64 protein-coding genes, 2 rRNA genes and 1 pseudogene (1 of these 67 cut by a window edge) are annotated in these 54,394 nt (G+C 69.7%); 13 read left to right on the top strand and 54 right to left on the bottom strand.

The window, feature by feature from the left end:
• From ACIBAE_RS03245 to ACIBAE_RS03235, 3 genes are all read left to right on the top strand, one after another.
• On the top strand, positions 1-1,402 hold the 3' portion of the coding sequence (locus ACIBAE_RS03245) for a multicopper oxidase family protein (protein ID WP_399282060.1). The gene continues 113 nt to the left of window position 1, outside the view; the window shows 1,402 of its 1,515 coding nt (coding positions 114-1,515); its start codon lies off the left edge, out of view; it ends in the stop codon at positions 1,400-1,402.
• A 22-nt stretch (positions 1,403-1,424) separates the two neighbouring features.
• Entirely contained in the window at positions 1,425-2,198 is a 774-nt protein-coding gene (locus tag ACIBAE_RS03240; protein ID WP_399282059.1) for an SDR family NAD(P)-dependent oxidoreductase, read from the top strand.
• Positions 2,199-2,315: 117 nt separating this feature from the next.
• Entirely contained in the window at positions 2,316-3,347 is a 1,032-nt protein-coding gene (locus tag ACIBAE_RS03235; protein WP_399282058.1) for a hydroxyacid dehydrogenase, read from the top strand.
• 199 nt (positions 3,348-3,546) lie between these two features.
• On the opposite strand, the gene groL is transcribed toward ACIBAE_RS03235, so the two are convergent.
• The 3 genes from groL to ACIBAE_RS03220 form a co-directional block, all read right to left on the bottom strand.
• Complete coding sequence (gene groL, locus ACIBAE_RS03230; RefSeq protein WP_399282057.1) at positions 3,547-5,172, bottom strand: chaperonin GroEL; 1,626 nt, start codon at positions 5,170-5,172, stop codon at positions 3,547-3,549.
• Positions 5,173-5,271: 99 nt separating this feature from the next.
• On the bottom strand, positions 5,272-5,580 hold the full coding sequence (groES, locus tag ACIBAE_RS03225) for a co-chaperone GroES (protein ID WP_023539274.1): 309 nt from the start codon (positions 5,578-5,580) through the stop codon (positions 5,272-5,274).
• A 367-nt stretch (positions 5,581-5,947) separates the two neighbouring features.
• Positions 5,948-7,027, bottom strand: coding sequence for a polysaccharide deacetylase family protein (locus ACIBAE_RS03220; protein WP_399282056.1), 1,080 nt, complete (start codon positions 7,025-7,027; stop codon positions 5,948-5,950).
• A gap of 112 nt (positions 7,028-7,139) precedes the next feature.
• On the opposite strand from ACIBAE_RS03220, the gene ACIBAE_RS03215 reads away from it, so the two are divergent.
• Entirely contained in the window at positions 7,140-8,540 is a 1,401-nt protein-coding gene (locus ACIBAE_RS03215; protein ID WP_399282554.1) for an SAM-dependent methyltransferase, read from the top strand.
• Positions 8,541-8,592: 52 nt separating this feature from the next.
• On the opposite strand, the gene ACIBAE_RS03210 is transcribed toward ACIBAE_RS03215, so the two are convergent.
• On the bottom strand, positions 8,593-8,955 hold the full coding sequence (locus ACIBAE_RS03210; RefSeq protein WP_399282054.1) for a hypothetical protein: 363 nt from the start codon (positions 8,953-8,955) through the stop codon (positions 8,593-8,595).
• 86 nt (positions 8,956-9,041) lie between these two features.
• Positions 9,042-9,692, bottom strand: a complete 651-nt coding sequence (locus ACIBAE_RS03205; protein WP_399282053.1) for a hypothetical protein — start codon at positions 9,690-9,692, stop codon at positions 9,042-9,044.
• Positions 9,693-9,918: 226 nt separating this feature from the next.
• Between ACIBAE_RS03205 and ACIBAE_RS03200 the strand changes: the two genes are divergently transcribed.
• The 4 genes and pseudogenes from ACIBAE_RS03200 (at position 9,919) to ACIBAE_RS03185 (ending at position 12,429) form a co-directional block, all read left to right on the top strand.
• Positions 9,919-10,425, top strand: a complete 507-nt coding sequence (locus ACIBAE_RS03200) for a DinB family protein (protein ID WP_399282052.1) — start codon at positions 9,919-9,921, stop codon at positions 10,423-10,425.
• A 161-nt stretch (positions 10,426-10,586) separates the two neighbouring features.
• Positions 10,587-11,090 (top strand): potassium channel family protein, encoded by a 504-nt coding sequence (locus ACIBAE_RS03195; protein ID WP_399282051.1) that lies wholly within the window; start codon positions 10,587-10,589, stop codon positions 11,088-11,090.
• Positions 11,091-11,191: 101 nt separating this feature from the next.
• Positions 11,192-11,456: pseudogene (locus tag ACIBAE_RS03190) on the top strand (transcriptional regulator); the annotation flags it as partial.
• Between the two features lie 19 nt (positions 11,457-11,475).
• Positions 11,476-12,429: an FAD-dependent oxidoreductase gene (locus tag ACIBAE_RS03185; RefSeq protein ID WP_399282050.1), complete on the top strand. Its 954-nt coding sequence runs from the start codon at positions 11,476-11,478 to the stop codon at positions 12,427-12,429.
• A 123-nt stretch (positions 12,430-12,552) separates the two neighbouring features.
• On the opposite strand, the gene ACIBAE_RS03180 is transcribed toward ACIBAE_RS03185, so the two are convergent.
• From ACIBAE_RS03180 to tsaB, 5 genes are all read right to left on the bottom strand, one after another.
• On the bottom strand, positions 12,553-13,440 hold the full coding sequence (locus ACIBAE_RS03180; protein WP_399282049.1) for a hypothetical protein: 888 nt from the start codon (positions 13,438-13,440) through the stop codon (positions 12,553-12,555).
• A 407-nt stretch (positions 13,441-13,847) separates the two neighbouring features.
• Positions 13,848-14,114 carry a hypothetical protein gene (locus tag ACIBAE_RS03175; protein WP_399282048.1) on the bottom strand — a complete coding sequence of 89 codons (267 nt, stop codon included), beginning with the start codon at positions 14,112-14,114 and terminating at the stop codon, positions 13,848-13,850.
• Positions 14,115-14,154: 40 nt separating this feature from the next.
• Entirely contained in the window at positions 14,155-15,270 is a 1,116-nt protein-coding gene (gene tsaD / locus ACIBAE_RS03170) for a tRNA (adenosine(37)-N6)-threonylcarbamoyltransferase complex transferase subunit TsaD (RefSeq protein WP_399282047.1), read from the bottom strand.
• Complete coding sequence (gene rimI / locus ACIBAE_RS03165; RefSeq protein WP_399282553.1) at positions 15,263-15,742, bottom strand: ribosomal protein S18-alanine N-acetyltransferase; 480 nt, start codon at positions 15,740-15,742, stop codon at positions 15,263-15,265. Before rimI ends, tsaD begins: the two co-directional genes overlap by 8 nt.
• A 53-nt stretch (positions 15,743-15,795) precedes the next feature.
• Positions 15,796-16,461, bottom strand: coding sequence for a tRNA (adenosine(37)-N6)-threonylcarbamoyltransferase complex dimerization subunit type 1 TsaB (gene tsaB, locus ACIBAE_RS03160; RefSeq protein WP_399282046.1), 666 nt, complete (start codon positions 16,459-16,461; stop codon positions 15,796-15,798).
• Between the two features lie 103 nt (positions 16,462-16,564).
• On the opposite strand from tsaB, the gene ACIBAE_RS03155 reads away from it, so the two are divergent.
• Entirely contained in the window at positions 16,565-17,125 is a 561-nt protein-coding gene (locus ACIBAE_RS03155; protein WP_399282045.1) for a L,D-transpeptidase, read from the top strand.
• A gap of 451 nt (positions 17,126-17,576) precedes the next feature.
• On the opposite strand, the gene tsaE is transcribed toward ACIBAE_RS03155, so the two are convergent.
• From tsaE to glmS, 7 genes are all read right to left on the bottom strand, one after another.
• The gene (gene tsaE, locus ACIBAE_RS03150) at positions 17,577-18,191 is read right to left on the bottom strand and encodes a tRNA (adenosine(37)-N6)-threonylcarbamoyltransferase complex ATPase subunit type 1 TsaE (RefSeq protein WP_399282044.1); all 615 of its coding nucleotides are present in this window, start codon (positions 18,189-18,191) and stop codon (positions 17,577-17,579) included.
• Positions 18,163-19,434, bottom strand: a complete 1,272-nt coding sequence (locus ACIBAE_RS03145) for an alpha/beta fold hydrolase (RefSeq protein ID WP_399282043.1) — start codon at positions 19,432-19,434, stop codon at positions 18,163-18,165. The genes tsaE and ACIBAE_RS03145 overlap by 29 nt, the downstream gene beginning before the upstream one ends.
• Before the next feature lie 63 nt (positions 19,435-19,497).
• Complete coding sequence (alr, locus tag ACIBAE_RS03140; protein WP_399282042.1) at positions 19,498-20,700, bottom strand: alanine racemase; 1,203 nt, start codon at positions 20,698-20,700, stop codon at positions 19,498-19,500.
• Between the two features lie 64 nt (positions 20,701-20,764).
• Positions 20,765-20,968 carry a cold-shock protein gene (locus tag ACIBAE_RS03135; RefSeq protein ID WP_399282041.1) on the bottom strand — a complete coding sequence of 68 codons (204 nt, stop codon included), beginning with the start codon at positions 20,966-20,968 and terminating at the stop codon, positions 20,765-20,767.
• A gap of 228 nt (positions 20,969-21,196) precedes the next feature.
• Entirely contained in the window at positions 21,197-22,645 is a 1,449-nt protein-coding gene (locus ACIBAE_RS03130) for an NAD(P)H-hydrate dehydratase (RefSeq protein ID WP_399282040.1), read from the bottom strand.
• 149 nt (positions 22,646-22,794) lie between these two features.
• Positions 22,795-23,163, bottom strand: a complete 369-nt coding sequence (locus tag ACIBAE_RS03125; protein ID WP_399282039.1) for a holo-ACP synthase — start codon at positions 23,161-23,163, stop codon at positions 22,795-22,797.
• A gap of 25 nt (positions 23,164-23,188) precedes the next feature.
• Positions 23,189-25,036: a glutamine--fructose-6-phosphate transaminase (isomerizing) gene (glmS, locus tag ACIBAE_RS03120; protein ID WP_399282038.1), complete on the bottom strand. Its 1,848-nt coding sequence runs from the start codon at positions 25,034-25,036 to the stop codon at positions 23,189-23,191.
• A gap of 151 nt (positions 25,037-25,187) precedes the next feature.
• Here glmS and coaA point away from each other — a divergent pair, with 151 nt between their 5' ends.
• Positions 25,188-26,183 carry a type I pantothenate kinase gene (coaA, locus tag ACIBAE_RS03115; protein WP_399282036.1) on the top strand — a complete coding sequence of 332 codons (996 nt, stop codon included), beginning with the start codon at positions 25,188-25,190 and terminating at the stop codon, positions 26,181-26,183.
• Positions 26,184-26,324: 141 nt separating this feature from the next.
• Here coaA and glmM read toward each other — a convergent pair whose 3' ends face one another.
• From glmM to ACIBAE_RS03095, 4 genes are all read right to left on the bottom strand, one after another.
• Positions 26,325-27,692 (bottom strand): phosphoglucosamine mutase, encoded by a 1,368-nt coding sequence (gene glmM / locus ACIBAE_RS03110; RefSeq protein WP_399282035.1) that lies wholly within the window; start codon positions 27,690-27,692, stop codon positions 26,325-26,327.
• A 204-nt stretch (positions 27,693-27,896) separates the two neighbouring features.
• Positions 27,897-28,415 (bottom strand): 30S ribosomal protein S9, encoded by a 519-nt coding sequence (gene rpsI / locus ACIBAE_RS03105; RefSeq protein WP_399282034.1) that lies wholly within the window; start codon positions 28,413-28,415, stop codon positions 27,897-27,899.
• A 42-nt stretch (positions 28,416-28,457) separates the two neighbouring features.
• Entirely contained in the window at positions 28,458-28,901 is a 444-nt protein-coding gene (gene rplM, locus ACIBAE_RS03100) for a 50S ribosomal protein L13 (protein WP_399282033.1), read from the bottom strand.
• A 269-nt stretch (positions 28,902-29,170) separates the two neighbouring features.
• Complete coding sequence (locus tag ACIBAE_RS03095; protein ID WP_399282032.1) at positions 29,171-30,790, bottom strand: ABC-F family ATP-binding cassette domain-containing protein; 1,620 nt, start codon at positions 30,788-30,790, stop codon at positions 29,171-29,173.
• Positions 30,791-30,890: 100 nt separating this feature from the next.
• Here ACIBAE_RS03095 and ACIBAE_RS03090 point away from each other — a divergent pair, with 100 nt between their 5' ends.
• Both ACIBAE_RS03090 and ACIBAE_RS03085 read left to right on the top strand, forming a co-directional pair.
• A complete protein-coding gene (locus ACIBAE_RS03090) occupies positions 30,891-31,913 on the top strand; it encodes a hypothetical protein (RefSeq protein WP_399282031.1) in 1,023 nt (340 codons plus the stop codon).
• A 121-nt stretch (positions 31,914-32,034) separates the two neighbouring features.
• Positions 32,035-35,208, top strand: coding sequence for a glycosyltransferase family 2 protein (locus tag ACIBAE_RS03085; protein ID WP_399282030.1), 3,174 nt, complete (start codon positions 32,035-32,037; stop codon positions 35,206-35,208).
• Between the two features lie 26 nt (positions 35,209-35,234).
• Here the strand turns inward: ACIBAE_RS03085 and truA are convergent, their stop codons facing one another.
• The 31 genes from truA to rpsJ form a co-directional block, all read right to left on the bottom strand.
• The gene (truA, locus tag ACIBAE_RS03080) at positions 35,235-36,098 is read right to left on the bottom strand and encodes a tRNA pseudouridine(38-40) synthase TruA (RefSeq protein ID WP_399282029.1); all 864 of its coding nucleotides are present in this window, start codon (positions 36,096-36,098) and stop codon (positions 35,235-35,237) included.
• Between the two features lie 79 nt (positions 36,099-36,177).
• Positions 36,178-36,696, bottom strand: a complete 519-nt coding sequence (rplQ, locus tag ACIBAE_RS03075) for a 50S ribosomal protein L17 (RefSeq protein WP_399282027.1) — start codon at positions 36,694-36,696, stop codon at positions 36,178-36,180.
• Between the two features lie 192 nt (positions 36,697-36,888).
• Entirely contained in the window at positions 36,889-37,911 is a 1,023-nt protein-coding gene (locus ACIBAE_RS03070) for a DNA-directed RNA polymerase subunit alpha (RefSeq protein ID WP_399282026.1), read from the bottom strand.
• Positions 37,912-38,038: 127 nt separating this feature from the next.
• Positions 38,039-38,443: a 30S ribosomal protein S11 gene (rpsK, locus tag ACIBAE_RS03065; RefSeq protein WP_003956432.1), complete on the bottom strand. Its 405-nt coding sequence runs from the start codon at positions 38,441-38,443 to the stop codon at positions 38,039-38,041.
• 66 nt (positions 38,444-38,509) lie between these two features.
• A complete protein-coding gene (rpsM, locus tag ACIBAE_RS03060) occupies positions 38,510-38,890 on the bottom strand; it encodes a 30S ribosomal protein S13 (RefSeq protein WP_399282025.1) in 381 nt (126 codons plus the stop codon).
• 198 nt (positions 38,891-39,088) lie between these two features.
• Entirely contained in the window at positions 39,089-39,202 is a 114-nt protein-coding gene (gene rpmJ / locus ACIBAE_RS03055) for a 50S ribosomal protein L36 (protein WP_003956441.1), read from the bottom strand.
• A gap of 56 nt (positions 39,203-39,258) precedes the next feature.
• The gene (infA, locus tag ACIBAE_RS03050) at positions 39,259-39,480 is read right to left on the bottom strand and encodes a translation initiation factor IF-1 (protein ID WP_003956442.1); all 222 of its coding nucleotides are present in this window, start codon (positions 39,478-39,480) and stop codon (positions 39,259-39,261) included.
• A gap of 246 nt (positions 39,481-39,726) precedes the next feature.
• On the bottom strand, positions 39,727-40,563 hold the full coding sequence (map, locus tag ACIBAE_RS03045) for a type I methionyl aminopeptidase (RefSeq protein WP_399282024.1): 837 nt from the start codon (positions 40,561-40,563) through the stop codon (positions 39,727-39,729).
• A gap of 118 nt (positions 40,564-40,681) precedes the next feature.
• A complete protein-coding gene (locus ACIBAE_RS03040) occupies positions 40,682-41,329 on the bottom strand; it encodes an adenylate kinase (RefSeq protein ID WP_399282023.1) in 648 nt (215 codons plus the stop codon).
• Entirely contained in the window at positions 41,329-42,648 is a 1,320-nt protein-coding gene (secY, locus tag ACIBAE_RS03035; RefSeq protein WP_399282021.1) for a preprotein translocase subunit SecY, read from the bottom strand. Before secY ends, ACIBAE_RS03040 begins: the two co-directional genes overlap by 1 nt.
• A 274-nt stretch (positions 42,649-42,922) precedes the next feature.
• The gene (rplO, locus tag ACIBAE_RS03030; RefSeq protein WP_399282020.1) at positions 42,923-43,378 is read right to left on the bottom strand and encodes a 50S ribosomal protein L15; all 456 of its coding nucleotides are present in this window, start codon (positions 43,376-43,378) and stop codon (positions 42,923-42,925) included.
• 1 nt (position 43,379) lies between these two features.
• Positions 43,380-43,562 (bottom strand): 50S ribosomal protein L30, encoded by a 183-nt coding sequence (gene rpmD / locus ACIBAE_RS03025; protein WP_093594204.1) that lies wholly within the window; start codon positions 43,560-43,562, stop codon positions 43,380-43,382.
• Positions 43,562-44,167, bottom strand: coding sequence for a 30S ribosomal protein S5 (gene rpsE, locus ACIBAE_RS03020; protein ID WP_399282019.1), 606 nt, complete (start codon positions 44,165-44,167; stop codon positions 43,562-43,564). The genes rpmD and rpsE overlap by 1 nt, the downstream gene beginning before the upstream one ends.
• 46 nt (positions 44,168-44,213) lie before the next feature.
• Complete coding sequence (gene rplR / locus ACIBAE_RS03015) at positions 44,214-44,597, bottom strand: 50S ribosomal protein L18 (protein WP_399282018.1); 384 nt, start codon at positions 44,595-44,597, stop codon at positions 44,214-44,216.
• A gap of 2 nt (positions 44,598-44,599) precedes the next feature.
• On the bottom strand, positions 44,600-45,139 hold the full coding sequence (gene rplF / locus ACIBAE_RS03010; RefSeq protein ID WP_399282017.1) for a 50S ribosomal protein L6: 540 nt from the start codon (positions 45,137-45,139) through the stop codon (positions 44,600-44,602).
• A 21-nt stretch (positions 45,140-45,160) separates the two neighbouring features.
• The gene (rpsH, locus tag ACIBAE_RS03005; protein WP_319680019.1) at positions 45,161-45,559 is read right to left on the bottom strand and encodes a 30S ribosomal protein S8; all 399 of its coding nucleotides are present in this window, start codon (positions 45,557-45,559) and stop codon (positions 45,161-45,163) included.
• Between the two features lie 239 nt (positions 45,560-45,798).
• Positions 45,799-45,984 (bottom strand): type Z 30S ribosomal protein S14, encoded by a 186-nt coding sequence (locus ACIBAE_RS03000; RefSeq protein WP_003948630.1) that lies wholly within the window; start codon positions 45,982-45,984, stop codon positions 45,799-45,801.
• Positions 45,985-45,986: 2 nt separating this feature from the next.
• A complete protein-coding gene (gene rplE / locus ACIBAE_RS02995; RefSeq protein WP_399282016.1) occupies positions 45,987-46,544 on the bottom strand; it encodes a 50S ribosomal protein L5 in 558 nt (185 codons plus the stop codon).
• Positions 46,544-46,867: a 50S ribosomal protein L24 gene (gene rplX, locus ACIBAE_RS02990; RefSeq protein ID WP_399282015.1), complete on the bottom strand. Its 324-nt coding sequence runs from the start codon at positions 46,865-46,867 to the stop codon at positions 46,544-46,546. Before rplX ends, rplE begins: the two co-directional genes overlap by 1 nt.
• 2 nt (positions 46,868-46,869) lie before the next feature.
• A complete protein-coding gene (gene rplN / locus ACIBAE_RS02985; protein ID WP_003974257.1) occupies positions 46,870-47,238 on the bottom strand; it encodes a 50S ribosomal protein L14 in 369 nt (122 codons plus the stop codon).
• 116 nt (positions 47,239-47,354) lie between these two features.
• Positions 47,355-47,639, bottom strand: a complete 285-nt coding sequence (gene rpsQ, locus ACIBAE_RS02980) for a 30S ribosomal protein S17 (RefSeq protein ID WP_399282014.1) — start codon at positions 47,637-47,639, stop codon at positions 47,355-47,357.
• Complete coding sequence (gene rpmC / locus ACIBAE_RS02975; protein WP_399282013.1) at positions 47,639-47,863, bottom strand: 50S ribosomal protein L29; 225 nt, start codon at positions 47,861-47,863, stop codon at positions 47,639-47,641. Before rpmC ends, rpsQ begins: the two co-directional genes overlap by 1 nt.
• The gene (gene rplP / locus ACIBAE_RS02970; RefSeq protein WP_014154587.1) at positions 47,863-48,282 is read right to left on the bottom strand and encodes a 50S ribosomal protein L16; all 420 of its coding nucleotides are present in this window, start codon (positions 48,280-48,282) and stop codon (positions 47,863-47,865) included. The genes rpmC and rplP overlap by 1 nt, the downstream gene beginning before the upstream one ends.
• A 5-nt stretch (positions 48,283-48,287) precedes the next feature.
• Positions 48,288-49,133 carry a 30S ribosomal protein S3 gene (rpsC, locus tag ACIBAE_RS02965; protein WP_399282012.1) on the bottom strand — a complete coding sequence of 282 codons (846 nt, stop codon included), beginning with the start codon at positions 49,131-49,133 and terminating at the stop codon, positions 48,288-48,290.
• Positions 49,133-49,480, bottom strand: a complete 348-nt coding sequence (gene rplV, locus ACIBAE_RS02960) for a 50S ribosomal protein L22 (RefSeq protein WP_200300733.1) — start codon at positions 49,478-49,480, stop codon at positions 49,133-49,135. The genes rpsC and rplV overlap by 1 nt, the downstream gene beginning before the upstream one ends.
• A 40-nt stretch (positions 49,481-49,520) precedes the next feature.
• Positions 49,521-49,802 (bottom strand): 30S ribosomal protein S19, encoded by a 282-nt coding sequence (gene rpsS / locus ACIBAE_RS02955; protein WP_030351437.1) that lies wholly within the window; start codon positions 49,800-49,802, stop codon positions 49,521-49,523.
• A 12-nt stretch (positions 49,803-49,814) separates the two neighbouring features.
• Positions 49,815-50,651, bottom strand: coding sequence for a 50S ribosomal protein L2 (gene rplB, locus ACIBAE_RS02950; RefSeq protein ID WP_114659660.1), 837 nt, complete (start codon positions 50,649-50,651; stop codon positions 49,815-49,817).
• 50 nt (positions 50,652-50,701) lie between these two features.
• Entirely contained in the window at positions 50,702-51,019 is a 318-nt protein-coding gene (rplW, locus tag ACIBAE_RS02945; RefSeq protein WP_399282011.1) for a 50S ribosomal protein L23, read from the bottom strand.
• Positions 51,019-51,678, bottom strand: a complete 660-nt coding sequence (gene rplD, locus ACIBAE_RS02940) for a 50S ribosomal protein L4 (protein WP_399282009.1) — start codon at positions 51,676-51,678, stop codon at positions 51,019-51,021. The genes rplW and rplD overlap by 1 nt, the downstream gene beginning before the upstream one ends.
• A gap of 8 nt (positions 51,679-51,686) precedes the next feature.
• Positions 51,687-52,331 carry a 50S ribosomal protein L3 gene (rplC, locus tag ACIBAE_RS02935; protein ID WP_399282008.1) on the bottom strand — a complete coding sequence of 215 codons (645 nt, stop codon included), beginning with the start codon at positions 52,329-52,331 and terminating at the stop codon, positions 51,687-51,689.
• Between the two features lie 14 nt (positions 52,332-52,345).
• Entirely contained in the window at positions 52,346-52,654 is a 309-nt protein-coding gene (gene rpsJ / locus ACIBAE_RS02930) for a 30S ribosomal protein S10 (RefSeq protein ID WP_003948644.1), read from the bottom strand.
• Between the two features lie 756 nt (positions 52,655-53,410).
• On the opposite strand from rpsJ, the gene ACIBAE_RS02925 reads away from it, so the two are divergent.
• Positions 53,411-53,998 carry a Uma2 family endonuclease gene (locus ACIBAE_RS02925; RefSeq protein WP_399282007.1) on the top strand — a complete coding sequence of 196 codons (588 nt, stop codon included), beginning with the start codon at positions 53,411-53,413 and terminating at the stop codon, positions 53,996-53,998.
• Positions 53,999-54,108: 110 nt separating this feature from the next.
• On the opposite strand, the gene rrf is transcribed toward ACIBAE_RS02925, so the two are convergent.
• Together rrf and ACIBAE_RS02915 are read right to left on the bottom strand one after the other, a co-directional pair.
• A 5S ribosomal RNA gene (gene rrf, locus ACIBAE_RS02920) occupies positions 54,109-54,225 on the bottom strand.
• Positions 54,226-54,305: 80 nt separating this feature from the next.
• A 23S ribosomal RNA gene (locus tag ACIBAE_RS02915) occupies positions 54,306-54,394 on the bottom strand; the annotation flags it as partial.

Genomic DNA, 54,394 nt, shown 5'->3' with positions numbered 1-54,394 from the left:
CGGCCGGGGGGATTTCCGCAATGAACTGGCCGTGCCGCCACTCGCCGAATCGACCGTCACGGCGGACGGCACCCGCGTCTTCGATCTGAGGATGCAGGCCGGCGAGACGGAATTCCAGGACGGCCAAAAGACCCCGACCTGGGGATTCAACGGCAGTTATCTGGGGCCCACGCTGCGCGCCGAGCGCGGTGAGAAGGTCCAGGTGCGGGTGAGGAACACACTGGCCGAGGCGTCCAACGTGCACTGGCACGGAATGCACCTGCCCGCGACGATGGACGGCGGCCCCCAGCGGATGATCGCGCCGGGCACGACCTGGTCGCCGTCCTGGAAGATCACCCAGCCGGCCGCGACGCTCTGGTACCACCCGCATCCGATGGGCGAGACCGAGGACCACGTACAGCGGGGCCTGGCCGGGATGTTCATCCTCGACGACACCGCGTCCCGTGCCCTCGCGCTGCCCGACACGTACGGGGTGAACGACCTGCCGGTCATCGTCCAGGACACGAAGTTCGACGGGGCGCGGTTCGTCCACGCCCACGGATTGACCCGGACCGTGGGATTCCTCGGGGACCGGACCATGGTGAACGGCACCCTTGACCCCTACAAGGAGGTCGGGGACGAGCGCGTACGGCTGCGCCTGCTGAACGCCTCGACCGCCCGCACCTACGACTTCGGCTTCGACGACAGCCGCGAGTTCTCCCTCATAGGCACCGACGGCGGACTGCTGGAGAAGGCCGCCGCGACGGACCGGATCCAGCTCTCGCCGGGTGAGCGCGCCGAGATCGTGGTGCGGGTCAGGCCCGGAGAGCGCACCGTGCTGCGCAGCTATCCCCTCGACATAGGCCAGGACTTCTACAACCAGCGCTTCAACGGGGGCGACGACACCTTCGACATCCTGGAGTTGCGGGCCAAGAAGCAGCTGCGCCGGTCGCCCGCGCTGCCCACGGCGCTCGGGAAGCCGGAGGTGCCGGACGGCTCGCACGCCGTGCGCGGCCGGTCCTTCGACCTGGCGCTGCCCGGGATCAACGGCCACAAGATGAACATGGGCCGGGTGGACGAGACGGTCACGCGCGGTACGACGGAGATCTGGACCATCCGGAACAACAACGGAATGCCGCACAACTTCCATATACACGGCCTGCAGTTCACGGTCCTGTCGGTGAACGGACGGGAGCCCCGGCCGGCGCTGCGCGGCGCGAAGGACACCGTCTTCCTGCCGAGCGGTACGACGGTGAAGCTCGCGATGCGTTTCGACGGGCCGGCCGATCCCGATACTCCGTACATGTACCACTGCCATCTGCTCTCCCACGAGGACCAGGGAATGATGGGGCAGTTCGTGGTCGTGGAGAAGGGGCGGAAGGCGGGCCGTCCGGCCGCCACCCACACGCATCAGGGCCACTGACACAGGCGCTAACGTGCCGCGTATGACGACTGCTTTGATTACGGGCGCGACCGCGGGGATCGGTGCCGCCTTCGCGCGGCGGCTGGCGGCGGACGGGCACAACCTCGTCCTCGTGGCCCGCGACACCGAGCGCTTGCAGGACCAGGCCACCGAACTGCACGACCGGCACGGCATCGAGGCCGAGGTACTGACGGCCGACCTCTCCACCGACAGCGGGATCGAGTCGGTGGAGAGGCGGCTCTCGGACCGCAGGCAGCCGGTCGATCTCCTGGTGAACAACGCCGGGTTCGGCAACAAGGGACGTTTTCTCGATGTCCCGATGTCCGACGAACTGACCATGCTGAAGGTGCACTGCGAGGCGGTGCTGCGGCTGACCTCGGCGGCGGTCACCGGGATGACGGCGCGCGGGCGGGGCGGGGTCGTCAATGTGGCGTCGGTGGCCGCGTTCCTGCCGCGCGGGACGTACGGCGCCTCGAAGGCCTGGGTCGTGCAGTTCACCCAGGGCGCGGCCCGGGACCTGACGGGGACGGGGGTACGGCTGATGGCGCTGTGTCCTGGCTTCGTACGGACCGAGTTCCACGAGCGGGCCGGAATGGGGACGGACAACATCCCGGGGTGGATGTGGCTGGACGCGGACAAGCTGGTGACCGCCGCGCTGGCGGACCTGGCGCGCGGCAAGAGCGTGTCCGTGCCGGACCCCCGCTACAAGGCGCTGATGGGCGCGGTGAAGCTGGCACCGCGCGGGCTGCTCGGCGGGATCACGTCGAAGACGGGGCGCAAGTACGGCCCCCAGTAGGCACCGGGACCGAGCCGGGCATAGGGGGGTGTCCGACGGCCCGACCCGCGGCGACACTGGAAGGCCGGTCTCACCGCCGACAGCGTCACGTGACGCGCAAGGAGCCTGAGTTCTCCCATGCACCACGCCACCACCGACCGCCGGCCGCCCGCACTGCTCGTCATGGGCCCCGGGATAGCGGACCGGCTGCTCGACCACGGCCACCGGGCCCGGCTGACCGGCCTCGTGCGCACCGATCCCGCCCTGGTCGCCCATCAGCTGTCCGACCCGGTGCCCGCCGTCGCCGCCGCCCTCGCCGACGCCGAACTGCTCCTCACCTGCTGGGGCGCACCGCCCCTGACCGCCGCCGTCCTCGCCGCCGCGCCGCGCCTGCGGGCCGTCGTCCATGCCGCGGGCAGCGTCAAGCACCACATCACCGACGCCTGTTGGGAGCGGGGTATCCAGGTCACCTCGGCCGCCGCCGCCAATGCCCTCCCGGTGGCCGAGTACACGCTCGCCGCCATCCTCTTCGCGGGCAAGAACGTCCTCGGCTCCGCCCAGCGCTACCGGAATCTGCGCACCCACCACGACTGGCACGGGGAGCTCGACCGCTCGGGCAACTACCGCCGTACGGTCGGTGTCGTCGGGGCCTCCCGCATCGGCCGCCGCGTCATCGAGCTGCTGCGCCCCTTCGACCTCGATGTCCTGCTGTACGACCCGTACGTGGACGGCGAGGCGGCCGCCGCGCTCGGCGTCGCGTCCGTGTCCCTCGACGAACTCTGCGCCCGCAGTCAGGTGGTCTCGGTCCACGCGCCCCAGCTCCCGGCCACCCGTCATATGATCGGCGCCGCGCAGCTGGCCGCGATGCCCGACGGCTCGACCCTGATCAACACCTCGCGCGGCTCGCTGATCGACGAGAACGCGCTGCTGCCCGAGCTGGTCTCCGGCCGGATCCGCGCCGTCCTGGATGTGACGGATCCCGAACTGCCGGCCGTCGACTCACCCCTGTACGACCTGCCGAACGTGCTGCTGACCCCGCATGTCGCGGGCTCCCTCGGCGGTGAGCTGCACCGGATGGCCGACCAGGCGCTCGACGAGGTGGAGCGCTTCGCGAAGGGGTTGCCCTTCGCCGACCCTGTACATCCCTCGGCCCAGCACCTCTCCGCGTGACCCGGCGGCGAGCCCGACCTGGGCGACAGGCCTGACCCGGCGGCGGGCGCGCCCCGGCGGCCTGCCTACCCGCCGCGGTGGCCTGCCCGCCCTGGCCCGGCGGCCTGCGGGAGCGAACGCACCGAGGCCCGGTGCCCCCGTCGCGGGGGCACCGGGCCTCGGTGCGTTCAGCTACCTGCCGTTGCGCGGGCTACGAGCCTCAGTGGCTGTGGCCGTGGCCGCCGTGGCCCTGCTCGGGCTCCTCCTCGGTCGGCTTCTCGACGACCAGGGTCTCGGTCGTGAGCAGCAGCGACGCGATGGACGCGGCGTTCTCCAGCGCGGAGCGCGTGACCTTGACCGGGTCGATGACGCCGGCCTTCACCAGGTCGACGTACTCGCCGGTCGCGGCGTTGAAGCCGTGACCCTTGTCCAGCTCCGACACCTTGGAGGTGATGACGTAGCCCTCAAGACCGGCGTTCTCGGCGATCCAGCGCAGCGGCTCGACGACGGCGCGGCGGACGACCGCGACACCGGTGGCCTCGTCGCCCTCCTTGCCGAGGTTGCCCTCCAGCACCTTGGCGGCGTGCACCAGAGCGGAGCCACCACCGGAGACGATGCCCTCCTCGACCGCGGCGCGGGTCGCGGAGATGGCGTCCTCCAGACGGTGCTTCTTCTCCTTGAGCTCCACCTCGGTGGCGGCACCGACGGAGATCACGCACACGCCGCCGGCCAGCTTCGCGAGGCGCTCCTGGAGCTTCTCACGGTCCCAGTCGGAGTCCGTGGACTCGATCTCGGCCTTGATCTGGTTGACGCGGCCGGCGACGTCGGCGGAGTTGCCGCCACCGTCGACGATGGTCGTGTCGTCCTTGGTGATGGTGACGCGGCGGGCCGAGCCCAGCACGTCCAGACCGGCCTGGTCGAGCTTGAGGCCGACCTCCTCGGCGATGACGGTGGCACCCGTGAGGGTGGCGATGTCGCCGAGCATGGCCTTGCGGCGGTCACCGAAGCCGGGGGCCTTCACCGCGACGGCGTTGAAGGTGCCACGGATCTTGTTGACGACGAGCGTGGAGAGCGCCTCGCCCTCGACGTCCTCGGCGATGATCAGCAGCGGCTTGGAGCCACCCGCCTGGATGACCTTCTCCAGCAGCGGGAGCAGGTCCTGGATGGAGGCGATCTTGCCCTGGTGGATCAGGATGTACGGGTCGTCGAGGACGGCCTCCATACGCTCCTGGTCGGTCACCATGTACGGGGACAGGTAGCCCTTGTCGAAGGCCATGCCCTCGGTGAAGTCGAGCTCCAGGCCGAAGGTGTTGGACTCCTCGACGGTGATGACACCGTCCTTGCCGACCTTGTCCATCGCCTCGGCGATGAGCTCGCCGACCTGCTGGTCCTGCGCGGAGAGCGCGGCCACGGCGGCGATGTCGGACTTGTCCTCGATCGGGCGGGCGGTCGCGAGGAGTTCCTCGGACACGGCCTTGACCGCGGCGTCGATGCCCTTCTTCAGGGAGGCGGGGGAGGCGCCGGCGGCGACGTTGCGCAGGCCCTCGCGGACCAGCGCCTGGGCCAGCACGGTGGCGGTGGTGGTGCCGTCACCCGCGATGTCGTTGGTCTTGGTCGCCACCTCCTTCACCAGCTGGGCGCCGAGGTTCTCGTACGGGTCGTCGAGCTCGACCTCGCGGGCGATCGTGACACCGTCGTTGGTGATGGTGGGGGCGCCGAACTTCTTGTCGATGACGACGTTGCGGCCCTTGGGGCCGATCGTCACCTTCACCGTGTCGGCAAGCTTGTTGACGCCGCGCTCAAGGGCGCGACGGGCGTCCTCGTCGAACTTCAGGATCTTCGCCATGGGAGCTTCTGTGTCCTCTCAAATGAACAGCGCCCCCGTCCGCCCGGCGTTCGCAGGGGGGCCGAGGGCGCTGTTCAGAAAAGCGATCTAAGTGGTGAACTACTTCTCGATGATCGCGAGCACGTCGCGAGCCGAGAGGACGAGGTACTCCTCGCCGCTGTACTTCACCTCGGTGCCGCCGTACTTGCTGTACAGAACGACATCGCCGACGGAAACGTCGAGCGGAAGACGCTCGCCGTTCTCGAAACGGCCCGGGCCCACGGCCAGGACGACGCCCTCCTGGGGCTTCTCCTTGGCAGTGTCCGGGATGACCAGGCCAGAGGCCGTGGTCTGCTCGGCGTCGAGCGGCTGGACCACAATGCGGTCCTCGAGCGGCTTGATGGCAACCTTGGTGCTGGCGGTCGTCACGATCCGACCTCCCCCTTCGGAGATCTCACGGGGTTAACTGTCTAGGTGGCGACCCAGGTGGTTCCGTCGTCGCGGGAGCCGGACCTGCCTGTTGTCGCGCATTGGCACTCTCCAGTGGGGAGTGCCAGGTCTGAGACTATGACCGCGATTAGCACTCGGTCAAGCGGAGTGCCAATTCACGTCGGCGTGGCGGTTCGGATCCGCTACGGGAACGCGTCCATGGCGACCCGGATTCCGGCACCGGAACGCGGCCACGGGGGCCCGGATTCCTTGCGGCGCCAGACCCCCGGCGCACCCGCCCGCGCGGCGCCAGGCCCCCCGGCGCACCCGCCACCGGCCGGAACACCGGCAGCGGGTGCGCCCTGTCTCACACGTAGTCCTCCAGCCTGGCCACGGCGTACCCCTTGTCCGTGATCAGCTTCATGACGTACCGGATCATGTCGGGCATGGAGCCCTTCCACTCCCCGCGCCCACGGAAGTGCGTGAGGATGATGTCGCCGGGGTGGAGGTCGCGGTCCCACTCCCGCCAGTCCATGTGGTCGGTGAACGCCTCGGCCGACCACAGCGGCACGGCCTTGATCCCGCACTCCTTGGCGATCCGCAGGGTGTCGCCGTTGTAGTTGCCGTACGGCGGACGGAAGAGCGTGGGCCGCTTCCCGTACCGCTTCTCGATCTTGTCCTGCTGGTCGCAGATCTCGTGCTTCTGCTCCTCGTACGACAGCCCCGGCAGGTAGGGGTGGTGGAGGGTGTGGTTGTTCAGGGAGACGCCGCGCTTCTGCATCTGCTGGAAGTAGCCGTAGTTGTCGCTGATGACGTAGTCGCTGAGGAAGGCGCTGTACGGGATCTTCAGCTCGGACATCATCCGCAGCAGTTCGGGGTCCTTCTCGGAGCCGTCGTCGATGGTCAGGAAGACGACCTTGTCCTTGACCGGGACGGTGGTGAAGACCGGCGGCAGGTCCTCGTCCTCGGCGCCGTCGATCTCGAAGCCCTTGCGGTTGGTGATCACCGGCTTGACGGCGGGCGGCGGGGGCGCGGCCAGCGGGGTGCCGGCGAGCTTCCATTTCCTGGCGGCGACGGCGCGGGCGGCCTGGACCTGGCGCAGCTTCTCGGCGTAGGCGGCGAGGGCGCCGCCCGGGCCCGCCTGTTGCTGCTCGGGCCGGCCCTTGACCTGCCCCTTCGCTTGCCCCTGCGCCTGCCCCTGCGCCTTGGCCTCTCCGCGCGCCCGGGCCGAGGGCGCCACGGCCGCCGCGCCGCCCTGCTCCTGCCCGGCGGCGGGCTTGGCGGCCGACGGATCGGCTGCCGTGGGAGGGGCGGCGGAGGGTCCGGCCGGAGCATGTGCGGCCGGACCTGACGACTCCGTGCCGCAGCCGGAGCCGATCGCCGCGACCAGGAGGGCGGCGAGAACCACGCGGGTGCGCCTGCCGTTCTTCCGCGTTCCCTTTGTCATCATTTTTTCGTTTTGTCGTACTAGTTGCATGGCGCCGCATCCTGTCAGTGCGGAGCACCCGCACCCGGCCGACACCTCCGTGCGACGCGTACCGTCCCCCGACTGGCTCACAATGGGCCGGGTGACCGACCGCGTTCCCTCCCCCGCCCCCGCCCCGCTGCTCGCACCGCTGCTCTCCCCCGAGGGCCAGGCGCTCCTCGCCGAACTGCGCGACCACGACCCCGCGCGGGAACTCGCCCTGGCCACCCGGCTGCGCCGCGACCACCCGGCCGAGCTGGTCTCGGCGGCGCTGGCGCAGGCACGGCTACGGCAGCGCGGCGTGGCGAAATTCGGTGCGGACGACGCGCACCGCATGTACTTCACCCCGAACGGCGTGGAGCAGGCCACCCGCTCCACGGTCGCCGCCTACCGGGCCGCCCGGTTCCATCAGCTCGCCCCTGAGCCCCCGGAGACGACGGCTGCCACGGACACGACGGCTGCCACGGCGAGTGCGGAGACCGGCCGGCGGGTCACCGACCTCTGCTGCGGCATCGGCGGCGACGCGATCGAGCTGGCACGCGCCGGCTTCGCCGTGCGGGCCGTCGACCTGGACCCGCTGACCTGCGAGATCGCCGCGACCAACGTGCGCACCCTGGCGCCCGGAGCGCCGCCCATGACCGTGACACGCGCGGACGTCCTGGAGTACGACCTCTCCGGGGCCGAAACCCTCTTCATCGACCCCGCGCGGCGTGGCGGCCGGGGCAGGATCTTCGATCCGGAGGCGTACTCACCCCCGCTCTCCTGGGCGATCGACGCGGTCCGCCGGGTCGGTGCCGGCGCCGTCAAGATCGCGCCCGGGATTCCGCACGAGCTGGTCCCGGACGATTTCGAGGCGGAGTGGATCTCGGACGGCGGCGACGTCAAGGAAGCGGTGCTCTGGCACGCGGGTGACCGTGTACGGAATCACGCACGGAATCACGCACGGAATCACGCACAGGATCACTCACGGGAGCACGCACCGGGTGACGAGCGGGGCCACGAACAAGACCCCGGCCGGGCGACCGTCGTCCCCGGCACGCGCCGCGCCACCCTCCTCCCCTCCGCCGCCACGCTCACCGGCCGTGGCCTCCCCGATCCGCAGGTCCGCGCGGTCGGCCGCTTCCTGTACGAGCCGGACGGCGCCGTCATCCGCGCCCATCTGGTCGCCGAGGTCGCCGAGGAGCTGACCGGCGGCCTGATCGACGAGACGATCGCGTACATCACCGCCGACGAACTGCGCCCGACCCCGTACGCCACCGCCTACGAGATCACCGATGTACTGCCGTTCAACCTCAAGAAACTCAAAGCCCTGCTGCGCGAGCGCGAAGTCGGCATCCTGACGGTCAAGAAGCGGGGCTCGGCGGTCGAACCCGAGGAACTGCGCCGCCGCGTGAAGCTCAAGGGCCCCCACGCGGCGACGGTTTTCCTCACCCGGGTAGCCGGCGCCCCGACGATGCTCCTCGGTCACCCGGCGCACCTCGGTCACCCGGCGTAACAGGAAGCCCACCCGGGGCGGGGGCCTGCCGGGGGTCCGTCAGCTCGTCCGTTCAGAGGTCTGTCAGCTCGTCCGCATAGATCTTCGACAGCGGCTGCGGGCCGATGTACTGCTGGCAATTGCACTGCCGGCGCTCGTACCGCAGCGGCTTCTTGTTCTCGTCCCACTGCACGGGCACCTCCACGTCCTCGTGGCACCTGCCCTGGCGGTCATGCTTCGCGAGGTGGTGCGAGCACCCGCAGACCGGATCCGGTGGCTTGTTGGCTTCCTCCAGGGCGAGCCGCTCCCGCTGCGCCAGCCTGAAGCGCTCGATCCGCCGCTCGTGCCGCGTACGCAGCGCACTGCGCCCCGTCTCGGCCATCCAGCTGAAGCCGCCCACGAGAAAGAAGATGAAAATCCACCAAATCCAGTTCATCCGCCGCCCCTTAGTCCTGAATGGCGCATGCGTTCCCTCTTCAGGATAGGACGGACCGGGCGATAACGGACGCCCCAGTAACCGTCTCAGCGATGCGCACCACCGCCTCTGCGCACCGGAACGGGGTCCAGCAACCGCCCTGACCAGTGCTGATGCCCGACCGCCTGGACAATCCCCAGCACTCCGGTCACCAGGACAGTGACCCCGAGCCCCATCGCGTACACCGTCTCACCCACCGTGACCGACCCCGGCCCGCCCCCGGCCCCGTCCACCGCCCGGGCCATGGCCCACACCCCCAGCAAGCACAGCACGATCGACGGCAGCAGCCAGATCACGCTCCTGCCGTGGGCCCGCACACGGATGTCGGTCAGCGGGTACGGGCCGAGGCCCGCCCACGCGTCCAGCCGCCGCCGTACGGTACGGCCGCCCCGCAGCCAGAAACCGGCGGCGGCCCCGGCCGGGCCCAGGAAGAGCAGCGCGAGGACGAGCGTCACCAGCCCCGTCACCGCGCCCAGACCGCCCGCCGCGAAACCCTGGATCGCCAGCCCCACGGCCGCCCAGCCCAGCACCGCGAGCGCCCCCGACAGCCAGAGCAGCAACAACCGCCGGATCGCGAGACCGCGCCTGGCCAGGGCCACCATGGCCGTATCCCGCTCGGCGCGCAGCGCGTCGTCGTCGGGCCGGACAGCCGCCTCCTCGGCGGGTGGGGGCGGCGGCAGCGGGGAGCGGCTGATCATGCGGCGAGAGTAGCGGCGCGGGGCAGCCGAGAAATCACGGGGTGCGCACACGTGTACGGCGATAACCTCGCTCTCTGCCAAGACCCCGCGCCGCCCACACCACGTCCCGCCCAGGCACCAGGCACCAGGCACCAGGCACCAGGCACCAGGCACCAGGCACCAGGCACCAGGCACCAGGCACCAGGCACAGCGCATCATGCACACCGACGAATCGTGAGGATCCGCCGTGACCACCGAACGTATCGGCCCGCCGGCCGTCGCAGGCGAGCGCGAGATGCTGCGCGGCTTCCTCGACTACCACCGCGCGACGCTCGCGATGAAGACCGAGGGCCTCCGCGACGAGGACCTCCGCCTCCTCTCGATGCCCCCGTCGACGCTCTCGCTGCTCGGCCTGGTCCGGCACATGGCCGAGGTGGAGCGGGCCTGGTTCCGCCGCGTGATCAACGGCGAGGACATCCCGCTCGTATGGTCGCCCGAAGGCGACTTCCAGGCGGCGTACGACGCCCGTACCGCGATCGCCGCCGAGGCCTTCGCCGCCTGGCACACCGAGGTCGATCACGCCCGCAGGATCGAGCGCGAGGCGGAGTCGCTCGACGTCACCGCCTACGCGCCGAGGTGGGAGGAGGACGTGTCCCTGCGCATGGTGATGCTGCACCTGATCCACGAGTACGCCCGGCACAACGGCCACGCCGACCTCCTGCGCGAGGGGATCGACGGAACGGTCGGCGCCTGAGGTCACCCTCGGCGCCCCGCGCCCCGGCCCCGGCGTGTGTCGGACGCGGCCGCCCGGCCGTCCGCGAGTAGCTTCATCGCAGAGGCCCGACAGGCCCCGACGTCCGTCACCTCACCGCCCCCGCCGTCCCGCCGCCCCCTCCTGCCGACCGAGGTCCGCCCATGCCGCCGCCGTCCTTCGCGTACCTGCTGAGAAGGCTGCTGGGAAGTGAGCACTGGCGGCGGCTGCACGTACGGGCCTCGCTCTGGGCCGCACTGATCACCGTGCTGCTTCTGCTCTGCGCGTCCTGGATCATCGTCCCGATCGAGACATCGGCCCCGAAGGCGACCATCACGTCCTTCCCCGACGCCGTCTGGTGGTCCATCGAGACGGCCACGACCGTCGGGTACGGCGACCTGTTCCCCGTCACCGCGTGGGGCCGGGTGATCGCGACGGTGGTGATGCTGGCCGGGATCTCCCTGTTCAGCATCGTGACGGCGTCGATCGCCACCTGGTTCGTCAGCGGCGCCGCCCGCCGCGTGCACCAGCTGGCCACGGTCATCGAAAAGGCCGGCCACGACAGCAGGGCGGACGCCTCGGACGAACTCCGCCAGCTCCACAGCCGCTTCGACCGGCTGGAACAGCTCATCACCACGCCCGGCGGACCTCCCGCCCCTCGGGACTGACCCACGGGCACCCCAGTGACTACCGCCGCTTGACAACAGCATTGGTTGCGGTATTTCAGGCGAATTCGAGGAGTGACCGAATTCGTCATGGGACGGCATGGCTGATCCGCGAAGGCGGTCATGCTCCCGCCGTCGCGGGCCGCCTGATCCGCGCGCTCGCGGAGATCGGCCAGTTGGCCGGCTGGATGGCCTTCGACGCCGCCGACCACGGTCTGGCGCAGCGCTACTTCGCCACGGCGCTGTGGGCAGCACACCAGGTCAAGGACCTGCCTCTGTGCGCCCACATCCTCGGCGACCTCTCCTTCCAAGCGGCAAGCCGGGGCCCCCGCGGACGCACTCGCCCGACATGCTCCATCGGCGCCACCCGGCCGTTAGGGTCGAGATCATGACCGCAGGGGAGCGCGTTGTCGTTGTCGGGGCCGGGGTAGCAGGGCTCACCACCGCTGTCGTTCTTGCCGAGGCCGGGGTATCGGTGCACGTGATCGCCGAGCAGGTGCCCGGCGTCACGTCGCTTGCGGCCGGAGCGATGTGGGGCCCGTATCTGGTCGAGCCGAAGGACAAGGTCGACCAGTGGGGCGGGCGCTCGCTGGAGATCTTCCGCAAGCTGGCAGAGGACCCGACCACGGGTGTCCGGCTCGCCAGCGGCATCGAGGCATCCCGCACGGCTGAAGTCCCCCCGGACTGGGCCGCCACGCTGCCGGGCTTCCGCCCCTGCGAGCCGCCTGAGCTTCCGGCCGGGTTCACAGCGGGATACCGGTTCACGGTGCCGCTCATCGACATGCCCGTCTATCTCGACCACCTCCTGCGTCGGCTCCGCGCCGCCGGGGGAAAGGTCGAGCAGCAGCGGCTTGCCTCGCTCGTCGACGCCGGCCCCGCCTCGGCGGTCGTCAACTGCACGGGCCTCGGTGCCCGCGACCTGGCTGGAGACTCCGCCCTCCGTCCGATCCGCGGCCAGCACGTTGTCGTCACCAACCCGGGCCTGACCGACTTCTTCTCGGAGGACACCGGTTCCTCCCCCGACCTGCTGTGTTTCTACCCCCATGGCGACACTGTCGTCCTGGGCGGCACGGCTGTGGACAGCGAGGGGGAACTCGACTCCGACGACAGAGCTGCGGCCGGTATCCTCGCCCGCTGCGCGGAGGTCGAGCCCCGCCTCGCCCAGTCGCGCGTCCTTGAACATCGGATCGGTGCCCGGCCGACCCGCGCCACGGTCCGCGTGGAGGCGGAGCAGGGGGAACGCGGCACCGTGGTCGTGCACAACTACGGGCACGGGGGCGCCGGCGTCACGCTGTCCTGGGGGTGCGCCGAGGAAGTTGCACGCCTGGCATCCATTGGGTGATCGAGGCGAATTCCTTCAGTTCCTCGGTCTCCAGCGTGATCCCACGGAATTGGGCAGGTCAACGTTTTCGGGGACGTGTGCAGGACGGCCAATGGTCACGTCCGGGTCTCCTCCAGGGGCTGATCAGGTGCCCAATGGCTCATCAGGTGACCTCAGCGCCGTGCGGATACCGTCCGAGAGGGCGTGGACGCGGTCCGGGGGCAGCTGGCCGGGGCCGGTCCTGGTGGCGCGGGGCGTGGTGGACGGCCCGGGGGTCCGGCAGTCGTCGCAGAGGCCGTCCGGGAGCTGGTCCGCCCCGGCCGGGAGGCCGCAGTCCGCGCACTCCGTGACCCGGCGTGGGGGCGGCGGCAGGGGCGGCAGTTTGGCGAGCAGCCGGGCGCGGACGAAGCCGTACGGGGCCGCCACCTCGCGCGGCAGCCCCGCCGTCAGCGCCTGGACGATCTGGGCCTGCCCGGCGCCGCGCTCGAACCACTCCGCCGTGCTGTCCTCCAGCGCCTCGCATTCGGGCTCGGAGAGCGTCAGCCGGGGGTCGATACGGCCGAGCTTGGCGAGGACCTCGTACGCGGCGGTCCGGGATAGCGCCGAAGGCCGTGACCGGGCCTTCGGGTGGGCGGGCACGTCCTCGCCCGCCCAGAAGGCGGTCCACCAGGCGGGGTTGCGGGCCGTCCTCGACCAGTACGTACGCCACACCCAGCGCAGCACGCCGTTGACGCCCGTGACGCCCTCGCGCCGGCGGCACAGATGTCCGGCACCGGCCAGGCCGTTGAGGATGGTCCGCAGGGCGCACTGACCGTAGTCGGCGATCTCCTTCGCGAGGGTCTTCACCGAGAGGTCGGAGCCTTCGGACAGCCGGTCGATGTATTCGGCGACCGCCTGCTCACGCTTGGTCAGGCGTTCGAAGTCGCTTGCCCGCCGGGGGCCTTGGGAGGGTACGAGCCGTTTTCCGAACCCCGGATTGGCGCGGGGGTGGGCGTGCGGGCGCGGGGCGGGATTAAGCTGCTGAACAGCCATGGGGACCTCTGTGTTAGATCTCGGTGGTCAGACCCCTGCGCGGTGCGCTAACACCGCGTGGGGGTTGCTCTTTTGGGGCGCACGCTACACGTTCGCGGCGCAGCGTGGCGACCCGATCACGAAAAGTCATCCCGCCTGGCCGGGGCGGCCCGTTCCGAGCCCGTTCCCAGCGGTCCCGAGCCCGTTCCGGGCTGAACAGGGTGGATGGGTGGGTGGGTTCAACCTTCCGCCCCTTCCTTGGAGAAAGTGGCTCGTGTCCCGAACTCCGAAGCTCAAGGGACGAGCCGGACCCCGCCGCGACCCCCGCCGGGCGCGTTCCGGCGTACTCCTTGAGCTTCGGGCGTCGAACGTCGGACGGCCGTAAGGCCGTAAGGCCGTAAGGCACCACCGCTCTCGCGTTTCAGCCCTCAGCCCTCAGCGTCAACCGTCTCGAAGCGCCAGCGGTGCGCCGGGCGGGCGATCAGGGCGGGCTCAGGGTCAGGGAGCTCGGGGACCTCGGCGTCGTACGGGCCCTCCCACCAGGTGATGACCAGGACGCGGTCCTGGGGCGCGCGGAGGAGTTCGTGGCGCTCAGGGGCGCTCGACAGCTCCCGTACACGCGCCCGCGCCCACTCCAGCAGCTCCGCGCCCCGGCCCGGAGCCGCCTTCGCCTCCCACATCAGGGCGACCGTCATACGTTCCTCACGCGTTGCTCAGCGCTGCTCGACGGGCTTCTCACGCGTACAGGTTGTCCTTCGCCAGCTCGTGCAGGTGGTCGTGATCGTGCGCGTGGTCATGCGTGTGGTCGGCGCCCGGCACGTGCGGTTCCGTCACCGGCAGCGACGAGTCCGCCGACAGCTCCCAGTCCGACGCCGGCCGGTTGCGGGCCACCATCTCCGCGCCCAGCGCCGCCACCATCGCGCCGTTGTCCGTGCACAGCCCCGGGCGCGGGACGCGCAGCCGGATGCCCGCCCGTTCGCAGCGTTCCGCCGCGAGCGCGCGCAGGCGCGAGTTCGCCGCCACCCCGCCGCCGATCATCAGATGATCGACGCCCTGGTCCTTGCAGGCGCGGACCGCCTTCCGGGTCAGTACGTCCACCACCGCCTCCTGGAAGGACGCCGCCACATCCCGTACCGGCACCTCCTCGCCCGCGTTCCGCTTCGCCTCGATCCACCGGGCCACCGACGTCTTCAGACCGGAGAAGGAGAAGTCGTACGCCGCGTCGCGCGGGCCCGTCAGCCCACGCGGGAACGCGATCGCGGACGGGTCGCCCTCCCGCGCCAGCCGGTCGATCACCGGACCGCCCGGGAAGCCCAGCTGGAGCACCCGCGCGATCTTGTCGAACGCCTCGCCCGCCGCGTCGTCGATCGTCGCGCCCATGGGCCGTACGTCCGACGTGATGTCGGGCGCGAGCAGCAGTGACGAATGCCCGCCGCTCACCAGCAGCGCCATCGTCGGCTCGGGCAGCGGGCCGTGTTCCAGCTGGTCGACGCAGATGTGCGAGGCCAGGTGGTTCACGCCGTACAGCGGCTTGCCGAGCGCGTACGCGTACGCCTTCGCCGCCGAGACACCGACCAGCAGCGCGCCCGCCAGCCCGGGACCGGCCGTCACCGCGATCCCGTCCAGGTCGCGGGCGGAGACCCCGGCCTCCTTCAGCGCGCGCTCGATCGTCGGCACCATCGCCTCCAGGTGCGCGCGGGACGCGACCTCGGGCACCACACCGCCGAAGCGCGCGTGTTCGTCGACGCTCGACGCGATGGCATCGGCGAGCAGCGTCGTCCCGCGCACGATGCCGACGCCCGTCTCGTCGCAGGAGGTCTCGATACCGAGGACGAGGGGTTCGTCAGCCATGGGTCTCAGTTCCTTGTGCGTGAAGTCCTTGTACGTGGAGGCGCATGACGAGCGCGTCGACGTTGCCCGGCTGGTAGTAGCCGCGCCGGAAGCCGATGGGCTCGAAGCCGAAACGCTCGTACAGCTTCTGTGCCCGGATGTTGTCGACCCGTACTTCGAGCAGCACCTCCTCGCATTCGAAGGCGGTGGCGTGCTGGAGCAGGTCGGTGAGGAGGCGGGCGCCGAGGCCGGTGCCCCACTGGTCGCGGGCGGCGGCGATGGTCTGTACGTCACCGAGTCCGCCGGCGGCCGCGAGTCCGGCGTAGCCGACGATCCGGTGGTCGGTCCGGTCCTCCGCCACGACGTAGCGGCGGGTGGCCCTCGGGCCGCGCGCATGGGCCAGCTCGGACCAGAACATGCCCGGCGACCAGGCATCCTCGGGAAAGAGCTCGTGTTCGAGCGCGAGCACCGGCTCGATGTCCCACCAGCGCATCTCGCGCAGCGCGGCGGCGTCCGTGGCCGTGTCCGTCACGGCGGTCCCGTCGGTCACTTCGGGGTGACCACCTTGTAGTTCTTGGGCACCTGCGCGTCCGGACGGCGCAGGTAGAGCGGCACCGGTGGCAGGAGGGTCTGGCCGGCCGCGAGTCTCTCGGCGGCGAGTGAGGCGAGCGCGGCGGCCGACTGGTGCTCCGGTCCCCGGGCGTCCGGGAACGTGTCCGGGTAGAGCAGCGCCCCGGCGCCGACGGCGGGCAGACCGGCGACCAGTCCGGCGATGTCGGCGGGCCGGTCGACGGCCGGGTCCGTCAGGCGGGTACGGGCATCCGCGTACCGCGCCCAGTAGACCTCCTTGCGGCGCGCGTCGGTCGCGACGACGAACGGCCCGTCGATGGCGCCCGCGGCCTCGGAGGCGTACGCGAGACCGTCCAGGGTGCTCAGCCCGTGCACCGGCACCCCGAGCACCGAGCCGAAGGTCAGCGCTGTGACGAGTCCCACGCGCAGTCCCGTGTACGGTCCCGGCCCGACGCCGACGACCACGTCCGTCACGGCCTCCAGTTTCAGCCCCGCCTCGGCGAGGACACGGTCGACGGCGGGCAGCAGCAGCTCCCCATGGCGGCGGGCGTCGACCTGACTCTCGGCGGCCAGGACGGAGGAACCGTCGTGGAGAGCGACGGTGACGGCGGGCGTGGCGGTATCAACGGCGAGCAGAAGCACGCAAACAGCCTACGGCTCCCAGCGCCGGGGCACGGCGCCCCGTCCCGTCATCCGGCTGCTGCTAACGTCACCTCGAAGTCATACGTACGAGAGGTGGATCAAGGTGTCCAGGAGCAGCTCGGGAATCGTGGCCGGGCTCACCGCGGCGGCTGTCCTCGCCGTCGGTTTCCTCGCCTATCAGGCGTCGGCGAACGTCCCCGACACTCTCGGGAAGCCCGCGACACCGAGCACGGCTCCCTCCGCCTCCCCCTCCGGCGCCCCCGCGCCGAAGCCGAAGAACCCGCTCACCGTGCCGGCGGAATCGGGCACGGGTGCGCGGGTCGTCTACGCGCTGGGCGACCGTCGGGTGTGGCTGGTGGACGACGAGGACCAGGCGACGCGGACCTTCCCGGTGATGCCGAGCACGGTCAGCCCGAAGCCCGGCTCGTACGCCGTCTCCTCGCGCACCGGCGAGGTTCCCGGCTCGGACGGGGTGCCGATCGAGCACGTCGTGCGGTTCGCGAACGTCGACGGGGTCTCGGTCGGGTTCAGCGCGGCGGTGGACGGTTCGATGGCGAGCCCGGACCCGACGCTGCGGACGGGCGGGGTCCGCATGAAGCGGGCGGACGGCGACGCGCTGTGGTCGTTCGCGACGATCGGCTCGAAGATCGTCGTCGTTCAGTAATCGCTGGGCAGTTCAGTGATCGCCGCGTTCGGCGGTCGCCGTGCCGGAGCACGCGCTACGCGGCCTCGCGCCGCGACGCGCGCTCCCCGGCGTCCGTGGACGGCCACTCCGGCGGCGTGGACAGGGCCGAAGCGGCCGCGCACGACCGCAGCAGGTCCCGCATGGACACGGAGGCGCGTGCCGCCGATGCCGCTGCCGTCACTGACGCCGCTGACGAAGCCGACAGCACGGGCGACGCGGGCGGGCACTGCGGACGCGCTTCGCGCTCTGGCGCCGACATGGATGCCTCCTGGGGCTCCGGGGGCAGGCGTGGTTAGGTAGACCTAACCAGGTCTCGGTATCCATGTGACCACGCGCGGCACGGCACGCGCAACATTTTGCCGACGTCTTGTCGGAACGTTCGGAACGGGCCGCCGCACCAGGGGCGCCCGAGCGCCTGCCCGGAGCCGTATCAGCGCTCCAGCGACCCCAGATCGGCGTCCGACCAGCGAGCGCCGACACCGGTCAGCGTGACCGTCCGCCGGTCGTCGTCCGTGGCGCCCACGACGCGGTCGATCACCACATGCAGCCGGTCGTCGGACAGCTCCTCGACCTTGCCGTCGCCCCACTCCACGACGACCACGGAGTCCGGCAGCGAGACATCGAGGTCCAGGTCCTCCATCTCGTCCAGTCCCCCGCCGAGCCGGTACGCGTCGACATGGACCAGCGCCGGGCCGCCCGACAGGGACGGATGTACGCGGGCGATCACGAAGGTCGGGGAGGTCACATCACCCCGGACGCCGAGGCCCGCGCCGAGGCCACGCGTCAGGGTCGTCTTTCCGGCGCCGAGTTCGCCGGTGAGCATCACCAGGTCGCCGGGGCGGAGCAGCGCCGCGAGCCCGCGGCCCAGCTCCCCCATCCGCTCGGGGGAATCGACGGTGATGACGTGGGCGGCGGAGCGAACCACGTCCGCGTGCGCCGCGTCCGCGTGCGCCGCGTCCGCGTGCGCCGCGTGTGTGTGAGCGTGAGCTGCGTGTGCGTGAGCTGCGTCGGGTGCGTCAGCTGCCGGGCTGTGCGGTGCTTCCATGCGTGCCAACGTTAGTCTCTGCCGGCACCGCACCCACCCGTGCCAGCAGGTCGGCGAGCCGGTCCGTGACGGCTTCCGGGTGCTCCAGCATCACCAGATGCCCGGCGTCCGGCACGAGGACGAGTTCCGCGTCGGGCAGCAGGTCGGCGATGGCCTCGCTGTGCGAGCTGGGGGTCACCAGGTCGCTCTCCCCGGCCAGTACCAGCGCCGGGACCTCCAGGAAGACCGAGAGCGCCCGCGTCTTGTCGTGGTCGGTGAAGGCCGGATAGAACTCCGCGACGACATCGATCGGGGTGGACTCGATGAGCCGCTCGGCGAACCGTACGACGGCGGGATCCACGTCCTTCGAGCTGAAGGAGTACCGCTTGATCAGCCCCGCGAAGAGATCGGCCGTGGCCCGCCGCCCGCGCTCGACCAGATCGGCCTGCGAGCCGAGCACCTTGAGGACGCCGGGCAGCACCCGGCGTACGGCGTTCACCCCCGCGACCGGCAGCCCGTAGTTGACCTCGCCGAGCCGTCCGCTCGACGTGCCGACGAAGCCGACGCCGACGACCCGGTCCCGTACCAGCTCCGGATACCGGTCGGCGAGCGCCATGATCGTCATACCGCCCATGGAGTGGCCCACGAGGACCAGAGGCCCTTCGGGGGCCGCCGCCTCGATGACGGCCCTGAGGTCGCGCCCGAGCTGGTCGATGGTGACCGGCACGGCGTCCGGGCCGCGCTGGGCGACGCCCCGGCCAGAGCGGCCGTGGCTGCGCTGGTCCCAGTGGACGGTACGGACGATTCCGCGCAGCGCGGCGCGCTGGAAGTGCCAGGAATCCTGGCCGAGGCAGTAGCCGTGGCTGAAGACGACGGTGACGGGCGTGGGGGCGCGCCGCCCGAAGAGGCGCCGGCGGCGGGGAGCGGAAGCCGTTGTCCCGCTACCGGCGGGAGCTTCGGGGTCGACCTCGTCGATCTCGTAGTACAGCTCCGTACCGTCGTCGGCGAGGGCCGTGCCCGGAGCGCCGCGCAGTGCGCCGTACGGTCCCGTGGAGTCGAGCGCGAGCCGCGCCTTCCTGCGCATGCCGCGCCCGACGGTCAGTCTCTCGATCGCGACACCGGCGGCCGCACCGGCGGCGATCACGCCTATCGCGGCGCCCGCGACGCCCGCCCGGCGCCAGGTGCCGGTGGCGTTGGCCGCCGCCGTGGCCACCGCGACGACCGCCGTGGCCGCCCCGTCCCCCGCCGCGCTGCTCTCGCTCACCGTGCGCTCCTCGTCGCTCTGTCCGGGCTCTTCCCCGTCGGGCTGGGCTTCACCCGGAGATGATCACTCGGGCCGCCCGTCGAGCCGCTCTTCCGGCCGCTCGTTCCGATAGACGCGCGGGACGCGGGAACCGATGCGTGTGACGATCTCGTACGCGATGGTGTCCGCGGCCCGCGCCCAGTCCTCGGCGGTCGGCTCGCCCTGGTCGCCGGGGCCGAAGAGGACGGCCTGGGCGCCCGGCTCCAGCGGGTCGCCGCCGAGGTCGACGACGAACTGGTCCATGGCCACCCGCCCGGCCACCCGCCGCCAGGCGCCGCCGACGAGCACGGGCCCCCGGTCCGAGGCGTGGCGGGGGATGCCGTCGGCGTAACCGAGCGGGATGAGACCGAGGGTCGTCTCCTCCGGGGTGCGGTAGTGATGCCCGTAGCTGACGCCGTGGCCGCCGGGGACCCGCTTGACCAGGGCGACGGACGCCGAGAGCGTCATGACCGGCCGCAGGCCGAAGTCCTGAGGGGTACCCAGCTCCGGGCTGGGCGAGATGCCGTACATCGCGATGCCGGTCCGTACGAGATCGAAGTGCGACTCGGGGACGGTGAGTGTGGCCGGCGAGTTGGCGATGTGCCGGACCTCGGGCCGCACGCCCGCCTTCTCGGCGTACGCCACCATCTCGTGGAACACGTCCAGTTGGGCGGCGATGGAGGGGTGCCCCGGCTCGTCGGCGCACGCGAAGTGCGACCAGAGGCCGGTGACATCGACCTCGCCCGCGTCCTGCGCGGCGAGGGCGGCGGCGACGAGCTCGGGCCAGTCGGCGGGCTGGCAGCCGTTCCTGCCGAGGCCCGTGTCGGCCTTGAGCTGGATTCGGGCCGGGCGCCCGGCCTCGCGCGCGGCGGCGGCCACCTCACGCAGGGCCCACATAGCGCTCACCGACATGTCGAGATCGGCCTCGATGCCTTCCCGCCAGGGGTCGCCCGGTGTCCAGAGCCAGCACATCACGCGGCTCCGGATGCCCGCGGCCCGCAGCGCGAGGGCCTCGTGCGGGGTCGCGGTCCCCAGCCAGGTGGCCCCCGCGTCGAGCGCGGCGCGCGCGACGGGCACCATGCCGTGCCCGTACGCGTCGGACTTCACGACCGCCATCAGCGCGGTGCCGGGTCCGGTGCGTGAGCGGAGCGCCCGCACATTGCCCCGCAGGGCAGCAAGATCGACCTCGGCCCGCGCCCTGAGGCCCGCCGAGGTGTGGGTCGCCGATGTCTGAGTCTTTCCGGTCATCGCGCCCAGTCTCTCAGAGCGGAGGCTGGGCGCGCTGACATGGACGGGGTCGGGTCAGAGAGGGTCAGAGAGCGCGCACCTGAGCAGCCTGCGGCCCCTTGGGTCCCTGCGTGACGTCGAATTCCACCCGCTGATTCTCCTCCAGGCTGCGGTAGCCGCTCCCGACGATCTCGGAGAAGTGGACGAACACGTCCGGCTCGGTGGTGTCCTGCTGGATGAACCCGAAGCCCTTTTCGCTGTTGAACCACTTCACGGTGCCCTGTGCCATCGTCGGTCTCCTTCGAGCAGTCAGGTAGCGACCCCGCCAGACGTACCCAACATGCGGGACGACTGAAACGTCACCAACCCGGCAAACCCTCCGGAGGCACTCCGTCCCGGGCGAACTGTGTGCGAACCCCCGGCGGACCGGAGCCAGGCCCACGCCGGAGCCAGGCCCGTGCCGAAGACCTCCCGCCCTACCGGCCGCCTACCGGCCCTCCGGCTGCCGCCCCTTCACCTACCGGCTCTCCGCGTACGTGGCCCCGACGTCGCGCCACGCCGCCGGCAGCGCCCCCGCGACATCGTGCGCCGCCACCGGGGCGCCCGTGGACGCCAGCCGGGCCGCCAGGCCGTGGAGGTAGGCCGCCACCGATGCCGCGTCGCGCGGCGCGAGGCCCGTGGCCAGGAGCGAGCCGGCCAGCCCCGAGAGGATGTCCCCGCTGCCCGCCGTGGCCAGCCAGGGCGTGCCCGTCGGGTTGACCCGGACCGGGACCGCCGGGTCGGGGTCGGCGACCAGCGTCGTGGAGCCCTTCAGCAGCACCGTCGCGCCGTACCGCGCGGCCAGTTCCCGTACGGCCGTCAGCCGCCCCGACTCGACCTCCTCGCGGTCCACCCCGAGCAGCGCGGCGGCCTCGCCGGCGTGCGGGGTGAGCAGGGTCGGGGCGTGACGGGCGCGCACGGTCGCCGGGTCCAGCAGCCGCAGGCCGTCCGCGTCGACCAGCACCGGGACGTCCGAGGCCAGTACGTCGGCCACGCCCGGGCCCTCGCCGAGGCCGGGGCCGACCGCCCAGGCCTGCACCCGGCCCGCCTCCGACGGCGGTCCTTCGTGCACCAGCGCCTCCGGGAACCGCGCGATCACCGCGTCGCCGCCGGGCCCCACGTACCGCACCGCGCCCGCGCCGCCCCGCAGCGCGCCGGCCACCGCGAGCACCGCCGCACCCGGGTAGCGCGCCGATCCGGCGACGATGCCGACGACACCGCGCCGGTACTTGTCGCTCTCCCCGGTCGGCCGGGGCAGCAGCCGGGCCACATCCGCGTGCTGGAGCACTTCCAGTTCGGGGAGGGACGGCAGATACGGTTCGAGGCCGATGCCGACGAGCCGTACGGCCCCCGCGTGCTCGCGCGCCGGATCGATGAGCAAGCCCGGCTTGTACGTTCCGAACGTCACCGTCGCGTCCGCGCGCAGTGCCTCCCCCGTCACCTCGCCGCTGTCCGCCTCCACCCCGCTCGGCAGATCGACGGCCACGATCACCGCGCCCGAGCCGCGCGCCGCGCGCGCCACCGGCACCGCGTCGGGCCGCAGGCCGCCGTGCCCGCCGATGCCCGTGATGCCGTCCAGGACGAGGTCGGCCACCGCCAGGACCTCGAACGGGTCGTCGGCCACCCGCCCGCCCGCACCGAGCAGCGCGGCGAGCCCGCCCGCGTGCGTGCGGTCGGGCGCGAGCAGCACCGCCGAGACCCCGGCGCCCCTGCGGGCCAGCCGGGCCCCGGCGTACAGCGCGTCACCCCCGTTGGCGCCGCTGCCGACGAGCAGGACGACCCGCGTCCCGTACACCCGCCCGAGCAGTCCGGCGCAGGCCGTGGCCAGCCCGGCGGCGGCGCGCCGCATGAGCGCGCCCTCCGGCAGCCGCGCCATCAGCTCCCGCTCGGCGTTCCTCACCGTCTCCACGCTGTACGCGGTACGCATACGCTCCACCGTCCTCGGTTCAGCCTTCGGCCGTTCGGCCATCACCCGTGTGCCCCGGGCCCGCGCGGCCCCCACCCGTACACACCCCGCCGTTCACACCCCGCCCGCGCCGCCCGCCCGCGCCGCCCGCCGGTCGTGCCCCCGCCCGTTCAACCCTCGGCGATCACCACGGCGGACGCCACTCCCGCGTCGTGGCTGAGCGAGACGTGCCAGCTCCGTACGCCCAGCTCGGCCGCGCGGGCCGCCACCGTCCCGCGCACCCGCAGGCGCGGCTGCCCGCTCTCCTCCACGTACACCTCGGCGTCCGTCCAGTGCAGCCCGCCGGGCGCCCCCAGCGCCTTCGCCACGGCCTCCTTGGCGGCGAACCGCGCCGCCAGGGACGCCACTCCACGCCGCTCACCGCTCGGCAGCAGCAACTCCCGCTCCGAGAACAGCCGGTCGGCCAGCTGGGGGGTGCGCCGCAGCGACTCCCCGAACCGGTCGATCGCCGCGACGTCGATCCCCACCCCGATAATCACGCGATCCTCACGTCCACTTCCGGTCTCACTCCACTGTCACGGACTTCGCCAGGTTCCTCGGCTGGTCCACCTCATTGCCGCGCGCCGTCGCCAGCTCGCACGCGAACACCTGCAACGGCACCGTCGAGACCAGCGGCTGGAGCAGCACCGGCGTCGCCGGGATACGGATCAGATGGTCCGCGTACGGCACCACCGCCTCGTCCCCCTCCTCCGCGATCACGATCGTGCGCGCGCCCCTGGCCCGGATCTCCTGGATGTTCGACACGATCTTGTCGTGCAGCACCGAGCGCCCGCGCGGCGACGGTACGACCACCACCACCGGCAGATCCTCCTCGATCAGCGCGATCGGACCGTGCTTCAGCTCGCCCGCCGCGAACCCCTCGGCGTGCATGTACGCCAGCTCCTTGAGCTTGAGCGCACCCTCCAGAGCCACCGGGTACCCCACGTGCCTGCCCAGGAACAGCACCGTCCGCTTGTCGGCGAGGGAGCGCGCCAGGGCCCGTACCGGCTCCATCGTCTCCAGTACCCGGTCCACCTGCACCGCGATCCGCGACAGGTCCCGGATGACGGCCCGGATCTCGTCGCCCCACTTCGTACCGCGCAGCTGCCCCAGATAGAGCGCCACCAGATAGCAGGCCACCAGCTGGGTCAGGAACGCCTTGGTCGAGGCGACGGCGACCTCCGGACCCGCGTGCGTGTACAGGACCGCGTCCGACTCCCGGGGGATGGTCGACCCGTTCGTGTTGCAGATGGCCAGCACCTTCGCCCCCTGCTCGCGGGCGTGTCGCAGCGCCATCAGCGTGTCCATGGTCTCGCCGGACTGCGAGATCGCGATCACCAGCGTGCGCGGGTCGAGGATCGGGTCCCGGTAGCGGAATTCGCTGGCGAGCTCCACCTCGCACGGCATCCGGGTCCAGTGCTCGATGGCGTACTTCGCGATCAGCCCGGCGTGGAAGGCCGTCCCGCACGCGACGATGACCACCTTGTCCGCCTCGCGCAGCACCGACGCCGGGATGCGCACCTCGTCGAGGCGCAGCGAACCCTCCGCGTCGATCCGCCCGAGAAGCGTGTCGGCGACGGCCTTCGGCTGCTCGGCGATCTCCTTGAGCATGAAGTAGTCGTAACCGCCCTTCTCGGCGGCGGAGGCGTCCCAGTCGACGTGGTACGAGCGCACCTCGGCCACCGCGCCGGAGAAGTCGGTGACGCTCACGCCGTCCCGGCGCAGCTCGACCACCTGGTCCTGGCCCAGCTCGATCGCGGAGCGGGTGTGGGCGATGAACGCGGCGACGTCCGAGGCGAGGAAGTGCTCGCCCTCCCCGACCCCGACCACCAGCGGGGAGTTCCGCCGGGCCCCCACCACCACATCCGGCTCGTCCGCGTGGACGGCGACGAGGGTGAAGGCCCCCTCCAGGCGCCGGCACACCTGGCGCATCGCCTCGGCCAGCTCCCCGCAGGACGAGAACGCCTCCGCGAGCAGATGCGCCACCACCTCGGTGTCGGTCTCCGACTCCAGCTCGTGCCCACGGCCGGTCAGTTCGGCCCGCAGCGCGGCGAAGTTCTCGATGATCCCGTTGTGTACGACGGCGACGCGTCCGGCATTGTCCAGATGGGGATGGGCGTTGACATCGGTCGGACCGCCGTGGGTGGCCCACCGGGTGTGCCCGATCCCGGTGGCGCCGCTCGGCAGCGGCCGCTCCACCAGCTCCTTCTCCAGATTGACGAGTTTGCCGGCCTTCTTCGCCCCGGCCAGCCCGCCGTCGGCGAGTACGGCGACCCCGGCGGAGTCGTAACCCCGGTACTCCAGCCGCCTGAGGCCCGCGATGACCACATCGAGCGCCGACTGGCCGCCGACGTAACCCACGATTCCGCACATACCGTCCCCTTCATGGTCGTCCCCACCCGCCGGAACGCATCGTCGCAGAATGCGCACCGGCCCTCCGGGACCCTGCCGCCGCGCGGCGGGGACGGTCCGCCCAGGCCACCCCCGGCCGCCGCCCGGACGGTACGGCGACGACAATGGCGGGGTGATCAGTTCGCCGCCACGAAGCGCCCCCCGTAAGGGCGAGCACGGGCCCACGCCCTATGTCGACCTCACCCGCTCCGAATGGAGCGCGCTGCGCGACAAGACGCCGCTGCCCCTCACCGCCGGGGAGGTCGAACGGCTGCGCGGCCTGGGCGACGTCATCGACCTCGACGAGGTCCGGGACGTCTACCTGCCGCTCTCCCGGCTGCTCAATCTGTACGTCCAGGCCACGGCCGGCCTGCGCGGCGCCCTGAACACCTTCCTCGGGGACGCGGGCAACGGCCACGGCGCGCAGCGCGGCACCCCGTTCGTCATAGGGGTCGCCGGGAGCGTGGCCGTCGGGAAGTCGACCGTGGCCCGCCTGCTGCAGGCACTGCTGGCGCGCTGGCCCGAGCATCCGCGCGTCGAGCTGGTCACCACGGACGGCTTTCTGCTGCCGATGAAGGAACTGAAGGCGCGCGGGCTGATGGCGCGCAAGGGCTTCCCGGAGTCGTACGACCGGCGCGCCCTGACCCGGTTCGTCGCCGATATCAAGGCGGGCAAGGACGAGGTCACCGCGCCCGTCTACTCGCATCTGATCTACGACATCGTGCCCGGCGAGCTGCTCACCGTACGGCGGCCCGACATCCTCATCGTCGAAGGGCTGAACGTGCTCCAGCCCGCGCTGCCGGGCAAGGACGGCAGGACCAGGATGGGGCTCGCCGACTACTTCGACTTCAGTGTGTACGTGGACGCCCGCGCCGAGGACATCGAGACCTGGTACCTCAACCGGTTCCGCAAGCTGCGCGAGACGGCCTTCCAGAACCCGTCGTCGTACTTCACGAAGTACACCCAGGTCTCCGAGGAGGAGGCCCTGGAGTACGCCCGGACGACCTGGCGGACCATCAACAGGCCCAATCTGCTGGAGAACGTGGCTCCGACGCGCGGCCGCGCCACGCTGGTGCTGCGCAAGGGCCTGGATCACAAGGTCCAGCGGCTGTCGCTCCGCAAGCTCTGACGGCCCGGCACCCCGCCGGCCCCGGGGCACCGGTGCCCGTAGGGCACAGCGAGCGCGGCCCTCACAGAGAGCCGCCGGCACAGACACGTGGGGGCCGGCCCGAATCGCACCGGGCCGGCCCCACACGCGTCAGAACGGTCTCTAGCCCAGCGCCGACTTCACGACGTCCGCCAGCCGGCCCGCCACCGACCTCGCCTGCTCGATGTCGGCCGCCTCGACCATGACCCGCACCAGCGGCTCGGTGCCGGAGGGGCGCAGCAGGACACGGCCCGTGGAGCCCAGCTCGTGCTCGGCCTCGGCCACGGCGGTGGCCAGCTCCGCCGAGGTGTTCACCCGCGACTTGTCGACGTCGGGGACGTTCACCAGCACCTGCGGCAGGCGCCGCATGACGCCCGCGAGGTCGGCCAGCGTACGGCCCGTCGCGGCGACCCGCGCCGCGAGCATCAGACCGGTCAGCGTGCCGTCGCCGGTCGTCGCGTGGTCGAGGACGATGACGTGGCCCGACTGCTCGCCGCCGAGGGCGTAGCCGTGCTCCTTCATCGACTCCAGTACGTAGCGGTCACCGACCGCCGTCTCGACGAGGTGGATGCCCTCGCGCTCCATGGCGATCTTGAAGCCGAGGTTGGACATCACCGTGCCGACGACGGCGTCGCCGCGCAGCGTGCCCGCCTCGCGCATCGCGAGGGCCAGGACGGCGAGGATCTGGTCGCCGTCGACCTCCTCGCCCGCCGCGTCCACGGCGAGGCAGCGGTCCGCGTCGCCGTCGTGGGCGATGCCGAAGTGCGCGCCGTGCTCGACGACCGCGGCCTTGAGCGGGCCCAGGTGCGTGGAGCCGCACCCGTCGTTGATGTTGAGTCCGTCCGGCTCCGCGCCGATCGTGATGACCTCGGCACCGGCGCGGGCGAACGCCTCGGGCGAGACCCGGGCGGCAGCGCCGTGCGCCTCGTCCAGGACGACCTTGAGCCCGTCGAGCCGGTTCGGCAACACCCCGATCAGGTGTGCCACATAGCGATCGAATCCTTCGTCGTACGCGTGCACCCGGCCGACGCTCGCCCCGGTCGGCCGCTCCCACGGCGCGCCGGTGCGGTGCACCGTGTTCTCCAGGTACGCGGCCTCGATCCGGTCCTCCAGCTCGTCGGCCAGCTTGTGGCCGCCGCGCGCGAAGAACTTGATGCCGTTGTCGGGCATGGCGTTGTGGCTCGCGGACAGCATCACGCCGAGGTCGGCGCCCAGCACGCCGGTGAGATACGCCACCGCGGGGGTGGGCAGCACACCGACGCGCAGGACGTCCACACCCGCGCTCGCGAGGCCCGCCACCACGGCGGCCTCCAGGAACTCACCGGACGCGCGTGGATCACGCCCGACCACCGCAGTGGGCCGATGCCCCTCGAACGTCCCCACCTCAGCGAGCACATGCGCCGCCGCGACCGACAGACCGAGCGCCAGCTCGGCCGTCAGATCGACGTTGGCGACACCGCGCACGCCGTCCGTGCCGAAGAGTCGTCCCACAGCTCTCCCTCCGAGAACGCCCGGGCCCAGAAGCTGAAGCTGATGACCCCGAGCGAAAAAGCTCCGAAAATGCAAAGTTTTGAGCGCCTGATGCTGTTATACGCCCGTGTCAGGCGATAAAACGAACGCCCCGGCGGCACGGGAGTGCCGCCGGGGCGTTCGGGTGCCGAAAAGGCTGTGAAGCCTGTACCGGCCAGCGAGCGATTAACGCTTGCTGTACTGCGGGGCCTTACGGGCCTTCTTCAGACCGGCCTTCTTACGCTCGACGGCGCGGTCGTCGCGGCTCAGGAAGCCGGCCTTCTTCAGCGTGGCGCGGTTGTTGTCCACGTCCGCCTCGTTCAGCGAACGGGCCACACCGAGGCGCAGGGCGCCGGCCTGGCCGGAGACGCCGCCACCCGAGATACGGGCGATCACGTCGTAGCGGTTGTCGAGCTCGAGCACCTTGAAGGGCTCGTTGACTTCCTGCTGGTGCACCTTGTTGGGGAAGTAGTCCTCAAGGGTGCGACCGTTGATCTTCCACTTGCCGGTGCCCGGAACGATCCGGACGCGGGCGATGGCGTTCTTGCGACGGCCCAGGCCGGCGGCCGGCTGCGGGTCGCCGAAGCGGGACGCCAGCGACTCGGAGGTGTACTCGCCCTCGACGGGGGTCTCGGACTCGAAAGTCGTCACCTCGGCGAAGGTCTCTTCGCCCTCGACGGGGGTCTCAACAGTGGTCTCGGCCACGATGCTCCTCAGATTTCTTTTCGTCTTAGGGGGTGGCCGGAATTACTGCGCGACCTGGGTGATCTCGAACGGGACCGGCTGCTGCGCAGCGTGCGGGTGCTGGTCGCCCGCGTAGACCTTCAGCTTCGAGAGCATCTGGCGGCCCAGGGTGTTCTTCGGGATCATGCCCTTGATGGCCTTCTCGACGGCCTTCTCGGGGTTCTTGGCGAGCAGCTCGTCGTAGCGGACGGAACGCAGACCACCCGGGTAACCGGAGTGGCGGTACGCCATCTTCTGGGTCTTCTTGTTGCCCGACAGGTGGACCTTGTCCGCGTTGATGATGATGACAAAGTCACCAGTGTCAACGTGCGGCGCATAGATCGGCTTGTGCTTGCCCCGGAGAAGGGTAGCGGCGGTGGTCGCCAGACGGCCCAGGACGATGTCCTGCGCGTCGATGATGTGCCACTGACGCGTCACATCGCCGGGCTTGGGGCTGTACGTACGCACGGTCGTAGCCTTCGCTTCTTCAGTGAGTGAGTCCTGACAAGGCCACCCGGACGATCACGACAGCCCTGGCTGACAATCGGGGACGCAACCCGTTGCCTGCCGCTGGTCATCGGCCCGGTGGACCGGCGTAAGGGCCCATCACGTGAGAATGAACAAGCCAATACGCATAACGAACCAGCAGAATACCCGGGCTCCCCCACCTGGGTCAAAACGGCTCCGGACCAGGGCCGACAAGCCCCGTGAGTACCGGAAAGACCGCCGGACAGGGCCTAGCGCTCGCGCACCACCCGGCGCTCGTCCCACACCGGCTCCGCCGTCTCCCGTACGACTCCGTCGGAGCCGAACACCAGGTACCGGTCGAAGGAGCGCGCGAACCAGCGATCGTGGGTGACCGCCAGCACCGTACCCTCGTACGCCTCCAGACCGTCCTGCAGGGCCTCCGCCGAGTCCAGGTCCAGGTTGTCCGTCGGCTCGTCCAGCAGCAGCGCCGTCGTGCCCCGCAGCTCCAGCAGCAGGATCTGGAAGCGCGCCTGCTGCCCGCCCGAGAGCTTCTCGAAGGGCTGGTCCCCCTGGCGCTCCAGCTCGTACCGGCGCAGCACACTCATCGCCGCGCCCCGGTCCTTGGCGTGCTCGGCCCACAGGATGTCGACGAGGGGGCGGCCCAGCAGCTCGGGGTGGGCGTGGGTCTGCGCGAAGTGACCGGGAACGACCCGCGCGCCCAGCTTCCACGCGCCGGTGTGCCGGACGTCCTCGCCGGCCAGCAGCCGCAGGAAGTGCGACTTCCCGGAGCCGTTCGACCCGAGGACGGCCACCCGCTCGCCGTAGTAGACCTCCAGCGAGAAGGGCTTCATCAGGCCCGTCAGCTCAAGATTCTCGATGGTCACGGCCCGCACCCCGGTACGGCCGCCGCGCAGCCGCATGGTGATCTCCTGCTCACGCGGCGGCTCCGGCGGCGGGCCCGCGTCCTCGAACTTCCGCAGCCGCGTCTGCGCCGCCGAATAGCGCGAGGCCAGCTCATGGCTGATCGACGCCGCCTGGCGCAGGTTCAGCACGAGCTTCTTCAGCTGGGCGTGCTTCTCCTCCCACCGGCGCTTCAGCTCCTCGAAACGCGCGAACCGCTCCCGCCGCGCCTCATGGAAGGTCGCGAACCCGGCACCGTGCACCCAGACGTCCGACCCGGCCGGGCTCGGCTCCAGGCTCACGATCTTCTCCGCCGCCCTGGCCAGCAGCTCCCGGTCGTGGGAGACGAAGAGGACCGTCTTACGGGTCTCCTTCAGCCGCTCCTCCAGCCACCGCTTCCCGGGCACGTCCAGATAGTTGTCCGGCTCGTCGAGCAGCAGCACCTCGTCGGGCCCGCGCAGCAGCGCCTCCAGCACCAGCCGCTTCTGCTCGCCGCCGCTCAGCGTGCTCGCCTCACGCCACTGCGCCTGCTCGTACGGGATCCCGAGCGCCGCCGTCGTGCACATGTCCCAGACCGTCTCGGCCTCGTACCCGCGCGCCTCCGCCCAGTCGCTCAGCGCCTGCGCGTACCGCATCTGCGCGGCCTCGTCGTCGACGGTCATGATCTCGTGCTCGGCCTTGTCCACGGCGGCCGCCGCCTCCCGGATGCGCGGCTGCGCGACCGAGACCAGCAGGTCACGGACCGTACGCCCATCCCGCACCGACCCCACGAACTGCGACATCACCCCGAGCCCGCCACTGACGGTCACCGTGCCGCCGTGCGGCTGCAGCTCCCCCGAGATCATGCGCAGCAGCGTCGTCTTGCCGGCGCCGTTGGCCCCGACGAGCGCGACGACGGCGCCTTCCCCGACCCGGAACGAGGCGTCGCCGAGCAGCACCCGTCCGTCGGGGAGGTAGTACTCCAGGTGCGCGGCCTCAAGATGTCCCATGCCCGCATTGTCAGGCCATGCGGCGCTGAGGCCCAATCGTTTTCCCCGATCCCCCGTTCCCGGGCGCGACAGCCGGGCGTCCGGCCGTAAACTGCGCGCCATGAGCTTTGGGCAAGGGGGACCCTGGGGCGGCCCCGGTTCGCCGGGACATGACCCGTACGGAGCGCAGGACCCGAGGGCGGGACACAACCCGTACGCGACACCCGACCCGCACGCGGCACAGGATCCGCACGCGGCGCAGAACCCGCAGGCGGCACCCGGTCCTTACGCGGCACAGAGCGCGCACGCGGCGCCCGACCCGCACGGATCGGGGACACCCGACTGGTCCGCGCTCGCGGACGCCTCCGCCGCCGGCGCCCGCCGCAAGCGCCGGATGCTGGTCCTGTGGGGCGGCCTCGCGACCGCCGTCGTCGCCGCGATCGTGGCGACCGCCGTCGTCACGACGAACAGCGGGGGCGACCCCCGCGCCTCCGACAAGAACGCGAGCGAACTCCCCCCGGCCGAAGAGCTGCCGAGCGAGAGCGACGAGCCCGAGCCGACCTTCTCCTCGGCCGTGCCGGTGCCCCCGCCCAACCCGAAGGACTTCGTCTCCAGCGCCGACAAGGACAGGGCCCCGCTGAACGCCGACACCCTCTTCCCCGGCCGGAAACCGGAGATGGGCGGCCACAGCGGCTACGAGAAGGGCGCCACGGCCGCCACCGCCGACTGCGCCGCCGCGACCCAGGGCGCCCTCGGCCCCATCCTCACCTCCAACGGCTGCGACCAGGTCATCCGCGCCACGTACCGCAAGGGCGGTGTCGCCGTCACCGTCGGAGTCGCGGTCTTCCCGACGGAGGCGCGGGCGCTGAAGGCCAGGAACCAGGCCGACGGCGGCGTCGCCTCGCTCTTCGGCTCCGGCGTCCCCACCTTCTGCCGGGCCCCCTCGGTCTGCCGCAGGACCACCAACTCGTACGGCCGGTACGTCTACTTCACGGTCGGCGGCTTCACCAGCGGCAAGAACGTCGCCAAGACCGACAAGGACGTCTACACCGCCGGCGACGACGTCGCCGAGTTCACCTTCCGTCAGATCCTCGAACGCGGCCGGGTCCAGGCGTCGGCGGCGGCCACGGCCCCCGCCGGATAACGCCCCCGGCCACGCCACCCCCGGCGCCCGCACCCGTAACTCCCGCGCTCGGCAGCCTGTTTGCAGGCTGCTCACCTGCGTCCCGCAGGAGGGATCCGAGGGCTGCGAAGGCGTGGGGTACATGACGGTCAAGGTCACGGTGGTGGTCCCGACGTACAACTCGGGGAGCCACATCGAACCGCTGGTCGAATCGATGCTGCGGCAGACCATGCCGCGCGACGAGTTCGAGGTGCTCTTCGTCGACGACGGCTCCACCGACCACACCCCCGCGCGACTGCGGGCCCTGACCGCCGAGCACCCCCACTTCCGTATGGTCCGCATCCCGAACTCCGGCTGGCCGGGCAAGCCGCGCAACACCGGCGTGGAGCAGGCGAACGGCACGTACGTCCAGTTCATCGACCACGACGACCTCATGGGCCCGGAAGCGCTCCAGCGCATGTACGACCTCGGCCACGCCAACGACTCCGACATCGTCATCGGCAAGGTCGTCAGCAACTTCCGGCTGCGCGGCATCCCGCACGCCCTGATGAGCCGGACCCGGGCGTCGTGCACGGTCGCCACCGCCCCGCTCCAGGACAGCCTCACCATCCACAAGATGTACCGGACCGCCTTCCTGCGCGAGCGGAACATCGCCTTCCCCGTGGGCCACTGGGTCGGCGAGGACCTGCTCTTCATGGTGCCCGCCGTCTTCCGCGCCGCGTCCGTGTCGATCGTCGGCGACTACCCCTGCTACTACTACCTGGAGCGCGAGGACGGCGGCCACGCCACCCCGCAGCGGCTCGACCCCGACAGCTACAGCGCCAATCTCCGGCAGATCCTCGACGCCCTGTCCGCCGAGACCCCGCCGGGCCCCACCCGCGACACCTGGCTGCGCCGCTTCTGGCGCGCCGACCTGGTCAAGTACCTCAGCGAGCCGATCTTCCCCGCGTACGAACCGGAACGCCGCACGAACCTCTTCCGGGCCCTGCGCTCGGTGGCGGCCCAGTACATGACCGAGGGGGCCTACGACGGGCTGGCCGGCCTGGAGCGGGCCCGCGCCGCCCTCGTACGCGGCGACCATCCCGTCCGGCTGCTGGAGCTGACCCGTCGGGCCTCGGAACTGACGGCCGACGCGCGCCTCGAAGCGGCCGACTGGCGCCGGGGACGACTGCGGGCGCGCTTCAGCGCCCGGTTCGAGATCGGCCCGGACGCCCGGCCGCTGGTCCTCGTCCGGCGCGGTGAGCGCTACTTCCTGGATCCCGCGCTCACCGACGGGGTGACCGACGAACCGGTCGAGGTCACCGATGAGCTCAAGACGTTCCGGGTGGCGGTGAACCTCCGCCACCAGGACAGCTCGGTGATGTGGCTCCAGGCGCACGAGACATCCCTGGCCCTGGAGGAGGAACCGGCCAGAGCCACCGGGGCCCAGGACGGCACCGTACGGCTCCGTCCGGTCGTACGCGGGAGCGTCGCCGTCGACCCGCTGCGCGCGGCGGGCGGCGGGCCGCTGGACGAGGGCGTCTGGGAGGTCCACGTCCGGCTGACCGGCGCGGGGCTCGACCGGTACGCGCGGCTCGGCGTGACCACGGCCCCCGGCACGACCAGGGCCCCCGGCACCCCGGGCCCGCCCTCCCCGGAGGTCCTCCCCGGCCCGGAGATCCTCGGCGGCCACGAGATCACCGCCGCCCTCGCCGACACCAGCACAGGCACAGGCACAGGCACAGGCAGCAGCGGTACCGGGCTCACCCTGACCGTACGGGCGACGGACGCGGCTCCCGGACCGCGCCCGCCCAAGGTCAGCGTCGTCCTGCCGACGGCCGGCGCGGCCCCGGACACCGTCCGGGACACCCTCGCCTCACTGGCCGCCCAGACCCTGCCGGCCCGGGACATCGAGGTGATCCCGGTCGCGGACACCGCCCCGGGCACCGATCCCCGCAACACCGGGACCACGGCCGCGACCGGCGAGTACGTGCTCTACATGGAGCCCGGAGACCGCCTCGGCGCCGAGGCCCTGGAACGCATGTACGCGTACGGCGTACGGCACGACGCCGAGATCGTCGCGGGCAAGCTCGCGGCCAGGAACCGCCCCGTCCCCCGTGAGCTGTTCGTACGGGACCGGCCACGCGCCACCTTCGCCAAGGACCCGCTGGCCGACAGCCTCACCGCCAACAAGCTCTTCCACCGCGCCTTCCTCACCGAGCACGGCCTCCGCTTCGCCGACGGGGCCCCGCCACTGGCCGAGCAGGCGTTCACGGCCGAGGCATCCCTGCGCGCGGGCCGTACCGCCGTCCTCGGCAGCCACGTCTGCTACCACTACGGGCCACGGGCGAGCACCCCCGCTGTACCGCCCGCCGAGTTCTACGCCGCGCTCCGGACGCTTCTGGAGACCACCGACCGCCTCACCCGACCCGGACCGGGACGCGACCGGCTGCACCGGCGCTGGCTGCGCGTGGAGATCCTCGACCGGCTGACCGGCCGGCAGCTGCTGGATCTGGACGAGGACGCGCGGCGCGAGCTGTTCTACGAGATCCGCAAGGTCCTCGTGAACGGCGTCTCCGCCACGGCGGTGGCGGGTCTGCCCGCCGCGCGCCGGCTGGCGGTCGGCCTGATCAGCGACGACCGTCCCGGCGACCTGATGGCGCTCGCCCGGTGGGAGGCCTCGGTCGGCTGCCACGCCCGCCTGGACGCGCTGTCCTGGCAGGAGGACGGCAGGCTCCGGCTGGCTTTCACGGGCGAACTGCACGCGGCGGAAGGCCCGTTGGGCGTCACCAGCACCGACCCCGGCCTCAGGACCAAAACCGGCACCGATCAGCTCTCCCTCGCCCCCGCCGGCCTCTCCCCGTCCCTCCTGGAGCGCTTCGCCCGCGAGCCGCTCACCGGCCCCGCCACCCCCGACCAGGCATCCGTCGTCCTCGTGCTCCGCGAGCGCGGCAGCGGCGCCGAGCACCGGCTGCCCACGAACACCACCGTCTTCCGCACGGACGGCGTTCTCAGCGTCGCCGGGACCGCGCACCTCGATCCCGCGACCTCGGTGGAGGGCGGCCCCCTCGGCGACGGCGTCTGGGACCTCTCCGTACGCCTCACCGCGCTCGGCTGGACAAAGACCGCCCGGCTCGGCGCGCGGCGCGGCCCCGGCGTCCCCGGGCGGCTCACGCCCCTGCCGCACCCCACCGCCCGGGACCGCCGCATCACCCCGTACTGGACCGACCCGGGCAGCGACCTGTCCCTGCGCGTCGCCGCCCCCGCACCCCCGAAACCGGCCCCGGCCGCACCAGGACTCCTCCACCGCCTGATCCGCCGGCTGCGCCGCGCCTGACCGCACGTCAGCAGTACGCCGAACGCTCAGCAGCAGCCGGCCGCGCCACCCAACGTCCGCTTGTTACGGGCCTGCCGGCTGCGCGCGGCCAGCAACTCATCGGCCGGATAGCCGACTTCCTCCAGCGTCAGCCCGTGCGGCCGTACGACATGCACCGCCGAGTCCCGCACGCCCGCCGCCAGCACCTTCGCCGGCCACTCCACGGGCCGGTGCCCGTCCCCCACGAACAGCATCGCGCCGACCAGCGACCGCACCATGTTGTGGCAGAAGGCATCGGCCCGCACGGTCGCCGTGATGATCCCCCGCTCGTCCCGCACCCACTCCAGCTTCTGGAGGGTACGGATGGTCGTCGCGCCCTCACGCCGCTTGCAGTACGCGGCGAAGTCGTGCTCCCCGAGCAGCCCGGCCGACGCCGTGTTCATCGCCGCCACGTCCAACGGCCAGTCGTGCCACAGCACATGACCCCGCAACAGCGGATCGACACCGCCGGGATGGTCCACCACCCGGTACGCGTACCGCCGCCAGACCGCCGAGAAGCGCGCGTTGAATCCCGCCGGCGCCTCCGCGACCTTCCAGACCCGCACATCATGCGGCAGCCGCCCCGCGAGCCGCCGCAGCAGCCGCTCCTGGTGCTCGGCCCACACCTCGTCCGGCAGATCGACGTGCGCGACCTGCCCGCGCGCGTGTACTCCCGCGTCCGTCCGCCCCGCGACCGTCAGTTCGTACGTACGCGAGGACCGCGTCACCGTACGCAGCGCGTCCTCGATCTCCCCCTGGACGGTTCGCCGGGTGGTCTGCTTCGCCCAGCCGGAGAATTCCCTGCCGTCGTAACTGAGATCCAGCCGCACCCGGACGAATCCGGGCGCCGCCCCCTCGATGTCCTCGCTCACGTTTCCGTCCTCTCACGAAAAGCGGAACGGGCCCGCCCCCGTGAGGGAGCGGACCCGTCCATCAGCCTTCGGAACGCGCTCAGGCGTCCTTGGACTCGTCGGCGGCGTCAGCGGCCTTCTCGTCCTCGACCGGCTTGGCGTCCTCGACGGTCTCCTCGGAAGCGTCCTTCTTCAGGGCGTCTTCCTTGACCGCGCGCTTGGTCGCCGCCTCGGCCTCACCGGTGGCGGCCTGCGCCACGGTCAGGGCCTCGACCAGCTCGATGACCGCCATCGGGGCGTTGTCGCCACGACGGTTGCCGATCTTGGTGATACGCGTGTAACCACCGGGGCGGTTCTCGTACCGGGGGGCGATCTCGGTGAAGAGCGTGTGCACGATGCTCTTGTCCGTGATCGTCGCCAGCACCAGGCGACGGTTGTGGATGTCGCCCTTCTTCGCCTTGGTGACGAGACGCTCCGCGACGGGGCGCAGGCGGCGGGCCTTGGCCTCGGTCGTGGTGATGCGGCCGTGCTCGAAGAGCGACTTCGCGAGGTTCGCGAGAAGCAGCTTCTCGTGCGCAGCGCTGCCGCCCAGACGGGCGCCCTTGGCGGGCTTCGGCATGGTGTTACTCCTTCATATCTGCACCGGCCGTATCAGGTACCGGTGTCAGTTCCCACGGGGCGGCCGCCCCGGGAAGTCTTGCGCTGTCCAGCCCGTCCGGGCCATGTCCGGCCCGTCCGGCGACCGAGGACACCTCCCCGACCGCACCGGCGGGGCACCCGGTCACTACCGGGCACCCCGACCGGAGGCGTTTCAGTACTGCTCGGTCTCCACGAAACCGGCGTCCGCGTCATCGTCCGCACCGAACGCGTCAGCCGCGGCGGTCGGGTCGAATCCGGGCGGGCTGTCCTTGAGCGCCAGGCCCATGCCGGCCAGCTTCGCCTTGACCTCGTCGATCGACTTCGCACCGAAGTTGCGGATGTCGAGCAGGTCGGCCTCGGAACGCGCCACGAGCTCACCCACGGAGTGGATGCCCTCGCGCTTGAGGCAGTTGTACGACCGAACGGTGAGCTCCAGCTCCTCGATCGGCAGGGCGAGATCGGCGGCGAGCGCCGCGTCCGTCGGCGACGGGCCCATGTCGATGCCCTCGGCGTCGATGTTGAGCTCGCGCGCCAGACCGAACAGCTCGACCAGCGTCTTACCGGCGGACGCCATGGCGTCGCGCGGCCGCATGGCCTGCTTGGTCTCGACGTCGACGATCAGCTTGTCGAAGTCGGTGCGCTGCTCGACACGGGTCGCCTCGACCTTGTACGTGACCTTGAGCACCGGGGAGTAGATGGAGTCGACCGGGATACGGCCGATCTCCTGGCCCACCTGCTTGTTCTGCACGGCGGAGACGTAACCGCGACCGCGCTCGACGGTCAGCTCCATCTCCAGCTTGCCCTTGCCGTTCAACGCGGCGAGGACGAGGTCCGGGTTGTGGACCTCGACACCGGCCGGGGGCGCGATGTCAGCGGCGGTGACCAGGCCGGGCCCCTGCTTGCGCAGGTACATCACGACCGGCTCGTCGTGCTCCGAGGAGACGACCAGCTGCTTGATGTTGAGGATGAGGTCGGTGACGTCTTCCTTGACGCCCGGCACGGTGGTGAACTCGTGCAGGACACCGTCGACCCGGATGCTGGTGACAGCGGCACCGGGGATCGAGGACAGGAGCGTACGGCGCAGGGAGTTACCGAGCGTGTAGCCGAAGCCCGGCTCCAGCGGCTCGATCACGAACCGCGAGCGGTACTCGTCGACGACCTCTTCGGTCAGCGAAGGACGCTGAGCGATAAGCATGAGAAATGCCTCCAGTCTTGGCACCCACTATTTGATGCCAACAAAAACAAGGGTACGGGCGGCACGGCACCGAAGCGCCGTACCGCCCGTGAGAGCCAGCCCTGAAACCCCGGCGACGGGGACAGGGTCAGACGCGGCGGCGCTTCGGGGGGCGGCAGCCGTTGTGCGGGGTGGGGGTGACGTCCTGGATCGAACCCACCTCCAGGCCGGTGGCCTGGAGCGAGCGGATCGCGGTCTCACGGCCGGAGCCGGGACCCTTGACGAAGACGTCGACCTTGCGCATGCCGTGCTCCTGCGCGCGACGGGCAGCCGACTCGGCGGCCATCTGCGCGGCGAAGGGGGTGGACTTGCGCGAGCCCTTGAAGCCGACGTGGCCGGCGGAGGCCCAGGAGATCACGTTGCCCGAGGGGTCGGTGATCGAAACGATCGTGTTGTTGAACGTGCTCTTGATGTGGGCGTGCCCATGAGCGACGTTCTTCTTTTCCTTGCGGCGCACCTTCTTGGCTGCACCCTGACGGCCCTTAGGAGGCATGTCTTTACTCCTGGATGGAGGTGGTCGGTCCTACAGCGAAGACCGCTGATGAGCGTCCGCTGAGGACTACTTCTTGCCCGGCTTCTTCTTGCCGGCGATGGCGCGACGCGGGCCCTTGCGGGTACGAGCGTTCGTGCTGGTGCGCTGACCGTGCACCGGCAGGCCACGACGGTGACGAAGACCCTGGTAGCAGCCGATCTCGACCTTGCGGCGGATGTCGGCGGCGATCTCGCGACGGAGGTCACCCTCGGTCTTGAGGTTCGCGTCCACGTACTCGCGGATCTTGACGAGGTCTTCCTCGGCAAGGTCGCGGACCCGGACGTTCGGGTCGATGCCGGTGGCGGCGAGGGTCTCCTGCGACCGGGTGCGCCCGATGCCGAAGACGTAGGTGAGGGCGACCTCGACGCGCTTTTCGCGCGGGAGGTCAACGCCTGCGAGGCGTGCCATTCATGGCTCCTGTTGAATGCGGAGGTCTTCCGCAGCGTCTCTCCCGGAAGCAGTGGTCCCCACGGTTACGCGGGGACGGTTCCGGGTCTCCGGCCTCCGCCGGAGGTGTCGACCGCCCCATGGTGCGGGGGTCGGACACTGCGTATGTACGTGTTGCTCGCGTCGCGCGAAGTACTGCGAGAGGCAGGCGGTCGTGCGTCAGCCCTGGCGCTGCTTGTGGCGCAGGTTGTCGCAGATGACCATGACCCGACCGTGACGGCGGATCACCTTGCACTTGTCGCAGATCTTCTTGACGCTCGGCTTGACCTTCATGGGATCAGGTTCTCCGGGTCAGTGCCGACACCCCGTGGAAGGGATGCCTGCAAGATCTACTTGTATCGGTAGACGATCCGGCCACGCGTCAGGTCGTACGGAGACAGCTCCACCACAACCCGGTCATCGGGAAGGATACGGATGTAGTGCATCCGCATCTTGCCGCTGATGTGCGCGAGGACCTTGTGACCGTTCTGGAGTTCCACCTTGAACATGGCGTTCGGGAGGGACTCGATCACGGTGCCCTCAATTTCGATGGCACCTTGCTTCTTGGCCACGCTTCGCCTTTCGAATCGGCTACCTTGATCGACTCTCGTCGCCGCATGAGGACACACGGGTACACCAGAGCCGACGCGTCAGTCTACGACAGCACACCCGAAAAGACGAATCCGTTGAGTTTGCCCACCGAGGGAGATTTTTAAGCGCTCCCACCCAGGCGGCGCACCACCCGGATGATCACACCGGCCTGGTCAGGGGCCGGGTACGGACGAGCCGGATCAGACCGCCGGGTCCGTCCGCCGCGCTCAGGCCAGCGGGTCCGGCGCCGCCGTGACGCCCAGCTCCGCGAGCTTCGCCTTGCCGCCGTCCGGGGCCGTGAGGACCAGCGGGCCCTCTTCCGTGAGCGCGATCGAGTGCTCCCAGTGCGAGGACCAGGTGCCGTCGGTCGTGATGACCGTCCAGTCGTCCTGCAGCACCTCGGTGTGCGGCGTACCGAGCGACACCATCGGCTCGATGGCCAGGCAGAAGCCGGGAACCAGCTTCGGGCCCTTGCCGCGCTTACGGGCCACGTAGTTCAGCAGGTGCGGGTCCATGTGCATCTGCGTGCCGATGCCGTGGCCGCCGTAGTCCTCGATGATCCCGTACTTGCCACCGCCGGGACGGGGCTGGCGCCGGATGTACGTCTCGATCGCCCGCGACACGTCCACCAGCCGCGCACCCACGCGCATCGCCGCGATCCCGGCCCACATCGACTCCTCGGTCACCCGGGAGAGCTCGATCAGCTCCGGGGCGTGACCGGTGCCGACGAACGCGGTGAAGGCCGCGTCACCGTGCCAGCCGTCGACGATCGCACCGGCGTCGATGGAGATGATGTCGCCGTCCTTGAGGACGGTCCTGTCGTCGGGGATGCCGTGCACGACGACCTCGTTGGCCGAGGTGCAGATCGTCGCGGGGAACCCGCCGTACCCGAGGAAGTTCGACTTCGCGCCGTGCTCGGCCAGCACCTTGCGGGCGACGGCGTCCAGATCCCTGGTGGTGGCCCCCGGCACCGCGGCCTCGGCGGTGGCCGCGTGCACCGCGGCGACGACCAGGCCCGCCTCGCGCATCTTCGCGATCTGCTCGGGAGTCTTGATCTCCACCATGACTGTGCCTTCCACCTGACTGCTATGACCGGTTACACCCTGCTCAACAGTACGGCCGTGGTGTCCTCGGGACGCCACGGCCGTACTGGTACCACGTGTTCAGGACCGCCTGGGCCCGTCAGCGCTGGAGTGCCTCCATGGCACGCTCGGTCACCTCGGTGACCTTGCCGAGCGCGGAGATCGTCACCACCAGGCCCTGGGCCTTGTAGTGGTCGATGATCGGCTCGGTCTGCGTGTGGTAGACCTCCAGCCGCGTCCGCACGGTCTCCTCGGAGTCGTCGTCCCGCTGGTACAGCTCGCCACCGCAGACGTCGCAGACGCCTTCCGCACGCGGCGGGCTGTACGTCACGTGGAAGACGTGCGCGCTGTCGTTGCGGCAGACACGCCTGCCGGCGATCCGCTTCACGACCTCGTCCTCGGGGACTTCGAGATCCAGGACCGCGTCCAGCTTCACGGCGTCCGCCGCCAGCGCCTCGTCCAACGCCCCGGCCTGCGAGACGTTGCGCGGGAAGCCGTCCAGCAGGAAGCCGTTGACGGCGTCCGACTGGGCCATGCGGTCCCGTGCCATCGCGATGGTGACCTCGTCGGGAACGAGGTTCCCGGCGTCCATGTATTCCTTCGCCTGCTTGCCGAGGGCGGTGCCCTGGCTGATGTTGGCGCGGAACAGGTCACCCGTCGAGATGTGCGGGACCCCCAAGTTCTTGGCAAGGTACGCAGCCTGCGTTCCCTTGCCGGCACCGGGAGGCCCGACGAGGACGATTCGCATCAGCGGAGGAACCCTTCGTAATTGCGCTGCTGAAGCTGGCTCTCGATCTGCTTCACGGTTTCCAGACCCACACCCACGATGATCAGGATGCTCGTCCCGCCGAACGGGAAGTTCTGGTTCGCGCCGCCGAAGCCGGCCAGCGCCAGCGTCGGCACAAGAGCGATCAGCCCCAGGTACAGCGAGCCCGGCCAAGTGATCCTGTTGAGCACGTAGCTCAGGTACTCGGCAGTAGGTCGACCAGCCCGGATACCCGGGATGAAGCCACCATACTTCTTCATGTTGTCCGCGACTTCTTCGGGGTTGAACGAGATGGCCACGTAGAAGAAGGCGAAGAACACGATCAGCAGGAAGTACGTCGCGATGTAGTACGGGTGGTCGCCCTTGACGAAGTGCGCCTCGATCCACGTCTTCCAGCCCGCGTTCGAGTTCGAGAACTGCGCGACCAGCGCCGGGATGTAGAGCAGCGACGACGCGAAGATGACGGGGATGACGCCCGCCTGGTTGACCTTCAGCGGGATGTACGTCGAGGTGCCGCCGTACGACCTGCGGCCGATCATGCGCTTCGCGTACTGGACCGGAATCCTGCGCTGCGCCTGCTCGACGAACACGACCAGGCCGACCATGACGAAGCCGATCAGGATGACCGTGAAGAACTCGATCCAGCCCTGGGCGAGCGTGCCGCTCTGCTTGATGGCCCACAGGGCGCCGGGGAAGCCGGCGGCGATCGAGATGAACATCAGGATGGACATGCCGTTGCCGATGCCGCGGTCGGTGATGAGCTCACCGAGCCACATGACGGCCGCGGTGCCCGCGGTCATCGTGATCACCATCGTGATGGTGGTGAAGATCGACTGGTTGGGCACGATCTCCGAGGCGACCGGGCAGCCGCTGAAGAGCGCGCCGCTGCGGGCGGTGGCGACCAGGCCGGTGCCCTGCAGCACGGCGAGGGCGACCGTCAGATAACGGGTGTACTGGGTGATCTTGGTCTGACCGGACTGGCCCTCCTTCTTGAGGGCCTCCAGCCTGGGGATCACGACGGTCAGCAGCTGGAGGATGATGCTCGCGGTGATGTACGGCATGATGCCGAGCGCGAAGATCGTGATCTGCAGCAGTGCCCCGCCGCTGAACATGTTCACCAGACCGAACAGGCCGTTGTTGCCCTTCTGGGCCGCGTCGACACACGTCTGGACATTCTCGTAGCTGACACCGGGTACGGGGATGTGTGCCCCGAGCCGGTACAGCACGATGATGGCGAGTGTGAAGAGCAGCTTCTTGCGCAGGTCGGGCGTCTTGAACGCCCGGGCGAACGCGGTGAGCACGGTGCCTCCTGCGACCCCCGCGCTACTGCGTCAGAGGTGACGGTATTGAGGATCGACGGGTAAGGGACAAGCAGAACCGCGCGGCGGGCCCCTGCGGACACTCCGCGCGGCGGGGATCCGGGAGCGAACTCCCGGACCGGGAGCGAACTCCCGGCTTCAATACAGCAACAATGATGGCCACCATACCGGCCACTGTGCCCCCCTTGGAACGACCAATCGGGGATGCCCCATATGAGAGGCATCCCCGATCGGATGTTCAGGCCATCAAGCTGTCTCAGACGAGCTCGGTGACGGTGCCGCCGGCGGCGGCAATCTTCTCCTTGGCGGAGCCGGAGACGGCGTCAACCGAAACCTGCACCGCTACGGAGATCTCGCCCTGGCCCAGGACCTTGACGAGGCTGTTCTTGCGCACGGCGCCCTTGGTGACCAGATCGGCCACCGTGACGACACCACCCTCGGGGTAGAGGGCCGAGAGCTTGTCCAGGTTCACGACCTGGTACTCGGTGCGGAACGGGTTCTTGAAGCCCTTGAGCTTCGGGAGACGCATGTGGAGGGGCATCTGCCCACCCTCGAAGCGCTCCGGAACCTGGTAACGGGCCTTGGTGCCCTTGGTACCACGACCAGCGGTCTTACCCTTGGACGCCTCACCACGACCCACACGGGTCTTGGCGGTCTTGGCGCCCGGGGCAGGACGGAGGTTGTGGACCTTCAGCGGCTTCTGCTCCGCCATGTCAGTCGACCTCCTCAACCGTCACGAGGTGGCGGACGGTGTGAACCATTCCGCGGAACTCGGGGCGGTCATCCTTGACAACCACGTCGTGCAGGCGCTTGAGCCCGAGCGAACGCAGGGTGTCGCGGTGGTTTTGCTTGCTGCCGATGTACGACTTCGTCTGCGTGATCTTGAGACGGGCCATTACGCACCCGCTCCCGCACGCGCCCGCAGCAGAGCCGCGGGGGCGACGTCCTCGAGGGGCAGACCACGGCGAGCCGCGATCTCCTCGGGACGCTGCAGGCCCTGAAGGGCCGCCACGGTCGCGTGCACGATGTTGATCGCGTTGTCGGAGCCGAGCGACTTCGACAGGATGTCGTGGACGCCCGCGCACTCCAGCACGGCACGCACCGGGCCACCGGCGATAACGCCGGTACCGGGGGAAGCCGGCTTGAGCAGGACGACGCCCGCGGCCTTCTCACCCTGGATCGGGTGAGGGATGGTGCCCTGGATGCGCGGGACCTTGAAGAAGTTCTTCTTCGCTTCCTCAACACCCTTGGCGATCGCGGCCGGCACCTCCTTGGCCTTGCCGTAACCGACACCCACGGTGCCGTCACCATCGCCTACCACGACGAGCGCGGTGAAGCTGAAGCGACGACCACCCTTCACAACCTTGGCGACACGGTTGATCGCGACAACGCGCTCAACGTATGCGGTCTTCTCGGCAGCAGACGCACCGCCGTCGCGACCCTTCCGGTCCCGCCGCTCGCCGCCACCGGCACCGCTTCCGCGGCGCTGGGGTCCAGCCATTGGATCTACCTCTCTCTGTTACGTCCGCTAGTTCCGGAACCAGGGCTCAGAACTTCAGCCCGGCCTCACGGGCGGCGTCAGCCAGAGCGGCAATCCGCCCGGCGTACTGGTTGCCACCACGGTCGAACACGACGGCCTCGACACCCGCGGCCTTGGCGCGCTCGGCGACGAGCGAACCGACCTGCTTGGCCAGGGCGCTCTTGTCACCGTCCACACCACGGATCGACGCGTCCAGGGTCGACGCCGACGCGAGCGTGTGGCCCGCGATGTCGTCGATGACCTGAGCCACCATGTGGCGGTTGGAACGCGTCACGACGAGGCGCGGGCGCTCCTGCGTGCCCGAAACCCTCTTGCGCACGCGAATGTGGCGACGCTTGATGGCAGCGGCCTTGTAGGCCTTGCCCTTGGCGATCTTGACACCGAATGCCATGGCTACTTACCGGCCTTTCCGACCTTGCGGCGGATGACCTCGCCCGCGTACTTGACGCCCTTGGCCTTGTACGGGTCGGGCTTCCGCAGCTTACGGATCTTGGCGGCGACCTCGCCGACCCTCTGCTTGTCGATGCCCTCGACGGAGAACTTCGTGGGCGTCTCCACCTTGAAGGTGATGCCCTCGGGGGCCTCGATGAGGATCGGGTGGCTATAGCCCAGGGCGAACTCCAGGTTGGAGCCCTTCGCCTGAACTCGGTAACCGACACCGCTGATCTCGAGCGCCTTGATGTATCCCTGGGTCACGCCGGTGATCATGTTCGCCACCAGCGTGCGGGACAGGCCGTGCAGGGCCTTGTTCTGACGCTCGTCGTTGGGGCGCAGCACCTGAAGGATGCCGTCCTCGCCCTTGGTGACCTCGATCGGCGCGGCAACGGTGTGCGAGAGGGTGCCCTTGGGACCCTTCACAGAAACCGTGCGGCCATCGATGGTGACGTCCACACCGGCGGGAACCTGGATGGGGAGCTTGCCGATTCGCGACATGAGCTTTTCCTCCGTTCCCGACTACCAGACGTAGGCGAGGACTTCCCCACCTACGCCCTTCTTGCCTGCCTGCTGGCCCGTCAGGAGACCGTGGGACGTGGAGATGATCGCCACGCCCAGGCCACCGAGCACCTTGGGCAGATTGGTGGACTTCGCGTAAACGCGCAGACCCGGCTTGGAAATGCGCTTGATGCCGGCGATCGAACGCTCTCGGTTCGGGCCGAACTTCAGCTCCAGGACGAGGTTCTTGCCGACTTCGGCGTCCTCGACCTTCCAGCCGGTGATGAAGCCCTCCTGCTGGAGGATCTCCGCGATGTGCGACTTGATCTTGCTGTGCGGCATCACGACGTCGTCGTGGTACGCCGAGTTCGCGTTACGCAGACGCGTGAGCATGTCTGCGATGGGATCAGTCATGGTCATGTATTGGCCTTCGGCCTCTCTCGCCGGGGTTTCCTGTATGCGCCATCCCTCTCCCCGATCAGAGTCGGGACGGGTGCGGTGCGGGGACCTACGGCGTAGTAAGCGTTGTCAGCGGGCTGTGCAGCCCGCGGGCGGTCCGGGTAAGCGGGCGCCCAACCCCACAAGCCTACGGCATATGAGGGAGGGCTCCCGCCAACCAGTTGCTTACCGAGAGCTTCGGATAAACCCCAGGAAGGGGATTACCAGGAGCTCTTGGTCACGCCCGGCAGCTCGCCACGGTGGGCCATCTCACGAAGGCACACGCGGCACAGGCCGAACTTGCGGTAGACGGAGTGGGGGCGCCCGCAGCGCTGGCAGCGGGTGTAACCGCGCACGCCGAACTTCGGCTTGCGGGCGGCCTTAGCGATCAGAGCCTTCTTCGCCACGGTCAGTTCTCCTTGAACGGGAAGCCGAGGTGACGAAGGAGGGCACGACCCTCGTCGTCGTTGGTCGCCGTGGTGACCACGGTGATGTCCATGCCCCGGACCCGGTCGATCTTGTCCTGGTCGATCTCGTGGAACATGACCTGCTCCGTGAGACCGAAGGTGTAGTTGCCACGGCCGTCGAACTGCTTGGGAGACAGGCCGCGGAAGTCACGGATACGCGGCAGCGCGAGCGACAGCGTACGGTCCAGGAACTCCCACATGCGGTCACCACGGAGGGTGACGTGGCAGCCGATCGGCTGACCCTCACGCAGCTTGAACTGCGCGATGGACTTCCGGGCCTTGGTGACGGCCGGCTTCTGGCCGGTGATCGTGGTGAGGTCCTTGATGGCACCCTCGATCAGCTTGGAGTCGCGGGCGGCGTCGCCCACACCCATGTTGACCACGATCTTGACGAGACCGGGGGTCTGCATGACGTTCTCGTAGGAGAACTCCTCACGCAGCTTGCCGGCGATCTCCTCGCGGTAGCGCAGCTTCAGACGCGGCGCAGTGGTGGTCGTCATCAGATGTCCTCACCGGTCCGCTTGGCAACGCGGATCTTGTTGCCCTCGTCGTCAAAGCGGTAGCCGACGCGGGTGACGACCTTCTTGCCGTCCTTCTCCACGACCAGCTGAACGTTGCTGATGTGGATGGGGGCCTCGGTGGTCACAATGCCGCCGGTCTGCGAACCACGAGCCGTCTGACCGGCCTTCGTGTGCTTCTTGACCCGGTTGACGCCCTCGACCAGAACACGGTCCTGCGTGGGGAAGGCGACAATGACCTTGCCCTGCTTGCCCTTGTCCTTGCCCGTGATGACCTGAACCAGGTCACCCTTCTTGATCTTCATGCTTACAGCACCTCCGGCGCGAGCGAGATGATCTTCATGAACTTCTTCTCGCGCAGCTCACGGCCCACCGGGCCGAAGATACGGGTGCCACGAGGGTCGCCGTCGTTCTTCAGAATGACGGCGGCGTTCTCGTCGAAGCGGATGTACGAGCCGTCGGGACGGCGGCGTTCCTTCACGGTGCGAACGATGACCGCCTTGACGACGTCACCCTTCTTCACGTTGCCACCGGGGATTGCGTCCTTGACGGTGGCGACGATGACGTCACCGATGCCCGCGTAGCGACGACCCGAGCCACCGAGAACACGGATGGTGAGAATTTCCTTCGCACCCGTGTTGTCGGCGACACGCAGTCGCGACTCCTGCTGGATCACGTCTATCTCCTGATCGTCTGCCGGTTCCCGGCGGGGAGCGCACGTGATGTGCGCTCCCCGCCGAGCCTGGCGGAACTATGCCGAGGGAGTGCCCTGGTGGCACCCCCCCAGGGTTATTACTTGGCCTTCTCGAGGATCTCGACGATGCGCCAGCGCTTGGTGGCGGACAGCGGCCGGGTCTCCATCAGGAGGACGCGGTCGCCGATGCCGGCGGCGTTCTGCTCGTCGTGCGCCTTGAGCTTGTTCGTACGGCGGATGACCTTGCCGTACAGCGCGTGCTTCACGCGGTCCTCGACAGCGACGACGACGGTCTTGTCCATCTTGTCGCTGACGACCAGACCCTCGCGGGTCTTGCGGAATCCGCGGTCGGTGTTGGTCTCGGTCACGTTGCTCTCGCTCATCAGGCGCTCTCCACCGTCTCGATGCCCAGCTCGCGCTCACGCATCAGGGTGTAGATCCGCGCGATGTCCTTACGGACGGCCTTGAGCCGACCGTGGTTCTCGAGCTGACCGGTCGCCGCCTGGAAGCGGAGATTGAACAGCTCTTCCTTGGCCTCGCGAAGCTTGCCAACAAGCTCCTCGCTGCCCAGTTCACGCAGCTCGGACGCCTTGGTAACGGCCGCCATCACGACTCACCTGCCTCGCGCCGAACAATCCGGCACTTCATCGGAAGCTTGTGAGCAGCGCGGGTAAGCGCCTCACGAGCGATCTTCTCGTTCGGGTAGGACAGCTCGAACATCACCCGACCGGGCTTGACGTTCGCGATCCACCACTCGGGGGAACCCTTACCGGAACCCATGCGGGTCTCAGCAGGCTTCTTGGTGAGCGGACGGTCCGGGTAAATGTTGATCCAGACCTTGCCGCCACGCTTGATGTGACGGGTCATCGCGATACGAGCGGCCTCGATCTGCCGGTTCGTCACGTACGCCGGCGACAGGGCCTGAATGCCGTACTCGCCGAACGCAACCTGCGTGCCACCCTTGGACATACCGCTGCGCTTCGGGTGGTGCTGCTTGCGGTGCTTGACCCTACGGGGGATCAGCATTTCGGTCAGGCCTCCGTTCCACCGGTAGAAGAGGACGGAGCCTCAGCGGCCGGAGCGGCGGTGGCCTCGGCCTTGGGGGCCTCGGCACCGGACTGCTGCGGCTTGCGGCCACGTCCGCCACGCTCGCCACCGCGGGCACCACGGCCGGCGGGACGGTCGTTGCCGCCACCACGGGCCGGACGGTTACCGGCGCGGGCCGCAGCGTTCTCGGCGCGTACCTCGGCGATGTTCTTGACGTCGCCCTTGTAGATCCAGACCTTCACGCCGATACGGCCGAAGGTCGTCTTGGCCTCGAAGAAGCCGTAGTCCACGTTCGCGCGGAGCGTGTGCAGGGGCACACGGCCCTCGCGGTAGAACTCCGAGCGGGACATCTCGGCGCCGCCGAGACGGCCACCGCACTGGATCTTGATGCCCTTGGCGCCGGCCTTCATCGTCGACTGCATGCTCTTACGCATGGCGCGACGGAAGGAGACACGCGAGGAGAGCTGCTCGGCGACGGCCTGGGCCACCAGCTGAGCGTCCACCTCGGGGTTCTTGACCTCGAGGATGTTCAGCTGGACCTGCTTGCCGGTCAGCTTCTCCAGCTCGCCGCGGATGCGGTCGGCCTCGGCGCCGCGGCGGCCGATGACGATGCCCGGACGCGCGGTGTGGATGTCAACGCGGACGCGGTCACGGGTGCGCTCGATCTCAACCTTCGAGATGCCGGCCCGCTCCATGCCCTTCGTCATCATGCGACGAATGGCAACGTCTTCCTTGACGTAGTCCTTGTACAGCTTGTCGGCGTACCAACGGGACTTGAAGTCCGTGGTGATACCGAGCCGGAACCCATGCGGGTTAACCTTCTGGCCCATTACCGGGTTCCTTCCTTGCTGCTGACGACCACGGTGATGTGGCTGGTCCGCTTGCGGATCCGGTAGGCACGGCCCTGGGCACGCGGTCGGAACCGCTTCAGGGTCGGGCCTTCATCCACATACGCCTCGCTGATGACCAGCGAAGAGGCGTCAGTGTGCTCGTAGTTGTGCGCGGCGTTGGCAATGGCGCTGTCCAGCACCTTGCCGACCGGCACGCTGGCGGCCTGCGGGGCGAAGCGCAGGACCGCCTGAGCCTCCGTGGCATCCATGCCACGGATGAGGTCCACCACGCGGCGGGCCTTCATGGGCGTGACGCGGATGTACCGCGCCTGGGCCCTGGCTTCCATGGTTGTCCCTTCGGTGTGAGTCATAGTCAGTCACCCCGCGTTAGCGGCGCTTCGACTTCCGGTCGTCCTTGACGTGGCCGCGGAAGGTGCGAGTCGGCGAGAACTCGCCGAGCTTGTGGCCGACCATCGACTCGGTGACGAACACCGGGACGTGGATCTTGCCGTTGTGCACCGCGATCGTGTGGCCCAGCATGGCCGGGACGATCATCGAGCGACGGGACCAGGTCTTGATGACGTTCTTGGTGCCTGCTTCGTTCTGTACGTCCACCTTCTTGATGAGGTGGTCGTCGACGAAGGGCCCCTTCTTGAGACTGCGCGGCATCTAAACCCGCTCCTAGCGCTTCTTGTTCGTCTTGCGGCGGCGGACGATGTACTTGCTGCTTGCCTTCTTCGGCGAGCGAGTACGACCCTCCTTCTGACCCCACGGGCTGACCGGGTGGCGACCACCGGAGGTCTTGCCCTCACCACCACCGTGCGGGTGGTCGACCGGGTTCATCGCGACACCGCGGACGGTCGGGCGAACGCCCTTCCAGCGCATACGGCCGGCCTTGCCCCAGTTGATGTTCGACTGCTCGGCGTTGCCGACCTCGCCGATCGTGGCGCGGCAGCGGACGTCGACCATCCGGACCTCGCCGGAGGGCATACGAAGGGTGGCCATGGAGCCCTCCTTCGCCAGCAGCTGGACCGAAGCACCCGCCGAACGGGAAATCTTCGCTCCGCCGCCGGGACGCATCTCGATGGCGTGGATGGTCGTACCGACCGGGATGTTGCGCAGCGGCAGGTTGTTGCCGGGCTTGATGTCGGCGCCAGGGCCGTTCTCAACCCGGTCGCCCTGGCTGAGCTTCGCCGGCGCGATGATGTAGCGCTTCTCGCCGTCTGCGTAGTGCAGCAGCGCGATGCGCGCGGTGCGGTTGGGGTCGTACTCGATGTGCGCGACCTTGGCCGGCACGCCGTCCTTGTCGTGACGACGGAAGTCGATCACGCGGTAGGCGCGCTTGTGGCCACCACCCTGGTGGCGAACGGTCACACGACCGGCGTTGTTACGGCCGCCCTTGCTGTGCAGCGGGCGGACCAGCGACTTCTCCGGCGTGGACCGCGTGATCTCGACAAAGTCGGCGACGCTGGAGCCACGACGGCCCGGGGTCGTCGGCTTGTACTTGCGGATACCCATTGTCTCTCAGTCCTCGGAAGAATTCCGGATCCTGGACGTCTCGACCTCCGTCAGGAGGCCGGGCCGCCGAAGATGTCGATACGGTCGCCCTCGGCGAGGGTCACGATGGCGCGCTTGGTGTTGGCACGCTTGCCGAAACCGGAGGCGGTGCGCTTGCGCTTGCCCTGCCGGTTGATCGTGTTCACCCCGGTGACCTTGACCGAGAAGACCGCTTCCACGGCCTGCTTGATCTGGGTCTTGTTGGCGCTGGGCAGCACGACGAACGTGTACTTGTTCTCGTCGAGCAGCGCGTAGCTCTTCTCGGAGACCACGGGCTTGACGAGAATGTCACGCGGGTCCGTGAAGGTCTTGCTGGTGATCTCGGCCATCAGGCTTCGCTCCCCTCGGTGTCGGCAGCCAGGCGATCGGCAGGGCCAGACACGAAGGACTCGAAGGCGGCCTTGGTGAAGACCACGTCGTCGGAGACGAGCACGTCGTACGTGTTCAGCTGGCCCGGCGCCAGGATGTGCACCTGGGGCAGGTTGCGGGCGGACAGCCACGCGGCCTCGTCGGCCCGCTCGACGACCAGGAGCAGGTTCTTCCGCTCACTGATCTTGCCCAGCAGGGTCTTGGCAGCCTTCGTGGAGGCGGCACCCTCGACCACGTCGGTGATGACGTGGATACGGGAGTGACGGGCCCGGTCGGTGAGGGCACCGCGCAGGGCGGCGGCCTTCATCTTCTTCGGGGTCCGCTGCGAGTAGTCACGCGGCACGGGGCCGTGGACAACGCCACCGCCGGCGAACTGCGGAGCGCGGGTCGAACCCTGACGGGCGCGGCCGGTGCCCTTCTGGCGGTAAGGCTTCTTGCCACCACCACGGACTTCGCCGCGGGTCTTGGTCTTGTGCGTGCCCTGACGGGCAGCGGCCAGCTGCGCGACAACGACCTGGTGGATCAGCGGGATGCTGATCTTGGCGTCGAAGATCTCCGCGGGGAGTTCGACGGTCCCGGTCTTGTCGCCTGCCGGCGAAAGGATCTCAATGGTGCTCATCGGTTACCTCAAGCCCCCTTGGCAGCGGTACGGACCAGGACGAGGCCGCCGTTCGGACCAGGAACCGCACCCTTGATAAGGAGCAGGCCCTTCTCCGCGTCAACAGCGTGAACGGTCAGGTTCTGGGTGGTGACCCGCTCGTTGCCCATACGGCCGGCCATGCGCATGCCCTTGAACACACGCCCCGGGGTGGCACAGCCACCGATGGAACCGGGCGAGCGGTGCTTGCGCTGGGTGCCGTGACCGGCGCCGAGGCCCTTGAAGTTGTGACGCTTCATGACACCGGCGAAGCCCTTGCCCTTGCTCTGGCCCGTGACGTCAACCTTGACGCCGGACTCGAACACCTCGGCAGTGATCTCCTGGCCGAGCGAGTACTCGCTGGCGTCGGAGGTACGGAGCTCCACCAGGTGGCGGCGCGGGGTCACGTCGGCCTTGGCGAAGTGACCCTTGAGGGGCTTGTTCACCTTGCGAGGGTCGATCTCGCCGAAGGCGATCTGGACCGACTCGTAGCCGTCGATGTCATTCTTACGGACCTGGGTAACGACACAGGGCCCGGCCTTGACGACGGTCACCGGGACGACACGGTTGTTCTCGTCCCAGACCTGGGTCATGCCGAGCTTCTCGCCCAGGACGCCCTTGATCTGCTTTGCCATCTTCTCCGCGCCTCTCAGAGCTTGATCTCGATGTCAACGCCGGCCGGAAGGTCCAGGCGCATCAGCGAGTCAACGGTCTTGGGCGTCGGGTCGAGGATGTCGATCAGGCGCTTGTGCGTGCGCATCTCGAAGTGCTCGCGCGAGTCCTTGTACTTGTGCGGAGACTTGATGACGCAGTACACGTTCTTCTCAGTGGGCAGCGGCACCGGGCCCGCGACCGACGCACCAGTACGCGTCACCGTCTCGACGATCTTCTTCGCCGAGGAATCGATGACCTCGTGGTCGTAGGCCTTGAGCCGGATGCGGATCTTCTGTCCCGCCATGGCTACCTAGTAGTCCTGTCTCTCGTAACGCTCTGGGACCCGGCAGGTTCGCGTCCTGCTCCGACCCACGCGGTCGGGCGTGTCGCACCCGCTCTGCGAAAATCTCCGGAAGGAGCTTCCCTGCGAGGGATACGGCCCAAATGCCGTGAGCCGGGGGCGGAACACCCACCGGGTGCCTGGCAAGGGCCCCACTGACACTTCCCGGAAGATTCCCGTACGTCCGCACCAGCGCTGCCCCGTAAGGCAGTTGATGCGACGAGTACTGTGGGACTCGCTTCCGGTCCTCCCGGCGGGAGGCGTGCAGCATTGGCACTCAACCGAGCAACCTGAACAGTGTGCCATAGGCCCTACGGCCCTGGCCAATCGGGCCGAAAAGCGTACCCCACGTCACTCGAACTGAACCCTGAGGCGCGACGCGGAGCGTCGGCGAGGACTACGCCAGCCCGAACCGGTCGCCGGGAGAGACGGGCAGCGCCTCCGGCCCGATCGGCCGGCCACGGCCCGGTTCCTTGCAAAACGGTCTGGGCGGAACTCGACCTGAAACCCTGACCCGTGGCCCCCGGATCCTCGAAAGCCGGAGCCCGGGGACCTGGGCTCCGGTGGGCCGGGCGCCTGGGCGCCCGGAGCGAGCACGCCCACAGAGTGTCCTGCGGAGAGGCCTCAAGGACGGCCGCCGCCCACAGCCCTCGTCGTTAGCATGAACGTGAGGCGCTTCGGCCGGACCCCAGGTCGCCGACAGAGAGAGGAGCGAAAGCTATGACGATCGCCCCGGACCATGCCCGGCGTGATCTCCTCCAGTACCAGGTGATGCGCGACATAGTCGAGCGGATGCAGGAAAGCGTCCCCGGAAAGCTGGAGATCACGAAGGAAGGGATCGTTCACGACATGATGTCACCGGGGGGTCCTCATGAGCTGACCGCGGCCCGCGTCAGCCGGCGGCTGGAGAAGGTCATGCCGGAGGGACTGCTGGCCCACACCGGCACGCCGGACGTGGAGGACGCCCACGAAGGCGTGATGCGTCATCCGGACATCATGGTGATCGCCGAGTCCGACATGGAGGTCGAAGGGCCCTTCGACGCCCGTACGCTCCTCGCCGCGATCGAAGTGGTGTCCCGATCCAACCCGGACAACGACTGGGTCAGCAAGATGCGGGACTACCCGCTGCTCGGGATTCCCGTGTACGTGATCTTCGATCCGCGCACCGGCACCGGCGCTGTCCTCTCCGACATCCACCCGACCCCGACCGGTCCCCGCTACGCGACCCGCAAAGACTTCGTGTACGGCGAGGAGATCACCATCGGCGAGTGGACCATCCCCACCGGGCAGCTGCCGCGCTACGCGTAGCCGCCACCCCCGCCCCGCCCGGCGGCCGGCGGCAATGTGCGTGGACGCGAAATGGGCGTGAACGCGAAAAGGCCCCGCACCATAAGGTGCGGGGCCTTCCCACAATAATTGTTCGGCGGCGTCCTACTCTCCCACAGGGTCCCCCCTGCAGTACCATCGGCGCTATGAGGCTTAGCTTCCGGGTTCGGAATGTAACCGGGCGTTTCCCTCACGCTATAACCACCGAAACACTATGAAGATATCCAACAGACGGACAACAACACGACTGTTCGTTACTTCAGAACTAACACAGTGGACGCGAGCAACTGAGGACAAGCCCTCGGCCTATTAGTACCAGTCAGCTTCAACCGTTACCGGTCTTCCACATCTGGCCTATCAACCCAGTCGTCTACTGGG

Origin of the sequence: Streptomyces sp. NPDC051569, from assembly GCF_044454085.1 — a bacterium.
GTDB lineage: Bacteria > Actinomycetota > Actinomycetes > Streptomycetales > Streptomycetaceae > Streptomyces.
The sequence above is the reverse complement of the archived record's forward strand: the minus strand, read 5'-3'. Positions and strand labels throughout refer to the sequence as shown.

Coding starts and splice junctions, on each gene's coding strand:
- ACIBAE_RS03205 (WP_399282053.1), bottom strand. CDS start 9,692: ATGATCAGCCGCTCCCCGCTGCCGCCGCCCCCACCCGCCGAGGAGGCG.
- rplB (WP_114659660.1), bottom strand. CDS start 50,651: ATGGGTATCCGCAAGTACAAGCCGACGACCCCGGGCCGTCGTGGCTCC.
- rplQ (WP_399282027.1), bottom strand. CDS start 36,696: ATGCCGAAGCCCGCCAAGGGCGCCCGTCTGGGCGGCAGCGCTGCGCAC.
- tsaE (WP_399282044.1), bottom strand. CDS start 18,191: ATGGAAGCACCGCACAGCCCGGCAGCTGACGCACCCGACGCAGCTCAC.
- ACIBAE_RS03240 (WP_399282059.1), top strand. CDS start 1,425: ATGACGACTGCTTTGATTACGGGCGCGACCGCGGGGATCGGTGCCGCC.
- ACIBAE_RS03090 (WP_399282031.1), top strand. CDS start 30,891: ATGAGCTTTGGGCAAGGGGGACCCTGGGGCGGCCCCGGTTCGCCGGGA.
- rplW (WP_399282011.1), bottom strand. CDS start 51,019: ATGGCCGAGATCACCAGCAAGACCTTCACGGACCCGCGTGACATTCTC.
- rplO (WP_399282020.1), bottom strand. CDS start 43,378: ATGGCGGAGCAGAAGCCGCTGAAGGTCCACAACCTCCGTCCTGCCCCG.
- ACIBAE_RS03215 (WP_399282554.1), top strand. CDS start 7,140: ATGGGCCGGGTGACCGACCGCGTTCCCTCCCCCGCCCCCGCCCCGCTG.
- ACIBAE_RS03130 (WP_399282040.1), bottom strand. CDS start 22,645: ATGCGTACCGCGTACAGCGTGGAGACGGTGAGGAACGCCGAGCGGGAG.
- rpsC (WP_399282012.1), bottom strand. CDS start 49,133: ATGGGCCAGAAGGTTAACCCGCATGGGTTCCGGCTCGGTATCACCACG.
- rpsK (WP_003956432.1), bottom strand. CDS start 38,443: ATGCCTCCTAAGGGCCGTCAGGGTGCAGCCAAGAAGGTGCGCCGCAAG.
- rplD (WP_399282009.1), bottom strand. CDS start 51,678: ATGAGCACCATTGAGATCCTTTCGCCGGCAGGCGACAAGACCGGGACC.
- rpsH (WP_319680019.1), bottom strand. CDS start 45,559: ATGACCATGACTGATCCCATCGCAGACATGCTCACGCGTCTGCGTAAC.
- rpmJ (WP_003956441.1), bottom strand. CDS start 39,202: ATGAAGGTCAAGCCGAGCGTCAAGAAGATCTGCGACAAGTGCAAGGTG.
- rimI (WP_399282553.1), bottom strand. CDS start 15,742: ATGCGCTGGTGGGACATCGAGCCGGTGCTCGCGCTCGAACACGAGCTC.
- ACIBAE_RS02925 (WP_399282007.1), top strand. CDS start 53,411: ATGACGATCGCCCCGGACCATGCCCGGCGTGATCTCCTCCAGTACCAG.
- rpmD (WP_093594204.1), bottom strand. CDS start 43,562: ATGGCCCGTCTCAAGATCACGCAGACGAAGTCGTACATCGGCAGCAAG.
- ACIBAE_RS03040 (WP_399282023.1), bottom strand. CDS start 41,329: ATGCGAATCGTCCTCGTCGGGCCTCCCGGTGCCGGCAAGGGAACGCAG.
- ACIBAE_RS03070 (WP_399282026.1), bottom strand. CDS start 37,911: ATGCTTATCGCTCAGCGTCCTTCGCTGACCGAAGAGGTCGTCGACGAG.
- ACIBAE_RS03175 (WP_399282048.1), bottom strand. CDS start 14,114: ATGACGGTCGCCCTGATGTGGGAGGCGAAGGCGGCTCCGGGCCGGGGC.
- rplF (WP_399282017.1), bottom strand. CDS start 45,139: ATGTCGCGAATCGGCAAGCTCCCCATCCAGGTTCCCGCCGGTGTGGAC.
- groL (WP_399282057.1), bottom strand. CDS start 5,172: ATGGCGAAGATCCTGAAGTTCGACGAGGACGCCCGTCGCGCCCTTGAG.
- ACIBAE_RS03135 (WP_399282041.1), bottom strand. CDS start 20,968: ATGGCACAGGGCACCGTGAAGTGGTTCAACAGCGAAAAGGGCTTCGGG.
- map (WP_399282024.1), bottom strand. CDS start 40,563: ATGGTGGAGATCAAGACTCCCGAGCAGATCGCGAAGATGCGCGAGGCG.
- rplR (WP_399282018.1), bottom strand. CDS start 44,597: ATGGCATTCGGTGTCAAGATCGCCAAGGGCAAGGCCTACAAGGCCGCT.
- ACIBAE_RS03220 (WP_399282056.1), bottom strand. CDS start 7,027: ATGACAAAGGGAACGCGGAAGAACGGCAGGCGCACCCGCGTGGTTCTC.
- rplE (WP_399282016.1), bottom strand. CDS start 46,544: ATGACGACCACCACTGCGCCGCGTCTGAAGCTGCGCTACCGCGAGGAG.
- tsaD (WP_399282047.1), bottom strand. CDS start 15,270: ATGGCTGACGAACCCCTCGTCCTCGGTATCGAGACCTCCTGCGACGAG.
- ACIBAE_RS03180 (WP_399282049.1), bottom strand. CDS start 13,440: ATGGCTGTTCAGCAGCTTAATCCCGCCCCGCGCCCGCACGCCCACCCC.
- ACIBAE_RS03195 (WP_399282051.1), top strand. CDS start 10,587: ATGCCGCCGCCGTCCTTCGCGTACCTGCTGAGAAGGCTGCTGGGAAGT.
- rpsQ (WP_399282014.1), bottom strand. CDS start 47,639: ATGAGCGAGAGCAACGTGACCGAGACCAACACCGACCGCGGATTCCGC.
- rpsJ (WP_003948644.1), bottom strand. CDS start 52,654: ATGGCGGGACAGAAGATCCGCATCCGGCTCAAGGCCTACGACCACGAG.
- rplC (WP_399282008.1), bottom strand. CDS start 52,331: ATGGCAAAGCAGATCAAGGGCGTCCTGGGCGAGAAGCTCGGCATGACC.
- rpsM (WP_399282025.1), bottom strand. CDS start 38,890: ATGGCACGCCTCGCAGGCGTTGACCTCCCGCGCGAAAAGCGCGTCGAG.
- rpsS (WP_030351437.1), bottom strand. CDS start 49,802: ATGCCGCGCAGTCTCAAGAAGGGGCCCTTCGTCGACGACCACCTCATC.
- ACIBAE_RS03185 (WP_399282050.1), top strand. CDS start 11,476: ATGACCGCAGGGGAGCGCGTTGTCGTTGTCGGGGCCGGGGTAGCAGGG.
- ACIBAE_RS03210 (WP_399282054.1), bottom strand. CDS start 8,955: ATGAACTGGATTTGGTGGATTTTCATCTTCTTTCTCGTGGGCGGCTTC.
- glmS (WP_399282038.1), bottom strand. CDS start 25,036: ATGTGCGGAATCGTGGGTTACGTCGGCGGCCAGTCGGCGCTCGATGTG.
- rpsE (WP_399282019.1), bottom strand. CDS start 44,167: ATGGCTGGACCCCAGCGCCGCGGAAGCGGTGCCGGTGGCGGCGAGCGG.
- rplP (WP_014154587.1), bottom strand. CDS start 48,282: ATGCTGATCCCCCGTAGGGTCAAGCACCGCAAGCAGCACCACCCGAAG.
- ACIBAE_RS03095 (WP_399282032.1), bottom strand. CDS start 30,790: ATGGGACATCTTGAGGCCGCGCACCTGGAGTACTACCTCCCCGACGGA.
- rpmC (WP_399282013.1), bottom strand. CDS start 47,863: ATGGCGGCCGTTACCAAGGCGTCCGAGCTGCGTGAACTGGGCAGCGAG.
- ACIBAE_RS03085 (WP_399282030.1), top strand. CDS start 32,035: ATGACGGTCAAGGTCACGGTGGTGGTCCCGACGTACAACTCGGGGAGC.
- rplV (WP_200300733.1), bottom strand. CDS start 49,480: ATGGAAGCCAGGGCCCAGGCGCGGTACATCCGCGTCACGCCCATGAAG.
- rplX (WP_399282015.1), bottom strand. CDS start 46,867: ATGAAGATCAAGAAGGGTGACCTGGTTCAGGTCATCACGGGCAAGGAC.
- ACIBAE_RS03235 (WP_399282058.1), top strand. CDS start 2,316: ATGCACCACGCCACCACCGACCGCCGGCCGCCCGCACTGCTCGTCATG.
- alr (WP_399282042.1), bottom strand. CDS start 20,700: ATGACCGGAAAGACTCAGACATCGGCGACCCACACCTCGGCGGGCCTC.